Annotated in this window: 52 protein-coding genes and 1 riboswitch (2 of these 53 only partly in view); of the genes, 16 read left to right on the top strand and 36 right to left on the bottom strand. The window is 61.3% G+C overall.

Features of this window, described 5'->3' with window-relative positions; all coding sequences use genetic code 11:
• The 3 genes in view from ACJ8J5_RS19135 to ACJ8J5_RS19125 are tightly spaced (at most 55 nt apart) and all read left to right on the top strand, a layout consistent with a single transcriptional unit that may run on beyond the window.
• On the top strand, positions 1-335 hold the 3' portion of the coding sequence (locus ACJ8J5_RS19135; protein WP_072022355.1) for a type IV secretion protein Rhs. The gene continues 199 nt to the left of window position 1, outside the view; 335 of the gene's 534 nt are visible here — the last part of the coding sequence; its start codon lies off the left edge, out of view; it ends in the stop codon at positions 333-335.
• Positions 336-342: 7 nt separating this feature from the next.
• Positions 343-723, top strand: coding sequence for a putative T6SS immunity periplasmic lipoprotein (locus ACJ8J5_RS19130; RefSeq protein ID WP_033648952.1), 381 nt, complete (start codon positions 343-345; stop codon positions 721-723).
• A gap of 55 nt (positions 724-778) precedes the next feature.
• Positions 779-1,039 (top strand): DUF1158 family protein, encoded by a 261-nt coding sequence (locus ACJ8J5_RS19125; protein ID WP_060434382.1) that lies wholly within the window; start codon positions 779-781, stop codon positions 1,037-1,039.
• Positions 1,040-1,045: 6 nt separating this feature from the next.
• Here ACJ8J5_RS19125 and ACJ8J5_RS19120 read toward each other — a convergent pair whose 3' ends face one another.
• Positions 1,046-1,495: a winged helix-turn-helix transcriptional regulator gene (locus ACJ8J5_RS19120; RefSeq protein ID WP_060434485.1), complete on the bottom strand. Its 450-nt coding sequence runs from the start codon at positions 1,493-1,495 to the stop codon at positions 1,046-1,048.
• Positions 1,496-1,590: 95 nt separating this feature from the next.
• Between ACJ8J5_RS19120 and ACJ8J5_RS19115 the strand changes: the two genes are divergently transcribed.
• A complete protein-coding gene (locus ACJ8J5_RS19115) occupies positions 1,591-2,820 on the top strand; it encodes an MFS transporter (RefSeq protein ID WP_261426528.1) in 1,230 nt (409 codons plus the stop codon).
• Here ACJ8J5_RS19115 and ACJ8J5_RS19110 read toward each other — a convergent pair.
• Together ACJ8J5_RS19110 and ACJ8J5_RS19105 are read right to left on the bottom strand one after the other, a co-directional pair.
• Positions 2,797-3,477 (bottom strand): methyltransferase, encoded by a 681-nt coding sequence (locus tag ACJ8J5_RS19110; RefSeq protein WP_173888320.1) that lies wholly within the window; start codon positions 3,475-3,477, stop codon positions 2,797-2,799. The genes ACJ8J5_RS19115 and ACJ8J5_RS19110 overlap by 24 nt on opposite strands.
• 101 nt (positions 3,478-3,578) lie before the next feature.
• Positions 3,579-4,004 carry a GNAT family N-acetyltransferase gene (locus ACJ8J5_RS19105; protein WP_197769666.1) on the bottom strand — a complete coding sequence of 142 codons (426 nt, stop codon included), beginning with the start codon at positions 4,002-4,004 and terminating at the stop codon, positions 3,579-3,581.
• A gap of 75 nt (positions 4,005-4,079) precedes the next feature.
• Here ACJ8J5_RS19105 and ACJ8J5_RS19100 point away from each other — a divergent pair, with 75 nt between their 5' ends.
• Together ACJ8J5_RS19100 and ACJ8J5_RS19095 are read left to right on the top strand one after the other, a co-directional pair.
• Positions 4,080-4,367, top strand: coding sequence for a hypothetical protein (locus tag ACJ8J5_RS19100; RefSeq protein WP_261456787.1), 288 nt, complete (start codon positions 4,080-4,082; stop codon positions 4,365-4,367).
• A gap of 545 nt (positions 4,368-4,912) precedes the next feature.
• Entirely contained in the window at positions 4,913-5,344 is a 432-nt protein-coding gene (locus tag ACJ8J5_RS19095; protein WP_261456786.1) for a hypothetical protein, read from the top strand.
• 193 nt (positions 5,345-5,537) lie between these two features.
• Here ACJ8J5_RS19095 and ACJ8J5_RS19090 read toward each other — a convergent pair whose 3' ends face one another.
• Positions 5,538-5,879 (bottom strand): hypothetical protein, encoded by a 342-nt coding sequence (locus ACJ8J5_RS19090; RefSeq protein WP_261456785.1) that lies wholly within the window; start codon positions 5,877-5,879, stop codon positions 5,538-5,540.
• Positions 5,880-6,282: 403 nt separating this feature from the next.
• Positions 6,283-6,915, bottom strand: a complete 633-nt coding sequence (locus ACJ8J5_RS19085; RefSeq protein ID WP_261456784.1) for a hypothetical protein — start codon at positions 6,913-6,915, stop codon at positions 6,283-6,285.
• A 176-nt stretch (positions 6,916-7,091) separates the two neighbouring features.
• Positions 7,092-7,188, top strand: a riboswitch (TPP riboswitch).
• A 35-nt stretch (positions 7,189-7,223) separates the two neighbouring features.
• On the opposite strand from ACJ8J5_RS19085, the gene thiM reads away from it, so the two are divergent.
• The 3 genes from thiM (at position 7,224) to ACJ8J5_RS19070 (ending at position 9,358) form a co-directional block, all read left to right on the top strand.
• On the top strand, positions 7,224-8,015 hold the full coding sequence (thiM, locus tag ACJ8J5_RS19080) for a hydroxyethylthiazole kinase (protein WP_028128367.1): 792 nt from the start codon (positions 7,224-7,226) through the stop codon (positions 8,013-8,015).
• A complete protein-coding gene (gene thiD / locus ACJ8J5_RS19075) occupies positions 8,015-8,815 on the top strand; it encodes a bifunctional hydroxymethylpyrimidine kinase/phosphomethylpyrimidine kinase (protein ID WP_025303881.1) in 801 nt (266 codons plus the stop codon). The genes thiM and thiD overlap by 1 nt, the downstream gene beginning before the upstream one ends.
• 84 nt (positions 8,816-8,899) lie before the next feature.
• Complete coding sequence (locus ACJ8J5_RS19070; protein WP_060434395.1) at positions 8,900-9,358, top strand: inhibitor of vertebrate lysozyme family protein; 459 nt, start codon at positions 8,900-8,902, stop codon at positions 9,356-9,358.
• 39 nt (positions 9,359-9,397) lie between these two features.
• Here ACJ8J5_RS19070 and gutQ read toward each other — a convergent pair whose 3' ends face one another.
• From gutQ to yegS, 15 genes are all read right to left on the bottom strand, one after another.
• Positions 9,398-10,369 (bottom strand): arabinose-5-phosphate isomerase GutQ, encoded by a 972-nt coding sequence (gene gutQ / locus ACJ8J5_RS19065; RefSeq protein WP_016926691.1) that lies wholly within the window; start codon positions 10,367-10,369, stop codon positions 9,398-9,400.
• Positions 10,362-11,135: a glucitol operon DNA-binding transcriptional repressor SrlR gene (gene srlR / locus ACJ8J5_RS19060; RefSeq protein ID WP_025303878.1), complete on the bottom strand. Its 774-nt coding sequence runs from the start codon at positions 11,133-11,135 to the stop codon at positions 10,362-10,364. The genes gutQ and srlR overlap by 8 nt, the downstream gene beginning before the upstream one ends.
• An 83-nt stretch (positions 11,136-11,218) precedes the next feature.
• Positions 11,219-11,575, bottom strand: coding sequence for a transcriptional regulator GutM (gene gutM / locus ACJ8J5_RS19055; RefSeq protein ID WP_043138008.1), 357 nt, complete (start codon positions 11,573-11,575; stop codon positions 11,219-11,221).
• A 46-nt stretch (positions 11,576-11,621) separates the two neighbouring features.
• The gene (gene srlD, locus ACJ8J5_RS19050; RefSeq protein ID WP_193402814.1) at positions 11,622-12,401 is read right to left on the bottom strand and encodes a sorbitol-6-phosphate dehydrogenase; all 780 of its coding nucleotides are present in this window, start codon (positions 12,399-12,401) and stop codon (positions 11,622-11,624) included.
• Between the two features lie 10 nt (positions 12,402-12,411).
• Positions 12,412-12,774 (bottom strand): PTS glucitol/sorbitol transporter subunit IIA, encoded by a 363-nt coding sequence (srlB, locus tag ACJ8J5_RS19045; protein ID WP_004941520.1) that lies wholly within the window; start codon positions 12,772-12,774, stop codon positions 12,412-12,414.
• A 22-nt stretch (positions 12,775-12,796) separates the two neighbouring features.
• Positions 12,797-13,777, bottom strand: a complete 981-nt coding sequence (gene srlE / locus ACJ8J5_RS19040; protein ID WP_025303875.1) for a PTS glucitol/sorbitol transporter subunit IIB — start codon at positions 13,775-13,777, stop codon at positions 12,797-12,799.
• Positions 13,778-13,792: 15 nt separating this feature from the next.
• Entirely contained in the window at positions 13,793-14,341 is a 549-nt protein-coding gene (gene srlA / locus ACJ8J5_RS19035; RefSeq protein ID WP_004941528.1) for a PTS glucitol/sorbitol transporter subunit IIC, read from the bottom strand.
• Positions 14,342-14,577: 236 nt separating this feature from the next.
• Positions 14,578-15,627, bottom strand: coding sequence for a class I fructose-bisphosphate aldolase (gene fbaB, locus ACJ8J5_RS19030; protein WP_025303873.1), 1,050 nt, complete (start codon positions 15,625-15,627; stop codon positions 14,578-14,580).
• Between the two features lie 206 nt (positions 15,628-15,833).
• Positions 15,834-16,520: a GntR family transcriptional regulator gene (locus ACJ8J5_RS19025; protein WP_025303872.1), complete on the bottom strand. Its 687-nt coding sequence runs from the start codon at positions 16,518-16,520 to the stop codon at positions 15,834-15,836.
• Positions 16,521-16,618: 98 nt separating this feature from the next.
• Positions 16,619-17,950, bottom strand: a complete 1,332-nt coding sequence (locus ACJ8J5_RS19020) for an MFS transporter (protein WP_060434399.1) — start codon at positions 17,948-17,950, stop codon at positions 16,619-16,621.
• Positions 17,931-19,436 (bottom strand): mannitol dehydrogenase family protein, encoded by a 1,506-nt coding sequence (locus tag ACJ8J5_RS19015; RefSeq protein WP_197811309.1) that lies wholly within the window; start codon positions 19,434-19,436, stop codon positions 17,931-17,933. Before ACJ8J5_RS19015 ends, ACJ8J5_RS19020 begins: the two co-directional genes overlap by 20 nt.
• 52 nt (positions 19,437-19,488) lie before the next feature.
• Positions 19,489-20,778 carry an MFS transporter gene (locus ACJ8J5_RS19010; RefSeq protein ID WP_334274000.1) on the bottom strand — a complete coding sequence of 430 codons (1,290 nt, stop codon included), beginning with the start codon at positions 20,776-20,778 and terminating at the stop codon, positions 19,489-19,491.
• A 91-nt stretch (positions 20,779-20,869) separates the two neighbouring features.
• Positions 20,870-21,886, bottom strand: a complete 1,017-nt coding sequence (locus tag ACJ8J5_RS19005) for a Zn-dependent oxidoreductase (RefSeq protein ID WP_173888398.1) — start codon at positions 21,884-21,886, stop codon at positions 20,870-20,872.
• A gap of 5 nt (positions 21,887-21,891) precedes the next feature.
• A complete protein-coding gene (gene manD / locus ACJ8J5_RS19000; protein ID WP_025303867.1) occupies positions 21,892-23,106 on the bottom strand; it encodes a D-mannonate dehydratase ManD in 1,215 nt (404 codons plus the stop codon).
• A gap of 168 nt (positions 23,107-23,274) precedes the next feature.
• Positions 23,275-24,180, bottom strand: coding sequence for a lipid kinase YegS (gene yegS / locus ACJ8J5_RS18995; protein ID WP_043137977.1), 906 nt, complete (start codon positions 24,178-24,180; stop codon positions 23,275-23,277).
• A 29-nt stretch (positions 24,181-24,209) separates the two neighbouring features.
• Between yegS and ACJ8J5_RS18990 the strand changes: the two genes are divergently transcribed.
• Positions 24,210-24,431, top strand: coding sequence for a hypothetical protein (locus ACJ8J5_RS18990; RefSeq protein ID WP_141998673.1), 222 nt, complete (start codon positions 24,210-24,212; stop codon positions 24,429-24,431).
• Positions 24,432-24,647: 216 nt separating this feature from the next.
• Here the strand turns inward: ACJ8J5_RS18990 and trhP are convergent, their stop codons facing one another.
• Together trhP and ACJ8J5_RS18980 are read right to left on the bottom strand one after the other, a co-directional pair.
• Positions 24,648-26,000, bottom strand: a complete 1,353-nt coding sequence (trhP, locus tag ACJ8J5_RS18985) for a prephenate-dependent tRNA uridine(34) hydroxylase TrhP (protein ID WP_025303865.1) — start codon at positions 25,998-26,000, stop codon at positions 24,648-24,650.
• 178 nt (positions 26,001-26,178) lie between these two features.
• Complete coding sequence (locus ACJ8J5_RS18980) at positions 26,179-26,517, bottom strand: YegP family protein (RefSeq protein ID WP_016926703.1); 339 nt, start codon at positions 26,515-26,517, stop codon at positions 26,179-26,181.
• Positions 26,518-26,854: 337 nt separating this feature from the next.
• On the opposite strand from ACJ8J5_RS18980, the gene ACJ8J5_RS18975 reads away from it, so the two are divergent.
• Positions 26,855-27,118 carry an antitoxin gene (locus ACJ8J5_RS18975; RefSeq protein WP_004941563.1) on the top strand — a complete coding sequence of 88 codons (264 nt, stop codon included), beginning with the start codon at positions 26,855-26,857 and terminating at the stop codon, positions 27,116-27,118.
• 3 nt (positions 27,119-27,121) lie between these two features.
• Positions 27,122-27,511, top strand: coding sequence for a type II toxin-antitoxin system VapC family toxin (locus ACJ8J5_RS18970; protein WP_025303864.1), 390 nt, complete (start codon positions 27,122-27,124; stop codon positions 27,509-27,511).
• Between the two features lie 7 nt (positions 27,512-27,518).
• On the opposite strand, the gene baeR is transcribed toward ACJ8J5_RS18970, so the two are convergent.
• From baeR to ACJ8J5_RS18940, 6 genes are read right to left on the bottom strand one after another with little or no spacing between them, the layout of a single operon-like run.
• Entirely contained in the window at positions 27,519-28,235 is a 717-nt protein-coding gene (gene baeR, locus ACJ8J5_RS18965; protein WP_004941568.1) for a two-component system response regulator BaeR, read from the bottom strand.
• Positions 28,235-29,617 carry a two-component system sensor histidine kinase BaeS gene (gene baeS / locus ACJ8J5_RS18960; RefSeq protein ID WP_147824120.1) on the bottom strand — a complete coding sequence of 461 codons (1,383 nt, stop codon included), beginning with the start codon at positions 29,615-29,617 and terminating at the stop codon, positions 28,235-28,237. The genes baeR and baeS overlap by 1 nt, the downstream gene beginning before the upstream one ends.
• Positions 29,614-31,044 (bottom strand): MFS transporter, encoded by a 1,431-nt coding sequence (locus tag ACJ8J5_RS18955; protein WP_147824119.1) that lies wholly within the window; start codon positions 31,042-31,044, stop codon positions 29,614-29,616. The genes baeS and ACJ8J5_RS18955 overlap by 4 nt, the downstream gene beginning before the upstream one ends.
• A gap of 10 nt (positions 31,045-31,054) precedes the next feature.
• Entirely contained in the window at positions 31,055-34,135 is a 3,081-nt protein-coding gene (gene mdtC / locus ACJ8J5_RS18950) for a multidrug efflux RND transporter permease subunit MdtC (RefSeq protein ID WP_313258976.1), read from the bottom strand.
• Entirely contained in the window at positions 34,132-37,251 is a 3,120-nt protein-coding gene (locus ACJ8J5_RS18945; protein ID WP_025303860.1) for an MdtB/MuxB family multidrug efflux RND transporter permease subunit, read from the bottom strand. Before ACJ8J5_RS18945 ends, mdtC begins: the two co-directional genes overlap by 4 nt.
• Positions 37,251-38,504: an MdtA/MuxA family multidrug efflux RND transporter periplasmic adaptor subunit gene (locus ACJ8J5_RS18940; protein ID WP_334274001.1), complete on the bottom strand. Its 1,254-nt coding sequence runs from the start codon at positions 38,502-38,504 to the stop codon at positions 37,251-37,253. The genes ACJ8J5_RS18945 and ACJ8J5_RS18940 overlap by 1 nt, the downstream gene beginning before the upstream one ends.
• A gap of 272 nt (positions 38,505-38,776) precedes the next feature.
• On the opposite strand from ACJ8J5_RS18940, the gene ACJ8J5_RS18935 reads away from it, so the two are divergent.
• Positions 38,777-39,730 (top strand): aldo/keto reductase, encoded by a 954-nt coding sequence (locus ACJ8J5_RS18935; RefSeq protein ID WP_049204848.1) that lies wholly within the window; start codon positions 38,777-38,779, stop codon positions 39,728-39,730.
• A gap of 68 nt (positions 39,731-39,798) precedes the next feature.
• Complete coding sequence (locus tag ACJ8J5_RS18930) at positions 39,799-40,416, top strand: pyridoxamine 5'-phosphate oxidase family protein (protein ID WP_127146636.1); 618 nt, start codon at positions 39,799-39,801, stop codon at positions 40,414-40,416.
• On the opposite strand, the gene ACJ8J5_RS18925 is transcribed toward ACJ8J5_RS18930, so the two are convergent.
• Together ACJ8J5_RS18925 and yegD are read right to left on the bottom strand one after the other, a co-directional pair.
• Positions 40,413-40,979, bottom strand: coding sequence for a GNAT family N-acetyltransferase (locus tag ACJ8J5_RS18925; protein ID WP_089181206.1), 567 nt, complete (start codon positions 40,977-40,979; stop codon positions 40,413-40,415). The two genes, ACJ8J5_RS18930 and ACJ8J5_RS18925, sit on opposite strands and share 4 nt — an antisense overlap.
• Positions 40,980-41,030: 51 nt before the next feature.
• Positions 41,031-42,383, bottom strand: coding sequence for a molecular chaperone (gene yegD / locus ACJ8J5_RS18920; protein ID WP_334274002.1), 1,353 nt, complete (start codon positions 42,381-42,383; stop codon positions 41,031-41,033).
• Between the two features lie 164 nt (positions 42,384-42,547).
• On the opposite strand from yegD, the gene alkA reads away from it, so the two are divergent.
• The gene (alkA, locus tag ACJ8J5_RS18915) at positions 42,548-44,038 is read left to right on the top strand and encodes a DNA-3-methyladenine glycosylase 2 (protein ID WP_334274003.1); all 1,491 of its coding nucleotides are present in this window, start codon (positions 42,548-42,550) and stop codon (positions 44,036-44,038) included.
• Here the strand turns inward: alkA and ACJ8J5_RS18910 are convergent.
• From ACJ8J5_RS18910 to ppk1, 6 genes are all read right to left on the bottom strand, one after another.
• A complete protein-coding gene (locus ACJ8J5_RS18910) occupies positions 44,035-44,400 on the bottom strand; it encodes a DNA-binding protein (protein ID WP_308379862.1) in 366 nt (121 codons plus the stop codon). The genes alkA and ACJ8J5_RS18910 overlap by 4 nt on opposite strands.
• Positions 44,401-44,592: 192 nt before the next feature.
• Complete coding sequence (locus ACJ8J5_RS18905) at positions 44,593-47,919, bottom strand: diguanylate cyclase (RefSeq protein WP_334274004.1); 3,327 nt, start codon at positions 47,917-47,919, stop codon at positions 44,593-44,595.
• 185 nt (positions 47,920-48,104) lie between these two features.
• Positions 48,105-49,538 carry a magnesium transporter gene (gene mgtE / locus ACJ8J5_RS18900; RefSeq protein ID WP_025303851.1) on the bottom strand — a complete coding sequence of 478 codons (1,434 nt, stop codon included), beginning with the start codon at positions 49,536-49,538 and terminating at the stop codon, positions 48,105-48,107.
• 103 nt (positions 49,539-49,641) lie between these two features.
• Complete coding sequence (locus ACJ8J5_RS18895; RefSeq protein ID WP_197811300.1) at positions 49,642-49,824, bottom strand: YfgG family protein; 183 nt, start codon at positions 49,822-49,824, stop codon at positions 49,642-49,644.
• 181 nt (positions 49,825-50,005) lie between these two features.
• Complete coding sequence (gene ppx, locus ACJ8J5_RS18890; protein ID WP_025303850.1) at positions 50,006-51,556, bottom strand: exopolyphosphatase; 1,551 nt, start codon at positions 51,554-51,556, stop codon at positions 50,006-50,008.
• A gap of 10 nt (positions 51,557-51,566) precedes the next feature.
• Entirely contained in the window at positions 51,567-53,630 is a 2,064-nt protein-coding gene (gene ppk1, locus ACJ8J5_RS18885; RefSeq protein WP_025303849.1) for a polyphosphate kinase 1, read from the bottom strand.
• Positions 53,631-54,026: 396 nt separating this feature from the next.
• Here ppk1 and ACJ8J5_RS18880 point away from each other — a divergent pair, with 396 nt between their 5' ends.
• Positions 54,027-55,974 carry the 5' portion of an ABC transporter permease subunit gene (locus tag ACJ8J5_RS18880; RefSeq protein ID WP_334274005.1) on the top strand. The gene runs 224 nt beyond the window's last position, so the window shows 1,948 of its 2,172 coding nt (coding positions 1-1,948); it begins with the start codon at positions 54,027-54,029; its stop codon lies beyond the right edge, outside the window.

Genomic DNA, 55,974 nt, shown 5'->3' with positions numbered 1-55,974 from the left:
AAGACGATTTTTCTGATAACACGGTTCTGATAGAAGAAAAACATCTTTTCATCCATGAGTTGGGGCATGTATGGCAGCATCAGCATGGACAATGGGTAAGAATGCGTGGGTTGTTTAGTTGGGCGGCTGAGTACAACTATCGTCTTGATAAGAATAAAATTACTGATTACTCGCTGGAGCAACAAGCTTCGATTTTTGCTGATTACTGGCTGCTGTTGGTTTATGGTATTGAAACGTGGCGTTATTATCAACGTCCTGGACGAGTGGGCAAGTACAGGGGAACCGATAGTTTGCGTGACATTCATGCACTTTATCAAAAAATTATTAAGGGATGAGGGGAGCATGAAAAAATATTTGGTTCTATTCACGGCCTGCCTCCTGGTCGGCTGTCCGGGGCCTGGCGATAAGCTGACTCCGCGCTTCCCCGCCGTCGTCACTGCCAAAGATAACCATGTCTGCATTCTTTCTTCTATGAAGGCAGGGGATAATATTCGCTTCGTTCAGATTTATAGCGAATCAGGCGATAAGCTCATTAAAGCTATCGATAATGACGTTTTCTTCGTTGAGCCGGGGAGGTGCATGCCGGTATTCGACTATGCTTTTCGGCCAGGGAAGCGTTATTCCGTCGCCTACGATATACAGACACCCGAAGGTTCGCATTTGATTACCGCCGCATTCATGGTTGTCTCCGACGAACGGGGCAACCTGAGGGTTAACCATTAACGCATGTTCTTAGGTTTAGTTTGTTGGACTGCGTTAGGTTGTAGAATGAAAGGCTATGAAAAAACTTGCCCTGTTGCTCGCTAACGCATTGGCTGTTGTTGGGCTGGCTGTGCTGACAATAAAGCTTTTTCCTGTACCCAGGCTAAACCAGAATCAAACCGCTTGGCTGATTGACGCCAGTGGGTTTTTCCATTTTAACGGTACGGAATGGTTTGGTGCGCTCGTTTTTGGCGCGGTTTATCTGCTGGCCGGGTGTCTGGAATGGCTCTTTATCCGCCAGGTTTTTCAGCGGGTGAGCTGCGGGCACCGCCACTAACTCTCATCACCGTTCCTCCACCTTCACCACCCGGGTATTCAGCGGGGTGAGCGTTTGCCCGGCGCTGCCGATCGGCGTCAGGCGCGGGACGGGGCGGCCGCTGTCGCTTTCCACCAGCGTTGAGTGCGCTTCTCCCTCGGCGAACAGATGATCTTCCCCCCACTGGCGCAGGCCGACGATCACCGGAAACAGCCCGCGGCCTTTCTCGGTCAGCACATATTCCTGATAGGCGCTGCCGTCTGCGGCGGGCACGATCTCCAGCACGCCGTGCGTCACCAGCGCGCGCAGGCGGGTGGCAAGGATGTTCTTCGCCATCCCCAGCCCTTTTTGAAATTCGCTAAAGCGGGTGACGCCGTCGAAGGCGTCGCGCACGATCAGCAGCGACCACCAGTCGCCAATCACATCCAGCGTGCGCGCCACCGGGCACGGCGCGTCTTCCAGGCTTTTACGTTTCACGGCGGTTATCTCCAGCTGCACATTCTGGTTGCATTATAAAACCTCTGCGCCTAAAGTTCATTGGGTTTAATAATGAAACCAGATTGAGGTGTGTAATGAGCGACAAACTGCTGGATCCCCCCTGTGCGGCGCTAGGGCGCCTGCCGGCCACCCTGGTGCTGCTGCTGGCCGGTGCCAGCGCCTTTAGCGTGGCCAACGTTTATTATGCGCAGCCGTTGCTGGACGCTATCGCCCATGATTTTTCCATCAGCCTGGCGGCGGTCGGCATGGTGATCTCCGTGACTCAGTTGGGCTGCGCGCTGGCGCTGCTGTTGGTGGTGCCGCTGGGGGATCGGTTGAACCGGCATCGGTTGCTGGCGGGGCAGCAGCTGGGGCTGATTGGCGCGCTGTTGCTGGTAGGCTGGGCGCATAGCGCATCCGGGCTGCTGGTAGGGATGTTGTTGGTAGGCTTATTGGGCACCGCCATGACGCAGGGGCTGATCGCTTTTGCCGCGGCACTGGCGCCGCCGCAGGAGCGCGGGCGGGTGGTTGGTGCGGCGCAGGGAGGAGTGGTGCTGGGATTGCTGTTGGCGCGCACATTGTCCGGTGCGCTGGCGGACGTTGGCGGCTGGCGCACGGTGTATTTTTTCTCCGCCGGGGTGACGCTGGTATTGCTGCCGATCCTGTTGCGCCTGCTGCCTGCGCCGCGCACCGCTCCCAGTACGCTGAGTTATCCCGCGCTGCTGCGTTCAATGCTGACCCTGTTGCTGCATGACCGCACGCTGCAAATTCGCGGCATGCTGGCGCTGCTGATGTTCGGCGCTTTCAGCCTCTTTTGGAGTTCACTGGTGTTGCCGCTGAGCCAGGCGCCGTTCAGCTTCAGCCATGCCGCGGTGGGGGCGTTCGGCCTGGTCGGTGCGGTGGGCGCGCTGGCGGCGGTGCGCGCCGGGCATCTGGCGGATCGCGGGTTGGGGCAGGCGGCCAGCGGCGTGTGTCTGCTGCTGTTGACGCTGGCCTGGCTGCCGCTCGGTTTGCTCGGCAGCGGCCTGGTTTGGCTGGTGGCGGGCATCGTGCTGCTGGATCTGGCGGGCCAGGCGATCCACGTGCTGAACCAGAGCATGATCTTCAGTGCACACCCGCAGTCGCACAGCCGGCTGGTGGGCTGCTATATGCTGTTTTACGCCGTCGGCAGCGGGCTGGGCGCCTTTGCCGGCACCCATATGTACGCCTGGGCGGGCTGGAGCGGCGTCTGCTGGCTGGGGGCGGGCGTCAGCCTGAGCGCGTTGCTGTTTTGGCGGCTGACGCTTCGCGGGATGCCGCCCTCAGCGACGGCGGTGGAGCAGTGAAAGCTGGAAGCCCAGCGCACCGCACAGCTGCTGAGGCGCGGTGAAGCCGCTTTCCGCCAGGAGGAGACGGCTGCGCGCCGCCGTCATCGGGTGCCAGTTGCGGCGGGTGCGTTCGATCACCTCCTGCGCCTGCGCCGCCGAATGCCCGGCGCTTTGCAGCCAATGTTGGTAGTGGCTGGCGGGCAGGCCCTCCGGTTGATAGTCGAACAGCAGCAGCGGTGCGGCGGGGGAGAGGCGCTGCGCCAACTGCTGCAGAAAATCCAGTTTGGCGCCATCGTCGGCGATAAAGTGCAGCACCAATGAGCACACCGCCGCATCGTGGCGGGTTTGCGGCGCTTGTTGCAGCAAGGTGGGTTGGAAACTCACCCGTTGTGCATAACCCGCGGCTTCGGCCTTGGCGCGTGCGGCCGCCAGCATGCCGGCGGAGGGTTCCACGGCGCTGAAACGCCAGTTGGCGTTGGCGGCGGCCAGCGCCTCCAGTTCACTGCCGGTGCCGCAGCCGGCCAGCAACAGCGTGGCGTCATTCGGCAGCGTCTGCGCGAGCGTCGCCGTCAGCAAAGCCTGGGCAAACTGATAGCCGGGCACCAGGGTCAGGATACGGCGATCGTAATCCGCCGCTGCGGCATCGGGGAAGCGAGTATCCGTTTGATGTTGCATAACCTTCCTTGCAGAGTTCATTGAGAGAGACAAGGAAGGGTATGCTTAAATGATAATGAAATCCATTATCATTAATGAGTTCTGTGACGGGAAAGGCGGCGTTAGCGGGCCGGTGAATGCATCAGGTAATAATCTTCTTCGCCGGCGTTGCCGGTAGAGATGATGCGCCAACCGTGTTTGCGGTAGAACGCCAGCGCCTTTTCATTCTTCACCAGGCATTTCAGCGAGCCGGTGGCGGTGAAGGTGGCTTGCGCTGCCTGCAGTAGCGCACTGCCGACGCCGCGCGGCGGCTGATGGGGATCGACATACAGGTTATGAATGAAGTTGTCTTCGCGGTAGACGGAGACGAATCCCAGCAGCGTGCCGCCGTCTTCCGCCACCCAAATCGCTTCGCCCAGCGTCGCGCCGTCGAAATCTTCCAACTGATAGTTTGAGGTATCGCGCCAGCCGAACGCCGCCTTGCGCGACGCCAGGTACAGCGTGCGCAGGAAGGGGCGATCGGTCTCTTGGTAGGGTCTTATCTGCATGGCATCTCCCGGTGGTTTGTGCTCACTATAGCGCATTGCACCGGGCGTGCACGGCCATCTTAAGCGCGTGGCGATATGTCGTCAGGCGTGCTCCGCCTGCATTTTCATCCAGAACACTTCCTGGCAGCGATTATAAAACTGCTTTTTTCTCGGCGAGACGGCATGGCCGCCGTCGTGTACGACTTCGTAGCTTATCCAGCATTTGCGGCACAGATCGTCGGATTGAAAACTATCCGACTCCATCTTGCACAAGAGGGTGACGCCGTTGCTGAATTCATAAAGTATTTCGCGCTCTTCAATAACGTTTTCCTTATCAAAGAAGCGTTCGACGCTTTCCGTTTTGTTGATTGCTCGCACCTGTGAAGAGCGTGCGTGAATGCCGCAGAGGTAGGTCGCCAGTCCTGTCGATAATGCGCGAGCGAGAAGAGCGGTTCAGGAATCACCAGGCGCTATCTTCATATGTTCCCGCTATGTGATTGATGGCTTGGGTTAGTTGTTGGAACATAGTGATGTTGAAATGTGAAGCCTATCAAAAAAATAAGTAAGATTTGACTTGAAAGTGCATTTTTAGATAACCATATAAAGTTTAAGTTAATTCCAGCCAGATGAGGATGAGTAATGGCAAGATGTACAGATCGGCACCGTTATTGGGATTTTTTTGAACATCTGCCCGACGATCAAGGTGGTATTGGCAGACATAAATGTTGCGGTTGTGCTTACGAAAAAGGTTATCAAGCAGGATTAATACGATCAGAGATTCTGAATATTGATCTTGATTCTTTACATGAAAGCCAAGCTGGCACTGTCCGTCATAAGAGTCCACATGCAGCATATGCTCAAGGATATTTGGATGGTGTTACAGCTTCGTATCGGTAATAGCCACATAATAGACTGGAGAGACGCTATTTATGTCTGGAATGTTAGCAAGCACAGCGGCCGCTGTAGGAATAATTGATAAAGCTGTTGGTATTGCAAAGAAGCTTGCTGATGATGGTGGTGAGCTTGATAAGGCAACCCTAAAGCTTGAACTTGCAAACCTCATGACAGAGCTTGCCAGCGTCAAAATTGAAGTTATAACTACTCAAGCTTTACTATTTGATGCAGAACAAAATATCAAGGATCTTGAAGAAAAACTGAAGGATAAAACAGCATTTTCGTTTCGGGACGGTGTGTTTTGGACTGAAGATGATGACACTGCATTTTGTCCGAAGTGTTACGAGAGCGAGAATAAAAAGATTCACATGGAATCACGTGAAAAAGCATATACTGGACTTGGCTCATTTGTAGAGAAACCAAACTGGTATTGCAGGGTATGTAAAACTACCTTTAATCGAAAGTGAAAATTTTAGTATGACTACATTGACCATTGCGGATCTTGATGTTTTCGGTTCGCAGATGGTCATCATATACGCATATTTTGCCATCAGCAGCCTCGATGACATCCTGAAGTGTAAAAATGACAGTCAAAGCATGAGCAGCCAATGGCAGTAGTGCCAGTACACATAGTAAGGTTATTTTTGTTCTCCAAAAGCCTTATAAACTGAAGTCGAAAGGATTGAAGAGAGCAAGCTTGTTGGCAGGTAAGGTTCTGATATTTTTTTGAGCATTGGCAAGGATTTCACCTCTGACAGATGAATCCAAGGAAGGACTGACGATTTCCTTGTTAATATCGCTAAAAACATTGTTAATAACACCTGCTGCTTTTTTATGTTTAAGCCCCAGAAGTTCAGAGCTCAAGAGGAGCAAGGTCGTGACATCCTCAGTTTTATGGAATACAGGGCCATTTGGCCCAAGTGTATCAATGGTTCGAACGATGCGTAACGCTTCCTTTTTAATGTTAGAAAAGGCGACAGCTTTTGACACTACAATACCCATGTACCCGCCTGTGGTAAGGCTCATCAACAAGTTTATAAAGAAGTCGCTTTTCAATGTGTATACTATAAATTCACCCATCAATTCTTTCCTTTAATATCGGGGTTAGCAGTAGATCCCGTTATATACGTCCTCGACATCACGATCCATGATGCCACAGTATGCCAGCGTGACCGCCTGAGATGAATGCCCGTACTGTAGTGGTCGAGTAATACTGGCAACATGCCGCTGATGCAGTGGCTCTTAGACGGTACAAACGATGACGCGGTTATCAACATATCAGCGTTAGCGCGCAGGTTTGAGTGTAGTTGCTCCAGTCTACTGGCCGCATACATACGCATGGATTCGACAGCGCTATCAGGTACTATCTCAGCGAACAGTGACAACTGAAAACATAAGAGCCGGGTTAATCCCGGCTTTTTTTATGTACTTTGCTGAAGTCAAAAAGATTGTCAAATCTAATGATATCTAAACCAGAGATAGCTTGATTTACATCTTTCATCTTTGCACCATGTTCATCATAAGCGTTACGTATTGCCATGAAGTCTTCTAGTGTTATCTGTTCTTTAAGCATAGCCTGCATGATGAGAGTCATCAGTTTTGAGATGGCAATTTGCGTATTACCAGCAGAGTGAAGAAGGGTGTTGAATGGCTCCCAGGAAACCTCTTTAATCAGAACATTATAGTGACGTAATTTGATGAAAGAACTACCAATGCGAAAGGTATTTTCCGTCATATCTTTCAAGGAATCTTGAATATGGTAATAGCTTTCTTCGTCGGCTCTTTGTCCTGACTTCGCCAGTGTGTCGAGAAACGTCATGATGCGGTTTAAGTCAAAGCGCATACGATTGTAACGGCTTCTAGTGCCATCAATCTCTTCTTTAAGAGCGATTGCTGAATCAATTGCCCGCTCCATTTTTCTCGTCTTCACCATCTCCTGAAGTTTAATCCCTCCAAAGATGACGCCGCCAACCACACTCAACGCTGTTACAGTATTCGAAGCGATGGAGATAACGTTATCCCATGCTTGTAAATCCATCATGGCCTCTTTTTATACGATAGTTGACGACTTAAGAGTATTCTACATGGCAAACATTGTGTCACTCAACCTGTCATACACAGCCCAGAAGGGCCGCTTTTGCCGTTTACAAGACTTCCCGCTGGCATTACCATCTCGCTCAGGGATTAACGCAACGTTGATCACAACCTATTGATTTTCATGACTCGGGGTGCCCTTCTGCGTGAAGGCTGAGAAATACCCGTATTACCTGATCTGGATAATGCCAGCGTAGGGAAGTCACGGCCGCCCAACCGGCGCCGCCTTCTTGAACGCCGGTTGGGAGGAATATGATCGCTCGACCTGATGCACTACCCGGCGCGCGCGCCGCGGCCTGCCTGACTCAATTCCAACAGCGGCCTCCGCTGATCCACTGCCTGACCAACGAAGTGGTGCAATCGCTGACCGCCAACGTGCTGCTGGCGCTCGGCGCCTCCCCGGCGATGGTGGTGGAGCCGCAAGAGGCGGCGCAGTTCAGCGCGTTGGCCGACGGCCTGCTGATCAACGTCGGCACCCTCAACGCGCTGCGCGCCGAATCGATGCGCGCGGCGGTGGCCGCCGCCAATCGGGCCGGCAAGCCCTGGACGCTGGATCCGGTGGCGGTTGGCGCGCTCTCCTACCGCACCGCCTTCGCCAAACAGCTGCTGGACGAGAAACCGGCGGCGATACGCGGCAACGCCTCGGAAATCATGGCGCTCAGCGGGTTGCTGGCCAGCGGCCGCGGCGTGGACAGCGGCGACGATTCCTTGGCGGCATTGCCCGCCGCGCGTGAGCTGGCGCAGCGCAGCGGTGCGGTAGTAGCGGTCACCGGCGCGGTGGATTACGTCACCGACGGCCAACGCGATTGGGCGATCGAAGGCGGCTCCCCGCTGATGACGCGGGTGGTGGGCACCGGCTGCGCGCTGTCGGCGGTGGCGGCGGCGTTTTGCGCCCTGCCGGGCGATCGCCTGGACAACGTGGCGGCCGCCTGCCGGGTGATGTCCCACTGCGGCGGCCTCGCGGCCAGGCAGGCCGCCGGGCCGGGCAGCTTTACGCCGGCGTTCCTCGACGCGCTGTATCAACTGCGCGGGGAGGATCTGTGATGAAACGCATTAACGCGCTGACCATCGCCGGCACCGATCCCAGCGGCGGCGCCGGCATTCAGGCCGATCTGAAGGCCTTCTCGGCGCTTGGCGCCTACGGCACCTCGGTGATCACCGCGCTGGTGGCGCAGAATACCCGCGGCGTGCAGTCGGTGTATTACATCGATCCGGCATTTGTCGCCGCGCAGCTGGACTCGGTGTTCAGCGACGTGCGCATCGACAGCGTCAAGATCGGCATGCTGGCCAACGCTGACATCGTGCAGGCGGTGGCCGAACGGCTGCGCCATTACCGGCCGGAATTCGTGGTGCTAGACACCGTGATGCTGGCGAAAAGCGGCGATCCGTTGCTGGCGCCGGAGGCGGTGGCGTCTATCCGGCGCGAGCTGTTGCCGCTGGTGTCGATCATTACGCCGAACCTGCCAGAAGCGGCGGCGCTGCTGGCGTGCGCGCCGGCGGAAGATGAAGCGCAGATGCGCGAGCAGGGACGGGCGCTGCTGGCGATGGGCTGCCGAGCGGTGCTGATGAAGGGCGGCCACCTGAGCGAAAGTGAGAGCCCGGACTGGCTGTTTACCGCAGAAGGCGAGCAGCGCTTTACCGCGCCGCGCGTCGCCACCCGCCACACCCACGGCACCGGTTGCACGCTCTCGGCCGCGCTGGCGGCGCTGCGCCCGCGCCATGCCGACTGGGCGGCCACGGTGGCCGCCGCCAAGGACTACCTGCAACACGCGCTGCAACAGGCGGACACCCTGGAAGTGGGGCACGGCATCGGGCCGGTGCATCATTTTCACGCCTGGTGGTGAGTCAACTTTTTGCCGCAACCGTGGTCTGACTAGTTCAGGCCCGGTTTGACGGGCGAAACCTGATTTAACCTAGGGAGAAGGACTATGACGGGACACCAGGCGCTGCGTTGCGCCCTCTTCGGCGCACTGCTCAGCTTCAGCGCGGGCAGCTTTGCCCAGCAGATCGTCACCACGTCGGATTTAATTCAGCAGCCGGGGTATCAGGCCAGCTGGCAAAACATGGTGAAAGGCCAGGCGCGGATGCCGGGCTGGGCGCGCAAGGGCGTCGGCACCTCTACGCCGGCGCAGAACCTGAGCTGGAAGGGCAAAGAGTATCTGGTCGGCAACCTGTGCAAGCCGCACGACTGCGGCAACAACTTTTTGATCGTGGCGTTCAGCGCGGATAAATCTCAGGCCTGGGGCGTGCGGGTCGCGGTGGAAGATCGGCCGGAAGCCGTCGATCATCCGAAGAAATACGCCAAGTACCAGTGGCTAGGCAAGCCGAATGACGACATGAAAGCGCTGCTGAAGCAGCAGTTCGAGAACAATCCCGATTGGAAATGATCTGACCGGGGGCGCCGGTGATGGCGCCCCCGGCGTTGATCAGCCGATGCCGGCCTGATGCAGATCGTGCAGGTTGAGCGCCCCCACCAACACACCGTCCATATCGACCACCGGGGCCGCGCTGATGTGCTGTTCGTGCAGCGCTTCCAGCGCCTCGCCGGCGCGCCACTGCTCCGGCAGCCGATAGCCGGGGCGGGTGATCGCCGGGCTGAGCGGATCCTGCAGGCTGTTGCCCTTCACCAGCCAGCGGCGCAGGTCGCCGTCGGTAAATACGCCCACCACCCGCTGCTGCGCGTCGCAGACCGCCACCAACCCGAGCCCGGTGCGGCTCAGTTCCAGCATCGCTTCCATCACGTTGGCGCTTTCGCTCACGCGCGGCAGGCGATCGCCGGTGCGCATCAGGTGATGCACGCGGTTCAGCAGGCGCGCGCCCAGACTGCCGCCCGGGTGCGAGCGGGCGAAGTCTTCCGCGTTGAAACCGCGCTGGCGCATCAGCGCCATCGCCAGGGCATCGCCCATCATCAGGGTGTTGACCGCGCTGGAGGTGGGCGCCAGCCCCATTGGGCAGGCTTCTCGCTCGACGCCGATATCCAACACGCAGGCCGCGGCCTGCGCCAGCGGCGACTCTTTGCCGCCGGTAACGGCGATCACCGGAATACCGTTCTCCGCCAGCAGCGGCAGGATCAGGTCCAGCTCTTTGGCGCGGCCGGAGTAGGAGATGAACACCACCACGTCGTCGGCGCCGATCATGCCGAGATCGCCGTGCAGCGCCTCGGCCGGGTGCACGAAGAACGACGGCGTGCCGGTGCTGGCCAGCGACGCGGCGATCTTCTTGCCGATATGGCCGGACTTGCCGATGCCGGAAATCACCGCTTTGCCACGGCAGTTCAGCAGCAGTTCGCAGGCGCAGACGAAGTTGTCGTCCAGGCGCGCCAGCAGGCGCTGCGCTTCGGTCAGCTCGATCTCCAGCGTTTCGCGGGCGAAGGCGAGCAGGGCGTTGGCGTTACTCATCGGGGTCTCCTACCAGAAGGATATTGATGCCTTTCGCCTGCAGGGCGGCGAGGTAATCGGGGTTGATGTCTCGGTCGGTGATCAGCGTGTCGACGGCGCTGAGTTCGCACACCACGTTCGGGCTCTTGCGGCCGAATTTCGAGGAGTCTACCAACAGAATAATGCGGCCGGCGGCTTCGCACATCGCTTTGCTGACGTTGTGCACTTCGTTGAAAGTGGTGACGCCGGCGTTGAGATCGACGCCGTCCGCGCCGATAAACAGCTTGTCGAAGCTGAACTGCTGGAACGCCGATTCGGCCAGGCTGCCGTGGAACGAGGCCGATTTTTTGCGGTAGGTGCCGCCTGGCATCAGGATGGTCTGATCGTTGTCCAGCTCCACCAGCGCGTTGACGATGGTCAGGCTATTGGTCATCACCGTGATGTTATTGAACTGCGCCAGGTGCGGCACCATCTGCAGCACCGTGCTGCCGGCGTCGAAGATCAGCGAGTCCCCGTCGGCGATCAGCGCCACAGCGGCGCTGGCGATGTGGCGCTTTTTCTCGGTATTGATATGGGTTTTGCGGTCGATCGGCTGATCGCCGTCGTCGCGGCTGAGCACCACGCCGCCGTAGGTGCGGATCACCTCGCCTTCGTCTTCCAGCAGGGTGAGATCCTTGCGGATGGTGGTGCCGGTGGTGGAGAAATGCTCTGCCAGGGCGTCCACTGCCGTTTTGCCATGCCGCTGCAGATATTCAAGGATAGCGGCCTGCCGCTGCTTTGGTTTCATCGCGATTCCCGTTCACAAGAGTGGGGCATTTCCCCTCGCTGAATAATTCACTATGAAAGGTAATGCCTTTTAATGTGAAAATATCACGATTTGGGTTCAATCGCTAACGATAGTGCAGACTGGCATGCGCGATCCTCGGGGAAGATCACATCCGGGCGCAAATCCCGCTGATGCAAACCGTGTAATCGAGGCAGCGGGCGGGGCTGGGCGAAAACGGTCAGGCCGCGTAGCAACAGGCTGCCGCACACCCGCCGATCGGCATCGAAGGCCAGCGCCAGCACCACCCGCGGGCGGAAACGGCCGCCGGAACGGCCGACGCCGACGGCGCCCAGTTGGCACAGGCCGTCGAAGGCGCGGTTGAAGCGCTGCAGTTGCCACCAGCCGAAGGCGATTTGCAGCAGCCAGGCCAGCAGTGCGAAGGCGATCAGAGCTTGTGTCATGGGGTTCTCCTTAGGCCCCCTTCCGCGGGAGGGGGCGTCGGTGGCGTCAGAACATTACCTGGCCGCCGGTGATGTTGATCGACTGGCCGGTGCAGTAAGAGGCCTTCTCGCTGGCGTAGAACAGCAGGGTGTTCAGCACGTCCTGATAGTCGCAACCGCGTTTCAGCGGCACCTTGTCGATGTAGTACTGCTCCACCTGGTCCGGTGCGATGCCCAGTTTTTGCGCGTATTGCGGCAGCAGCGACTGGAACATCGGCGACTTCAGCAGGTTGCCGAGCATCAGCGAATGCACGGTGATGCCGTACTCCGCCAGATCGAGCGCCAGCGACTGCGTCAGCCCCACGCCGCCGAACTTGGCGGCGCTGTAGCCGGAGTTGTGCTTGCTGCCGACCTTGCCGGACTTGGAGTTGATCTGAATGATGCGCCCGGCGATGCCGTCGCGGATCATCAGGCGCGAGAACTCGCGGGCGCAGAGGAAATAGCCCACCAGGTTCACCTGCAGCGAGCGGTCGAAGTCGCCCAGCGGGAAGTCGGTGATCGGCGCCGCCTTGGCGATGCCGGCGCTGTACACCAGCAGGTTGGCCTGGCCGAATGCCCGGTCAACCGCCGCTGCCAACGCGATCACGCTCTGCTCGTCGGTGGCGTCGGCCTGAAAACCGCAGGCGCTACCTGCGCCAAACGCTTCGTTGATCTGCTGTGCCACCCGATTGGCATTGTCGGCGTTCAGATCGGCCACCGCCACCCGATAACCGGCCTGCGCCAGCCCGTGGGACAAAAAGGCGCCTAACGTTTGGCCGCCGCCAATCACTACAGCTACTTCAGACATGGTCTACTCCTTATGCGATAAATGACAGCGTGCTGCCCAACGGGATATCGGTCGGCGTCGGGCCGGATACGTGGATCGATCCGGGGAATTCGGCTTCGGCTTCGCCGTCGAAGCGCACGGTGATGTGGCCCAGTTCGCGCAGATTCTGCGTGGCGACGCTGCCGACGGCGGTGATGGCGTAGCGCTGCTGCGCCAGCTCCATCACGCCGCCGACCTGCAGCTCGCCGGCGGTCGCACCGTGGCGGTGGATGAAGCAGAACTCTTCGATATCCGCCGGCGCACCTTCACGGAAAGTGATCAGCATGTTGTCCAGCAACGCGTCGCGGGCGCAGCCGCCGATCTGTGTGATGGTGGTATGAAAAATGGTGTGCATAAATGTCTCCCTAGGGATCAACTTATTGATAAATGAAGGCCGAGGCGGCCCAGGCGATCAACACCGTCGGCGCGCCGGTCAGGAAGCGGCCGACCAGCACTGAAGGCACGCCGACTCGCACGGTGTCCTGCTTGGCTTCCGCCAGCGACAGGCCGACCGGAATGAAGTCGCAGGCGGCCTGCGCGTTGATGGCGAACAGTGCGGGCAGCGCCAGCTGCGGCGGAATATGGCCGAGGCCGATCTGCACCCCGACCAGCACGCCGATCACCTGGGCGATGACCGCGCCGGGGCCGAGGAACGGCGACAGCAGCGGGAATGAGCAGATCAGCGCCAGCGTTACCAGGCCGATCGGGCTATTGGCCAGCGGCGTCAGGCCGTGAGCGATAAAGTCCCCGAGGCCGGAGGCCATGATGATGCCGATCAAGGCCGAGACGAACGCCATAAACGGCAGGATGGTCTTCAGCACGGTGTCGATGGTGTCGCGCCCGGCCTGGAAGAACACCGCCACCACCGATCCCATGCCCATGCCGACCTTCGCCAACAGCCCGTCGCTTTGCTCGGTGATTTTCTTGCTGGTGTCGTAGTCGCGCGCCTTGGGCGGCGCTGCAACGGCGGCGGCGGGTTGGCTATCTGCCGCTTCGATTCGGCTGATGTTGTGGTCGCGCACGCCGGAGACATAGATGTCTTCGAGGATAAACTGCGCCAGCGGGCCGGACTGGCCGGTGGCGTGGATGTTGACTGTCGGAATGCGGCGTTTCGGATACAGGCCGCAGCGCAGGGTGCCGCCGCAGTCGATCACCGCCACGCCGATCTCTTCCGCCGGCGGCTCGCCCTCTTTGAAACCGTCGACGGCCGGCCAGCCGGTCAATTCGCTGAGGCGATCGACGATCGAAGGCCGGGTGCCGGCGGTGATGTACACCACTTTTTTACCGGGTTCGATCGGCAATTCCAGGGGGCCGCCCCAGCCGCTGGCGCCTTTTTCAATACGGATATAAGCACTCATGCTGCACTCCACGAATTAAAGTTGCACCTGGCGATCCAGACGGATGCCCATCTTGCGTTCAAACAGGCTGGTGGTCAGATCGGTGACCCAGCCGCGGAAGAAGTTGGTGAACAGCCCCACCAGGAAATAGCTCACCGCCAGCGGGCCGAGCGGCAGACCGAGGGTGGTCAGGCCGCTGGCGATGCCGAGATAAACGAACAGTTCGCCGGGGTTGATGTGCGGAAACAGGCCGTTCATCGAGTGGCAGCTGTAGGAGGCCGCCGCGTAGTAGCTCGGCTTGTATTTCTCCGGCATGAAGCGCCCCAGGCTGAGGGTCATCGGGTTGCAGAAGACAAAGGTGCCAATTAGCGGCAGCAGCAGATAACGCGAAACGGGGTTGCCCGCGCAGCGCTGCGCCAATCGTTCGATACGTTCCTGGCCAACAAATTTGATCAGCGCGTTCATGATAACCAACAGGCTGATCAACAAAGGTAAAATGCCGGTCACCATGCCGACAAACACTTCACCGCCTTTCTGAAACAGGCCGATAAACCACTCGGCGCCGTGGGTGATTAGCTCAATCATTATGTTCTCCTGTAATGGACTGATATGGCCTGGAGCGAACGGCGGCTCTGTCGCCATGGGCCTTACAGTAGTCACTTTGGTGGGCTATTTGTTTTAAATAGATCACAATTTGAAAGATAAATATTTTATTTTGAAAGTTTAAGGTGAAAGAAAGAGAAGGTTGACGGCGTCGGGTTTAGGGGGACGGGCACAAAAAAGCCCGGCGAACCGGGCTTTGGGACAGGCGGTCCGTCACATCAGGCGATAGTGACCTTCTTGTCCAGGTAGGCGTCTTGCACGGCGTTGATCAGCGCCACGCCGTCTTTCATCGATTTCTTGAACGCCTTGCGCCCCAGGATCAGGCCCATGCCGCCGGCGCGTTTGTTGATCACCGCGGTGCGCACCGATTCCTGCAGGTCGTTCTCACCGGCGGCGCCGCCGGAGTTGATCAGTCCAGCGCGGCCCATGTAGCAGTTGGCCAGCTGGTAGCGCACCAGATCGATCGGGTGATCGGTGGTCAGTTTGTTGTAGACGCGATCGTCGGTATAGCCGAATTTCACCGCACGGTAGCCGCCGTTGTTTTCCGCCATTTTCTGTTTGACGATGTCGGCGCCGATGGTGGCGGCGATGTGGTTAGCCTGGCCGGTCAGATCGGCGCTGGAGTGGTAGTCCACGCCGTCCTTGGTGAACGCCGGGTTACGCAGATAGGCCCACAACACGGTGACCATGCCCAGCTCATGCGCGCGCTCGAAGGCGATCGAGATCTCTTCGATCTGGCGGCGCGACTGCTCGGAGCCGAAGTAAATGGTGGCGCCGACCGCCACCGCGCCCATGTTGAATGCCTGCTCGACGCTGGCGTACAGGGTCTGGTCGTACTGGGTCGGGTAGCTCAGCGTTTCGTTGTGGTTGAGTTTGACCAGGAACGGGATCTTGTGCGCGTAGCGGCGCGATACCGACGCCAGCACGCCGTAAGTGGAGGCGACGCAGTTACAGCCAGCTTCAATCGCCAGCTCGACGATGTTCTTCGGATCGAAATACAGCGGGTTGGCGGCGAACGAGGCGGCGGCGGAGTGCTCTATGCCCTGATCGACCGGCAGGATAGACAGGTAGCCGGTGCCGGCCAGGCGGCCGTGGTTGAACAGGGTTTGCATCGAACGCAGCACGCTGTTGGGGCGGTTGTTATCGATCATTACGCGGTCGACGAAGTCGTCGCCCGGCAGGTAGAGATTCTCGGCGGGGATAGTGGTACAGCGGTGTTGCAGCAGATCTTCCGCTTCCTTTCCTAGCAACTGCACAATATCAGTCATGATTCACTCCCGATTAAGCTTCTTCATACACCGGCAATGCAAGGGTTTTTGACCACCGGCGCAGTAAAAAAGCGGTGATTGAAGCTGTAAAGCGATGCTACCGAACTTGATCCGGCAAGGACAAACAATAGATGCGATTGAGAGGAAATGCCATTGGCGTGGCCAAATACGCGGGGGCGATCGCCCCCGGCGCGCTAAGCGATTGATTATTCGATCTCGAACCACTCGGTGTTCTGCAGGGCGATCGGGGTGATGGAGTAGATCATCTCCTGCAGGTGATCGTGGATGGCGCGCTCCGCCGCCTCGGCATCGCGCGCTTTCAGCGCCTCGTAGATGCGGTAGTGCTGCTTGATCAGGCTCTCTGGCGGCGAGACTTCGCTCAGGCTGAGGAAACGCACTCGATCCATGGTGGCCTTGATGGTTTCGATGGTCTCCCACGCCAGCGGGCAGTCGGCAAACTGGGTCAGCAGTTGGTGGAATTCGTCGTCCAGCGCCAAAAACTCGCGCGTTTGCCCGTTCTGCGCCGCCAGCGCCTGGCGGTGCAGATTATGCTCCAGCGTCATCAGCTGCGCCGGGGTGGCGCGCTCGGCCGCGCGGCGCACGATGGCGCATTCCACCGCCTGACGGATAAAGCGCCCGTCGGCCACGCGCTTGGCGGAAATCTTCATCACGAAGGTGCCGCGCTGCGGCAGGATCTGCACCAGGCCGGCCTCCGCCAGCTTGATGAAGGCTTCGCGCACCGGCTGGCGCGAAACGCAAAAGCGGGTAGAAATCTCTTTCTCGGACAGCAGGGTGCCGGGGGGGATGGTGCAGTCGACGATATCCTTGCGCAGGAAGCGATAGATCTGTTGGTTGACCGGGACGTTGTTGGTGAGGCTGTACGTTTCAGACATGGCGACAATCAGGCATCTGGCTGGAATTCGAATGCCACCATACTAGCAGATTATTGGTTAAGGGCGGGGGGATAAATCCGCCCGCCGAGCAGGGTAACTCAGTGATGCCAATCCTGATATTCCTGCTTGCGCCGCGCTGGCGCAGTTTCCGGCATCAGGCTCAGGCCGATGGCCGACACCACGCCCAGCACCATCATGTACCCCGCCAGCCCGTAGTAGTGGCCGCCGGTCACCTGCAGGATCTTCACCGCCAACAGCCCGAGAATGCCGCTGCCGATCAGCGAGCCGATCTGCCAGATCAGCGCGATGCCGCTGCAGCGCACGCGGGTGGGGAACAGCTCCGGGAAGTAGGAGGCCTGCGGCGCGTAGCACATGCTGTGGCCGAAGGTCAGCACCACGATCATGGCGATCTGCGTCACCCAGAAGCTATCGAGGTTGATCGCCATAAAGAACGGCACGATGCACACCACCTGCAGCAGCGCGCCGGCGATGTAAACCGGTTTGCGCCCCAGCCGATCGGAGAGGCGGCCCATCAGCGGAATGGCGAAAATCTCCAGCAGCACCGCCACGATCATCGCCTCCAGCAGAATGGTTTCGTTGAGGTGGTTGGCCTTGCCGTAGGCCAATACGATCACCGTGAACATGGCGAAGGCGCAGGCTTCGATCAGCTTGGCACATACCCCTTTGCCGATAAGGCCGGGATAGCGGCGGGCCACTTCCACCACCGGCCGGCTCTCCACCGCTTTGGTGGCGCGGATCTGGGTAAACACCGGCGATTCGTCGATCCTCAGGCGAATAAACAGCCCGACCAGCACCAGCAGCAGGCTGAGCAGGAACGGAATGCGCCAGCCCCAGTCCAGCATCTGCGCCGGTGACAGCACGGCGGTCAGCAGCGCGAACAGCCCGGACGGCAGCAGGAAACCGGCGGGCGCGCCGATCTGCACCCAACTGGCGTAGAAGCCACGCTGGGGCGGCGGCGCATATTCGGCGGTCATCAGCACCGCGCCTGCCTGTTCGCCGCCGACGCCGAAGCCCTGCAGCACGCGGATAAAGATCAGCGCGAGCGGCGCCCAGATGCCGATCTGCTCATAGGTGGGCAGCAGGCCGATGCAGAAGGTGCCGAGGCCGACGATCAGGATGGTGATCACCAGCGCCTTCTTGCGGCCGACCTTGTCGCCGATGTGGCCGAACACGATGCCGCCCAGCGGGCGCGCCAGGAAACCGACCGCGTAGGTGGCGAAGGCCGCCAGCGTGCTGATCAGCGGATCGGCGCTGGGGAAAAACAGCTGGCCGAAGAACAGCACCGCGGCGGTGCCGTAAGCGAAGAAATCATAATATTCGGCGGCGGTACCGATGGCCGAAGCGCTGGCGACGCGCCGCAGCAGCGGTTGATTGCCGGTATTGACGGCGTTATGCGTGGTGACGGTCATCGGAAACCTCCCGGTCGGTAAGCGGCAGAGCGGCGACGGCGGCTTTGGCCCCCTGGCTCAGCAGTTGATGATAAGCGTGGCTGACGGCGCGGACGAAGTCAGGCGAATCGGGCAGATCGTGGCCGAAGACGCTGTCGAGTTGCAGCAGCGCCAGGACGCGGGGCCGGCCTTCCTCGCTGCCGGCGACCAACGCGGCGAGGCGCTCGCGCAGCGGGTCGCTGATGGCGATCGGCTCGCCTTGTTCATCGCGGCCGCCGACGTAGCGCATCCAGCCGGCGACGCCCAGCGCCAGGCAGTCGAAGCGGCTGCCGCGCGCCAGATGCCAGCGGATCGCGTCCAGCAGCCGTTGCGGCAGCTTCTGCGTGCCGTCCATGGCGATCTGCGCGGTGCGGTGCTTCAGCGCGCGGTTGCGGTAACGCTGCAGCAGCGAGTCGGCATACTGCGCCAAATCGACGTTCGGCACCTGCAGGGTCGGCGCCTGTTCCGCCAGCATCAGGTGACGGGCGGCGCGGACAAATTCCGCATCCTGCATACAGTCGCCGACGTGCTGATAACCGGCCAGATAGCCGAGGTAGGCGAGGAACGAATGGCTGCCGTTCAGCATGCGCAGCTTCATCTCCTCATACGGCAGCACGTCGCTCACCAGTTCGGCGCCGGCCTTTTCCCAGGCCGGGCGCCCCTGAGGAAATCGGTCCTCAATGACCCACTGGCTGAACGGCTCGCAGGCCACGCTGACGTCATCCTCGACGCCGCCCAGCCAGGTGCGCAACTGTCGGCGGGCCTCCGGCGTTACCGCCGGCACGATGCGATCCACCATGGTGGAAGGGAAGGCGACCTCTTGACGCACCCAGTCGGCCAACGCCGGATCCTGCCGCTGCGCCAGTTCGACCAGCACCTGGCGCGTGACCCGGCCGTTAGCCGGCATGTTATCGCAGGACATCACGGCGAACGGCGGCAGCCCGCGTTCACGGCGCAGGCGCAGCGCCGCCAGCAGCAGCCCCGGCGCCGACTGCGGCTGTGCCGGGTGGGCGATATCGTGCGCGATCGCCGGGTGTTCCTCCATCAGCCGACCGCTGGCGGGGTGGTAGCAATAGCCCTTTTCGCTGATGGTCAGCGAGACGATGGCGATCTCAGGCTGTGTCAGGGCCGCCAGCACCGCCGCCAGCCCGTCGGTTTGCAAGTGCAGCGCCTGGCGAACCACGCCGATGACCCGGCCCCGCCAGCCGTCGTCGTCCATCTCCGCCACCGAGAACAGCAGGTCCTGTTGCCGTAGGTCGGCGATCTTTTGCTGGCCGTGCTGCATGCTGATTTCGCAGTAACCCCAGTCACTGCCGTGCTCGCTGGCCAGCCTGTCGGCGTACATCGCCTGGTGCGCGCGGTGAAACGCGCCGAAGCCGATATGCGCCATGCGCGGTTTCACGCGCTCACGTGCGTAGCCGGGCCGGATAACGGCGGCCGGCAGCGCGCTGTGGTCGGAAAGTCTCATGTTCAATGTCCCTGGAGAGGTAAGCAAAGGGGCGAAGCCGCCCCGTCTGGCGTTAGGGTTTTAAGATTTGCACGCCCGCCGTTGCGCGCGGCGCCTTGATCACCAGCAGCACCAGCAGCGCGCCCAGCGCGGCGACGCCGCCCGCCAGCATAAAGGCGCTGTCGAATTTGCCGGTGTTCTGCACGATGTAGCCGGTGACGATCGGCCCGATGATGCCGGAGACGCTGCCGATCAAATGAATGAACCCGCTGGCGCCGCCGACCCGGGATTTATGCACCACGTCCTGGATGATCGCCCAGTAGAGAGCGCCGGTGATGTAAAGGAAGAAGATCGACACCGACATCAGCATCACCGCCGGCACCACGCTGCTGACAGTGCCTGCCAGCGCCACGCACACCGCCGCCGCCAGCAGGCTGGTGACCAGCACGATCTTGCGCGACAGCAGCAATTTGCCGGTGATGTTGAAGATCTTGTCGGAAATATAGCCCCCGAGCGCCAGCCCGACGAAGCCGACGATCCACGGGATCATCGTGGTCAGGCTCATCTCTTTGATGTTCAGGTTGTGCGCCTGCACCAGATACGAGGGGAACCAGCTCAGGAAGAAGAACAGAATGTAGTTGTAGCAGAAGAAGGCGAAGGCGGTGACCAGAATGATCGGCTGCTTCAGGTAGTAACCCAGCCCGTGAACGGCGTCGCTCAGCGCGCTTTCCTCGCCGAGATTTTCCTGTTTCAACTGTGCGATCAGCGCCCGTTCTTCGTTGCTGACGCGTTGGCTTTTCGCCGGGTTATCCGCCACCACGAAGAACCACACCAGCATCCAGACGATGCCGATGGCGCAGATGATCATAAACGCCGGCCGCCAGCCGAACGCCAGCGCCAGATAGCCGACGATCGGCCCGGCCACCGCGCCGCCCAACGGTGAACCGGCGCTGAGCAGGCCCATAGCGGTCGCCGCCTGTTTCTTCGGGAACCAGCCGTTGATCATCTTGTTGGCCGAGGCGCAGATCGGCCCTTCGGCCATGCCGAACAGGACGCGCAGGATCAGCATTGAGTAAAAGCCGGTGGCGATCGCCGTCATGCCGCAGAAGATGGACCACAGGCCGACCGCCACGCCCAGCACCAGCGTCGGGCCGAAGCGGTCGACCGCCAGCCCGCCGACGAAGTTGAAGATGGCGTAGCCGAAGAAGAAGCTGCCGAAGATCAGGCCGAACTGTTCGGCGTTCAGCATCAGATCCTGTTCGATCATCGGCACGGTGATCGACAGCGCCACGCGATCGAGGTAGTTGATCATGTAGACCATGAACAGCAGGAACACGATGGTCCAACGCAGGTTTTTAAACATAAAGCACTCCACTGGGTGTCGTTTTAATCGTGATGCTTCGTTGTTTGCACGGGCGGCGGGTGCCGCCCCATGCCCCGATGCTGCCGTGACGTTACTCGAACTGCAGCAGTACCTTGCAGCAGGTGCGCTGATCCCGCTCGAACATCTGCATTGCCCGTTCGACGTCGCCGGCGGGCACGCAGTGGGTGAGTAGCCGCTGCGGGTCTAGCTTGCCGTCCGCCATCCAGGCGATCACCTGTGGGAAGCGCGCGCTGTTCAGGCGCGAGGAGAAGATCGACAGCTCCTTGCTGGTGATGCTCTGCTGGGTCAGGGTGCAAGCGTCGCCGGAAAAGCCCATGATGCCGATGCGCGCCGCCGGCGAAGCCAGCGCGATCGCCTCCGGCAAAATGGCGGGGTGGCAGGCGGCATCGACGATCAGCGTCGGCTGAACGCCGCGCTGCTGCAGCGCCTGCGGCAATGCGGCCTCGGCGTTGTTGAATACTTCGTCGGCACCGTTGGCGCGTGCCATGTCCAGCCGTTCGGCGATGCGATCGACGACCCACACCTGCTTGACGCCGTACACGCCTTTCAGCGTCTGGATCACCGTGAGCCCCATCGGCCCGGCGCCGTAGATCAGCGCGATGTCGTCGGGGCGCGGTTGCAGATGGGCGGTAATGTTGGCGGCGATGCTGAAGGGCTCGATCATCGCGGCGTGGCGATCGCTGATGGCGGCCGGAACCGGATAGGCGTTGCGTGCCGGCACGCAGGCGTAGTCGCTGAAGCCGCCGTCGCGGTGCACGCCGATCACCTGCAGCGAGGTGCAGACGTTGGGGCGGCCGACCGAACAGGGATAGCAGTGGCCGCAGCTCACCACCGGGTCTACCGAGACGCGTTCGCCGAGGCGCGCCGGATCGACGCCTTCGCCCAGCGCATCGATCAGGCCGAAGAACTCGTGGCCGATCACCCGCGGGTAGCGGGCGAACGGGTTATGGCCGTGATAGATATGGACGTCGGAGCCGCAGATGCCGGCGAATTTCACCTTGACCCGCACCTCGCCGGCCGCCGGTTGCGGCAGCGCGCGCGTCTGCAGCGCCAGGCGCCCGGGCTGTTCGATCACGACGCTGCGCATGGTGTTTACCAGTTCCATAAGGTGCCATCCTCCAGACGCGCGACCGGCAGGTAGGCCGGTTCATACGGGTAACGGGCCGCCAGCTTCTCATCGAACTCGATGCCGATGCCCGGCTTGTCGCCCGGATGCATATAGCCGTCGTCGAACGTCCAGCTGTGCGGGAACACCTCGAGCATCTGCTCGGAATAGCCCATGTATTCCTGCACGCCGAAGTTCGGCACCCACAGATCGAAATGCAGCGCCGCCGCCATGCAGATCGGCGACAGATCGGAAGGGCCGTGAGAACCGGTGCGCACCTGATACAGCGAGGCGAAGTCGGCGATGCGCCGCATGCCGGTAATGCCGCCCGCGTGCGTCAGGGTGGTGCGGATGTAGTCGATCAGCTGTTCTTCGATCAGCTGTTTGCAGTCCCAGATGCTGTTGAACACCTCGCCGACGGCGATCGGCGTGACGGTATGCTGGCGGATCAGGCGGAAACAGGCCTGATTTTCCGCCGGCGTCGGATCCTCCATCCAGAACAGGCGATACGGCTCGGCGCTTTTACCAAAGCGCGCCGCTTCAATTGGCGTCAGGCGATGGTGCATGTCGTGCAGCAGGTGCTCGTTGAAGCCGAACCTGTTGCGCACCGCGTCGAACAGTTTGGGGGTGAAATCGAGGTATTTTTCCGTCGACCACAGCTGCTCTTCCGGCCAGTCACCCTTGGTGGCCGGCTCATAGGCCTGGCCTTTGCCCTTGGCCATGCCGTAGGTGGTTTTCATGCCGGGCACGCCGCATTGCACGCGGATCGCCTTGAAGCCTTGTTCTTTATGTTTGGCGTAGTCGTCGAGCACCTCGTCGATCGAGTGGCCGGTGGTATGGCAATACACCATCACTCCCGAACGTGAGGCGCCGCCCAACAGCTGATACAGCGGCATGTTGGCGGCCTTGGCCTTGATGTCCCACAGCGCCATGTCGACGGCGGAAATGGCCGACATGGTCACCGGGCCGCGCCGCCAGTAAGCGCCTTTGTAGAAGAATTGCCAGAGGTCTTCGATCCGCTGCGCGTCGCGGCCGATCAACTGCGGGCAGAGGTGATCTTTCAGGTAAGAGGCCACCGGCAATTCGCGCCCGTTCAGCGTGGCGTCACCGAGGCCGATGATGCCGTCATCGGTGGTGATTTTCAGCGTGACAAAGTTGCGCCCCGGGCAGGTGACGAACACCTCGGCGTTGACGATTTTCATAACCTTCACATCCTGTAGCTGCGGAGAGATAGCGCGAAAATACGTCATGAACCAACTACCATACAAGTATGAATTGATGAATTTGCCGGAGAGGATCACATTTGATCGCGAGTGGAAGCGGATGAACGGAGGGGAAGAAGTGGGGCGCAGCGGCTGCGCCCGACAAGGTCAGCCCAGCAGGGCGCAGTTAGGCGGCAGGCGGCATTCGATGGCCTGCGGCAACACTTCGATGCGGAAATGGCGGCCTTTGAGCGGTTCGCCGTCGAGGTTGAAGGTCATCTCATGCGGCGCGTCGATCTCGAGCCACGGCAGCGCCGCGCTGAGGATGCTGTTGCTCTCTTCGTCGTTGAACAGGGCGGCGACCAGCGCCGGCAGCAGTTCATCGGCGATCAGCAGGCGCAGCTGCAGCAGGCCGTCGTTGATCAGCGCGCTGGGGCACAGTTCCTGGCCGCCGCCGGCCTGCTTGCCGTTGCCGATGCCGATCACCAATGCTTCGCCGGCCCAGCGGAAGTCCGGCCCGCGGATTTCACAGCGGTCGGCCTGCAGCGTATCCATGCGCAGCAAGCCGTGCACGAAGTAGGACACGCCGCCCAAGGCCGCCTTCAACTTCTCCGGTGTCTCGGTGGTGATGCGGGTGCCGAAGCCGCCGGTGGCCATGTTGATGAAGTAGCGCTCGCCGTTGACCTTCGCCAGATCGATCGGCACCGAGCGGCCCTTGATCGCCAGCTGCAGCGCCAGTTCGGGGGATGGGGGGATATTGCACGCCATGGCGAAGTCGTTGGCGGTGCCGAGCGGCAGAATGCCCAGCGCCGGCCGGTTATGCGCCGGCAGCTGCACCAGCGCGGCGGCCACTTCGTTGATGGTGCCGTCACCGCCGCCGGCGACGACGGTGCCGACGCCGAGTTGTGCAGCTTCCGCGACGTAGCGCGCGGCGTCGCCGTGCTCCCAGGTCACGCGCACGTACAGCGTGATTTGCTCTTCGCGCAGCCGTGTGACCGCCTGACGCAGTTCTTCGTTGCCGGCGCCCTTGCCGTTGAGAATAAGCAGGGCGGCTGCATGTGAGTGTTGAGGCATTACCGATCCCCTCCGGCGGAAAACCAAGAATGCCTCAAGATAAACCAGCCTACGCCGCCAAGCCATCAGAATATTCAGCTAATTCCGGTTATTTCCTATTGTGCCGTGAATATGAAGACGATGCGAATTTATCTGAATTTAACCTGACAATAAGCGGAATTTTAATGGCGGCAGGATTAATCGCTATAGCGTTATTTATATATCGATGTGGCGTTATTATTTTTATTAAAATGGATAACGGGAAAACGTAATGAAAAATAGGCGCACCGGCGGCAATGGCGGACCCATAAAGAAAAAGCCAGCCCAAGGGAGATTGGGCCGGCTAAGGAGGTGGTTCCTAGTATTGCTATGCAAATATTTTCGTTGTTCGTTTTAAGCAGCGTGATAGTAACCAAGCTGCGGGCACATTGATGTGATCCAATTCTAATATTTGCTAAAAATCGCCGCCGAATGGCGACGATTGATTGTTAGGCTCCGGCGCTATTTTCTTCCGCCAAATTGCGGATCAGCAATGCATAATTGAGATCAATATCCTGCGGGATCGGCAAATAAACGATATGGCCGTTGCCCGGCGCGACCTCAATCGGCTCGCCTTTCTTATTTTGCATGCTTTCGAGGGTGAACAGCACGTTGCCGCCTGGCGTCATCATCTCGACGCTGTCGCCGAGTGAGAATTTATTCTTCACGTCGACTTCCGCCCAGCCTTCGCGGCGCACGCCGGTGAACTCGCCGACGAACTGCTGGCGCTCGGAGAGCGAAGAGCCGTATTCGTAATTCTGCTGTGCTTCGTGCACGTGGCGGCGCAGGAAGCCTTCGGTATAGCCGCGGTGCGCCAGGCCTTCCAGCGTGGTGAGCAGGGTCGGATCGAACGGTTTGCCGGCAACGGCGTCGTCGATGGCGCGGCGGTAGACCTGGGCGGTGCGGGCGCAGTAGTAGAAGGACTTGGTGCGCCCTTCGATCTTCAGCGAATGCACGCCGAGCTGCGTCAGACGCTCCACGTGCTGGATGGCGCGCAGATCCTTGGAGTTCATGATATAGGTGCCGTGTTCGTCTTCGAAGGCGCTCATATATTCACCTGGCTTTTGCGCTTCAGACAGCATGAACACCTTGTCGGTCGGCGCGCCGATGCCCAGCGTCGGCTCGACGGTCTGCACCGGGATCGGTTCGTGCAGGTGCACGATATTGCCGGTGTCGTCCTCTTTGCCTTCCTCCGCTTTGTACTGCCAGCGGCAGGCATTGGTGCAGGTACCCTGATTGGGATCGCGTTTGTTGATGTAGCCGGACAGCAGGCAGCGGCCGGAGTAGGCCATGCACAGCGCGCCGTGGACGAAGATCTCCAGCTCCATGTCCGGCACTTCGGCGCGGATCTCGGCAATCTCTTCCAGCGACAGTTCGCGCGACAGGATCACGCGGGTCAAGCCCATTTGCTTCCAGAACTTCACCGTCGCCCAGTTAACGGCATTGGCCTGCACCGACAGGTGGATGTCCATCTGCGGGAAGGCTTCGCGCACCATCATGATAAGGCCAGGATCGGACATGATCAGCGCATCCGGGCCCATATCGATAACCGGCTTCAGATCGCGCAAGAAGGTTTTCAGCTTGGCGTTGTGCGGGGCGATATTCACCACCACGTAGAATTTTTTGCCCAGCGCATGCGCTTCGTTGATGCCCTGCGCCAGATTCTCGTGGTTGAACTCGTTGTTGCGTACCCGCAGGCTGTAGCGCGGCTGGCCGGCGTAAACCGCATCGGCGCCGTAGGCAAAGGCGTAACGCATGTTTTTCAGCGTTCCGGCCGGGGAGAGAAGTTCCGGTGTAAACATAGTGTGTCTCGGTCTGATTTCAGGTCAGCACCACGCCACCTGATGGCGCAGTAAAAACGGGGGATTGTAGCCGCAGCGCGGCAAGAAATCAGCAGTTAACCAGATTTATTCAAGGGAGATTGATCCCGGTCAAACGGAAAACGCGCGGTGGCGGCCACCGCGCGGGCGAAACGGGGGATCAGGCGCTCAAATCGCGGATATCGGTGGTCGGGCCGTTTTTCGTCACCGACTGGATACCGTTTTTGGCCGCGCTTTCGGAGCTGTACATTTCGCTGACGCCGATCACCTGATGGTTCTTGGCCTTCAGCACAAAATAGGGCTGATTGCTGGCGCTGTGCTTCAGTTCGTACTGCGCTTCGTGCGGTGAATTGGTCTGCACCGAGGCGATGCCGTTCTCCGCCGAGGCTTTGCTGGCATACATCTCGCTGGCCAGAATAATTTCGCCGTTACTGGCTTTCAGGTTGAAGTGGTACTGTCCGTTCTTTGCTTTTTTCAGCTCGTAATGACCGATTGCCATGGTTCTTCTCCTGTAGGTTCCGATTCGTGATGTAAGTGTAGCCAATCGCTTGAAAATCGGCGGCTAAACCTCACAGCAGCTTAGTCGAAAAAATGCGCAGTTTTTTTGCGCCGGCGCGGAGTTTTCATTCGGTGAGCCCGGCGCCGCACGGGAAGCTAAGGAAAGGCGCGGTGATTGCGCAGTGCGCCGCATAATGACAATTACGTGGTTTCATCGAGCAGCATTGCGCGTTACCGTTTGCCCGCTACGTAAAGGTGAGTGAAAAGTGAGCGATAGATCTTGGCATCGACGCGCTGCAGGCATATGCTTTGGCCTATGCCTGCTGTGGAGTGTCGAGATGGAAAGAATCGCCAAGCTGTTTAAAAACGGTAGAAATCAGGCGGTGAGGTTACCGGTGGAATTTGAATTTGATACGGATCGTGTGTATATCCGTCGCGATCGGGAGGGAAACGTGATTTTATCCAAATATCCGGCAAAGCCGGACAGCTGGGCACCGCTGCTGAGCATTATCGCCCAAACGCCGGTGCCGCAAGAGTTTCTTGGCGCGGAAGATCGTCAGCAAGGGGTTGCAGACCGCGATCCATTCTCAGAGGAAGAGTAGGCGATGTACATGTTTGATACCAACACCGTCAGCCACTTGTTTCGGCAGCATCCGCAGGTGCTTAACGTCATGCAAAAGCTCCCGCCTTCTGCCGTATGTATTTCCAGCGTCACGGAGGCGGAACTGCTTTACGGTGTGGCCAAACGGCGGAACAAAGCGTTGCAAAGCATGGTCGAGGCCTTTCTTGCTGCGGTGACGGTCTATGCATGGGATCGCGAGGCCGCCCGCTGCTACGGTGAAATGCGGGCAAACATGGGGAGAAAGGGCAAAATCATGGGCGCGATGGATCAACTGATCGCCGCTCACGCGCAGAGCCGTGGCGCGACGCTGGTGACCAACGATCGCGCATTCGCCATGGTGCCCGGGTTGGCGGTTGAAGACTGGACGCGCTGATTTCCCTCTAAACCCCATTCATCAGCCGGCAGGGCTCGGCTTCCCAGCGGTAGCCCACACCGTATACCGAGCGAATAAAGGATTTTTCCCCGTCGATCAGTTCCAGCTTGCGGCGCAGGTTTTTGATGTGGCTGTCGATGGTGCGGTCGGTGACCACCCGGTAGTCGTCGTACAGGTTGTTCAGCAGCTGCTCGCGAGAAAACACGTTGCCTGGCTGGCTGGCCAGCGTTTTCAGCAGGCGGAACTCCGCCGGCGTCAGATCCAGCAACTGCCCCTGATAGCTGGCCTGGAAGCGCGGTTCATCGATGTGCAGCAGATCATCTTCCCGCGCGTTCTCCTGCGGCCGATAGCTGCGGCGCAGGATGGTTTTCACTCGCGCCACCACTTCACGCGGGCTGTAGGGTTTGCAGATGTAATCGTCGGCGCCGATCTCCAATCCCAACAGGCGGTCAATCTCTTCGATTTTCGCCGTCACCATCACGATGGGCACGTCGCTGAAGCGGCGCAGCTCGCGGCACACCGTCAGGCCGTCGGCCCCTGGCAACATCAGGTCGAGTAAGATCAGCGCCGGCGGATGCTGGTGCACGGTCGGCACCACTTCATTACCGTTGGTCAGCCAGCGGGTGGCGTAGCCCGCCGCCTGCAGATAATCCACCAGCAGCTGGCCCAGCTTGGGCTCATCTTCAACAATCATGATCTGCACGGGTTGATTCTGAATGTCCATCAGGGCGCCTTATTTTTTATCGGGGTAGCAAATTCTACTGTAATGCGCACGCCGCCTAAAGGCGAATGCTCGGCGCGGATTTTCCCGTCGTGCGCTTCCACGATGTTGTGGCAGATCGCCAACCCCAGCCCTGAGCCGCCGCTGGCGCGGTTGCGTGAACCCTCCGCCCGATAGAAGCGTTCGAAAATGCGCGTCAGTTGCTGATCGCTGATGCCCGGCGCGCTGTCCTGCCAGCAGAGGATCAGTCTCCCCGGCTGCAGCTCGGCGCCGATCTCCAGCCGGCCGCCGGCGTCGGTGTAACGCAGGCTGTTTTCCAGCAGGTTATTGAACAGCTGATTCAGGCGATCGGGATCGCCGAACAGCGGCGCCTGGGCCGGCAGATGGGTGACGATCTCCAGCCCTTTGGCGCGGAAGCGTTCACGGAAGGCGGCAACGGCGATCTGCACCAGGTGCACGCAGTCCACCTGCGCCTTGCGATAGGCCAGCGCGCCGAGATCGGAGAGCGACAGCTGGTGCAGGTCGTCGACCAGTTTGGTCAAGGTGGATACCTCAGCCTGCAGCGAGCTTAGCGACGCCGGCGTCGGCTGGCGCACGCCGTCCTGCAGCGCCTCCAGCTCGCCGCGCAGCACCGCCAGCGGCGTGCGTAGCTCGTGCGACACGTCGGCCATAAAGGCGCGACGCATCTGCTCGTTTTTTTCCAGCGAGGTGGCCAACTGGTTGAAGTCGTGCGCCAGCCTGCCCAGTTCATCCTGGCTGCTGACCGCCACGCGGGTGGTGAAATCGCCCGCCGCCAGGCGGTGGGTGCCCGCCACCAGGCGCTTGACCGGGGCCAGCATGCCGCGCGACAGCAGCCAGGTCACTGCCGCTGCCAACAGGGTGGAGAGCGCGACGATAATCCAACTGGTGCGCCGCTGCTGGCGATCGAAGTTGATGTCCGTATTGCGCGTCAGGCGCTCGACCGGGGTGGTGAGCACCCAGCCGACGATCTCGTTGTTATAGCGGATTGGGTGGCGCGGCCCCTCTTTCGGCAACGGGCCGGAATGCCCGACCAGCCGATTGAACTGGCTGTCCACCACCCAAAACTGGGTGCGCCAGCCCTTGGGCGGCAGATTGTGGCTGCTGTCGCTATTCTGTTCGAACGAACGCATGATTTGGTAGACCACCTGATCGTTGTTGCGCAGGAATATCCAATTGCCATGGTGGCTGTACTGTTCCTCCAGCGCTTCGCTCAGCATGTTGATGCGCTGCTCGTTGCTGCTCTTGATGTAATCGATAAAGCCGCGCTCAAAGCTGACGCGCACCCCCCAATGCATGGTGATCAACACCAGCATGCAGGTAGCGAAAATGGCCAGGAACAGCTTCCCGGTAATGCCTATCCTCATTGCAACCTCGTTGAGCCGGTACCCGGCTCTTTGGTCAGCGTGCGGTTGGGCGCGCTATCGGCCGGCACGCGCGCGAAGGCGAGCGCGGGCAGGGCGATAATCAACGCCATACAGCAGTAGCTGTAAATAAATGCGCTGTGAATGGCTGGGCTATCGGCCACCACCTGGTGATGGGCGAAGCTGCCGATTAAGATGCCGGCGACGCTGACGCCGAGGCTCATCGACAGCTGCATGACCATCGACAGCAGGCTGTTGCCGCTGCTGGCCAGCCGGTCCGGCAGATCTTTCAGCGTCAGGGTGTTCATCGCCGAGAAGCGCAGCGAGTTGACCATCCCCTGGAAGAACAGCACCACCGGCAGCAGCCACAGCCAGCCGAGCATCGCCGCCAGCAGGAAACTCAGGCTGACCAGCGCCAGCAGCAGCGTGGCGGCCACCAGCACGTTGCGGTAGCCGAAGCGGTTGACCACCTGCACCACGATGCGCTTCATGCCCATGCTGCCGATGATCATCGGGATCATCATCAGCCCGGCGTGGAACGGCGAGAAGCCCATGCCCACCTGCAGAAACAGCGGCGTCATGAACGGCAGCATGCCGCTGCCGATGCGCCCCAGCAGGCTGGCCAGCAGTCCGATCTTGTAAGTCGGGGTGCGCAGCAGCCGCAGCGAGAACAGGGCGCGGCTATTGCCGTAAGCATGCCAAACATACCCCAACAGCGCCGCCACGCCCAGCGCCACCAGGCCGGCGATGGCGCCGCCGGACAGCCCCATGCCTTTGTGGCCGTCGAGCGCCAGCGTCAGCGACGCCATGCCGATCGCCAGCAGGAGAAAGCCGCTGACGTCGAAGCGGCGGGTCTGCATTTGGTAGTTGGGCATCAGCAGCAGCGTAGCGATGGCGCCCACGATGCCCACCGGAATATTGATCAGGAAAATCCAATGCCAGCTGGCGTATTGCACCAGGAAGCCACCCAGCGCCGGCCCCATCAGCGGGCCGATTTGGCCTGGCAGCGTTACGAAGGTCATCGCCGCCATGTACTGCTCGCGCGGCACGATTTTCATCACCGTCAGGCGGCCGACCGGCACCATCATCGCGCCGCCGACGCCCTGAAGCACGCGCGAGGCGATCAGTTCGTTCAGGGTTTCCGAGCGGGCGCAGAGGAGGGAACCGAGGGTGAACAGCACGATGGCGCTGAAAAACACCCGCTGTACGCCGACCTTGTCCGCCAGCCAGCCGCTGGCCGGCAGCGTCACCGCCACCGTCAGCACATAGGAGACGATCACCGACTGCATGCGCAGCGGGTTCTCCCCCAGGCTGGCGGCCATCGAGGGCAGGGCGGTGTTGACGATAGTGGTATCCAGCGTCTGCATAAAGAAGCCGAATGCCACTATCCAGAGTTGCCAGCGTACTGTGGCGGTGTGTTTCATCAGCATCGGTCGGCCATTAATGGGGCAGCGGGGCCAGTTGCTTGTTGCGGCGGAACTTCGCCTGCAGCCGGTCGAAGTAAAGGTAGACCACCGGGGTGGTGTACAGCGTCAGCAGCTGGCTCATCACCAGGCCGCCGGCGATGGTGATGCCGAGCGGCTGGCGCAGTTCCGCGCCGTCGCCGCGGGTCAGCACCAGCGGCAGCGCGCCGAACAACGCCGCCAGCGTGGTCATCATGATCGGCCGGAAACGCAGCAGGCTGGCCTGGAAAATCGCCTCGCGGGCGCTGATGCCGCCGTTGCGCTGCGCTTCGAGCGCGAAGTCGACCATCATGATGGCATTTTTCTTCACGATACCGATCAACAGCATGATGCCGATCAGCGCGATCAGGCTGAACGGTGCGCCGAACAGCTCGAGCGCCAGCAGCGCCCCCACGCCGGCGGAAGGCAGCGTGGAAAGGATGGTCAGCGGATGGATATAGCTCTCATACAGCACGCCGAGCACGATATACACCGTGGCGATCGCTGCCAGGATCAGGATGAGCTGCGACTTCAGGGTGTCCTGGAATACCTGGGCGGTGCCGGCGAACGCGCCGCGCACCGTGGACGGCACGCCGAGCTGAGTCATGGTGCGCTCTACCGCCGCGGTGGCGTCCGACAGGCTGCCGCCGTCCGGCAGGTTAAAGGAGATGGTCGAGGCGGCGGACAGCCCCTGATGGTTTACCGACAGCGGCGCGTTGGCCGGTCGCCAACTGGCGAAGTAGGAGAGCGGTATCGCCTTGCCTTCGTTGTTGATGATGAACATTTTGTCCAACGAGCTCACGTCCTGAGTGTAGGGCGGCGCCACTTCCATCACGACTTTGTATTGGTTGAGCGGTTGATAGATGGTCGAAATCTGTCGCTGGCCGAAGGCGTTGTTCAACAGGTTGTTGGCGTCGGACACCGAAATGCCGAGGCGCGCCATGGTTTCGCGATCGTAGACCAGATCCATCTCCGAGCCTTTATCCTGCTGATCCGAGTTGACGTCCGCCAGCTCGGGCAATGCGGCCAGCGCGATGCGGATCTTCGGCTCCCATTCGCGCAGCGCGGCGAGATCGTCCGCCAGCAGCGTATATTGGTAGCTGGCGTTGGCCTGCCGGCCGCCGACGCGGATATCCTGTACCGCCATCAGAAACAGGCTGGCGCCCGGTTCTTTGGCCAGGCGGGCACGCAGGCGGGCGATCACTTTCTGCGCGTCGTCGCTGCGTACCGACAGGGGTTTCAGTGAGATGAACATCGAACCGCTGTTGGTGCGCGAGCCGCCGGTAAAACCGGTGACGTTTTCCACGTCCGGATCTTCGCGCACGATTTTCATGAAGTCTTCCAGTTTGCCGCGCATCGCCTGGAACGAAATGCTTTGGTCGGCCTGGATAAAGCCCATCAGACGCCCGGTATCCTGTTCAGGGAAGAAGGTTTTCGGGATGCTGATATACAGCCAGACGTTGAGCGCAACGGTGGCGAGGAACACCGCCAGCACCCAGCGCGAGTGGCCGAGCACCCAGTTCAGCGAGCGTCCGTAACCCTGCTGCAGCGCCAGCAGCATTTTGCCGAAGCCGCGCGCGCGCCGCTGCGAACGCGCCGGCTGGTGGCGCAGCAAATAGGCACACATCATCGGCGTGAGCGTCAGCGAGACGATGAGCGACAGCCCGATCGATACCGACAGGGTGACGGCGAACTCGCGGAATAGCCGGCCGGGCAGGCCTTCCATCAGCAGCAGCGGGATAAACACCGCCACCAGCGAAACGCTCATCGACAGCACGGTGAAGCCGACTTCCCGCGCGCCCAGCAGCGCGGCGTTGATCGGTTTCATGCCGGCCTCGACGTGGCGGGAAATGTTTTCCAGCACCACGATGGCGTCGTCCACCACAAAGCCGGTGGCGATGGTCAGCGCCATCAGCGACAGGTTGTTGAGGCTGAAGCCGCACAGATACATGGCGGCGAACGAGCCGATCAGCGACACCGGCACGGCGACCGCCGGGATCAGCGTGGCGCGCCCGGAGCGCAGGAAGATGAACACCACCAGGATCACCAGCCCGATGGCGATCGCCAGCGACTGTTCCACCTCGGCCAGCGACGCGCGGATGGTTGGCGAACGATCCTGCGCGACGTTGAGTTGAATCGAGGCCGGGATATTCTCCTGCAGGGCGGGCAGCTCGGCGCGAATGCGTTCGACGGTTTCGATGATGTTGGCGTCCGGCGCGCGGCTGATGGCCAGAATGATCGCCGGTTTGGCGTCGGTCATCCCGGCGTTACGCACGTCTTGCACCGAGTCTTTGACCTCGGCCACGTCGGCTAAACGCACCGCCGAGCCGTTGTTGTAATGAATGATCAGCGGACGATAAGCATCGGCGGTTTTCAGCGCGTCGTTGGCCTGGATCTGCCAGCGCTGCTGCGGGTTTTCCACGGCGCCCTGCGGACGGCGCACGTTGGCGTTGGCGATGGCCTGCCGCACGCTGTCCAGCGACACGCCCTGATTGAACAGCGCCGAAGGGTTCAGCTCCACCCGCACCGCCGGCAGCGAGCTGCCGCCTACGGAAACGTCGCCGACGCCCTCGGTCTGGCTGATCTTCTGCGCCAGCTGGGTGGAGGCGAAATCGTAAAGCTGCCCCTGACTGTAGGTGTCCGAGGTCAGCGTCAGGATCATGATCGGCGCGTCGGAAGGGTTGACCTTACGGTAGCTGGGGCGGCTCGGCATGCCGGTCGGCAGCAGGCTTTGCGCGGCGTTGATCGCCGCCTGCACGTCGCGCGCGGCGCCGTTGATGTCGCGATCGAGATCGAACTGCAAAATGACGCGGGTACTGCCGAGCGAACTCATCGAGGTCATTTCGTTAACCCCGGCGATGCGGCCCAGCGCGCGCTCCAGCGGCGTCGCCACCGAGGACGCCATGGTTTCCGGCGAGGCGCCCGGCAGCGACGCGCTGATCGAAATCACCGGAAAATCCACCTGCGGCAGCGGCGACACCGGCAGCAGGCGAAAGCCGATCGCGCCGCTGATGGCGATGGCCAGCGTCAGCAGGGTGGTGGCCACCGGCCGGTGAATGAACAGGGCGAAGAATTTCACGGCAGCTCCTGCGTATCCAGCTGGCGATGCGTGTTGCGCGCCAGCTTGTCAAACAGCAGGTAGATCACCGGCGTGGTGAACAGCGTCAGGATCTGGCTCATGATCAAACCGCCGACCATACAGACGCCGAGCGGATGCCGCAGCTCAGCGCCGACGCCGGTGCTCAGCATCAGCGGCAACGCGCCGAGCAAGGCCGCCAGCGTGGTCATCAAGATCGGCCGGAAACGCAGCAGACAGGCCTGATAGATGGCGTCGCGCGGCGATAAACCCTGCTCGCGTTCCGCCGCCAGCGCGAAGTCGATCATCATGATGGCGTTCTTCTTCACAATGCCGATCAGCAGGATGATGCCGATGATGGCGATCACGTCCAGCTCGCTGCCGGCCAACATTAGCGCCAACAGGGCGCCGACCCCGGCGGTCGGCAGAGTGGAGAGGATGGTGACCGGATGAATGAAGCTTTCATACAGCACGCCCAGCACGATGTACATCGCCACCACCGCCGCCAAAATCAGCCACAGCGTGCTGCCGAGCGCCGCCTGGAAGGCCAGGGTCGCCCCCTGGAATTGGGTGGTGATGTCCCTTGGCATATTGAGATTTTTTTCCGCCTGGGTGACCGCGTCGACCGCCTCGCCGAGCGAGTAGCCGTCGGCGACGTTGAACGAAACGGTGGCCGACGGGAACTGGTCGAGATGGTTCACCGACAGCGGGCCGAAGCGCTCTTCGATTTTGGCGATGGCGCTCAGCGGCACCACGGCGCCGTCGTTGCCGCTCAGACGGATCTCATTGAGCGCCGCCAACCCCGGTGTCGCGCTGACGTCGTGCTCCAGCACCACGCGGTATTGGTTGGCCTGGGTGTAGATGGTGGAGATCAGGCGCTGGCCGAACGCGTTGTACAGCGCATTGTCCACGTCGCTCATGGTGACGCCGAGGCGGGAGGCCGAATCGCGATCGACGTTGACATAGGCCACCAGCCCCTGATCCTGCCAGTCGCTGGTGACGTCCGCCAGCTGCGGGGTTTGCTTCAGCTCATCCATCAGCTGCGGCACCCACAGGCTGAGATCGTCCAGCGACATCGCCTGCAGGGTGAACTGGTACTGGGTGCGGCTGACCTGGGTATCGATGGTCAGGTCCTGCACCGGTTGCAGATACAGCTTCACGCCGGGGAACTGCGCCGTTTGCTGCTGCAGGCGGCTGATGATCGCCGGAATGCGCTCGCTGCGTTCGCTCAGCGGCTTCAGGTTGATCTGCAGCCGGCCGCTGTTGAGCGTGGCGTTGCTGCCGTCGACGCCGACGAACGAGGTCAGGCTCTCCACCGCCGGATCTTTGAGGATCTGCGCCGCGACCTGCTGCTGGCGCTCGGCCATGTTGCTGAACGAGACGCTCTGCGGCGCCTCCAGCGTGCCCTGAATGATGCCGTTGTCCTGCACCGGGAAGAAACCTTTCGGGATCAGCAGGTACAGCAATACCGTCAGCGCCAGCGTGCCCACGGCCACGCCGAGCGTCAGCCAGGGATGGTTAAGCACCGTTTTCAGCCACTTGCCATATTGCGCGATCACCCGGTCGAAAAAGCGTTCGGAGGCGGCGGAAAAACGGTTCTGCTTGCGCAGCGATTCGTGGCTGAGCATGCGTGCGCACATCATCGGCGTCAGCGTCAGCGACACCACGGCGGAGATCAAAATTGCCACCGCCAGCGTGACGGCGAACTCGCGGAACAGGCGGCCGACGATGTCGCCCATGAACAGCAGCGGGATCAGCACCGCCACCAGCGAGAAGGTCAGAGAGATGATGGTGAAGCCGATCTCGCCGGCCCCTTTCAACGCGGCGTCGAGCGGTTTTTCCCCTTTCTCGATGTAGCGCGAGATGTTCTCGATCACCACGATGGCGTCGTCCACCACGAAGCCGGTGGCGATGGTCAGCGCCATCAGCGTCAGGTTGTTGATGGAGAAGCCAAGGAAGTACATGGCGGCGAAGGTGCCCACCAGCGACAGCGGCACCGCCACGCTGGGGATAATGGTCGCCGGCACGTTGCGCAGGAACACGTAGATCACCATCACCACCAGCGCGATCGCCAGCAGCAGCTCGAACTGCACGTCGCTGACCGAGGCGCGGATGGTGGTGGTGCGATCGGTCAACACCTTGACGTCGACTGACTTGGGCAGGCTTTTAATCAGCGTCGGCAGCATTTCGCGGATGCTGTCGGCGGTGGTGATGACGTTGACGCCGGGCTGGCGTTGGATGTTCAGCACGATCGCCTGTTGCTTGTTGGCCCAGGCCGCCAGTCGGGTATTTTCCGCCCCTTGTTCGATGGTGGCGATATCCTGCAGGCGGATCGCCGCGCCGTTCTGATAGGCGACGATCAGCTGGCGATAGTCGTCGGCAGATTTCATTTGGTCGTTGGCGGAGAGGGTGACCGATCGGGTCGGGCCGTCAAGGCTGCCTTTCGCCGAGTTGACGTTGGCGTTGCTGATGGCGGCGCGAATGGTTTCACTGTTCAGGCCATAGGCGGCGACCGCCGCCGCGTTCAATTTTACGCGCACTGCCGGGCGTTGGCCGCCGGCCAGCGTCACCAGGCCGACGCCGGTCACCTGAGAAATTTTTTGCGCCACGCGGGTTTCCACCATGTCTTCCACCTGCGTCATCGGCATGGCGGTGGAGGTCACGGCCAGCGTCAGGATCGGCGGATCGGCGGGGTTAACCTTGCTGTAGATCGGCGGGTAAGGCAAATCGGTCGGCAGCAGGTTGGTGGCGGAGTTGATCGCCGCCTGCACTTCCTGCTCCGCGACGTCGAGCGGCAGCGCCAACTGGAACTGCAGTGTGACCACCGAGGCGCCGCCGGAGCTTTGCGACGCCATTTGCTTCAGGCCGGACATCTGGCCGAACTGGCGTTCCAGCGGCGCGGTAATGGCGGAGGTCACCACGTCCGGGCTGGCGCCGGGGTACAGCGTCACCACCTGGATAGTGGGGTAATCCACCTCCGGCAGGGCGGACACCGGCAGCGCGCGATAACCGATAATCCCCGCCAGCAATATTGCCACCATCAGCAGCGTGGTGGCGACCGGACGCAGAATAAACAGGCGGGACGGACCGCCGCCGGCGTTGGGAGGCATCACCTGCATCAGGACTTCCTCTGAACGTCAGGTTCGCGCTTGGCGTTGGCCGCCGCCGGCGCTTCGCTCGGCGCGAGCACTTCCACCTGCATGCCTTCGGTCAGGCGATCGATGCCGTCGGTCACCACCCGATCGCCGGCGTTGAGACCGGCGCTGATCACCACCTGCCGGCTGTCCTGCACGCCGGCGGTGACCCGATGTTTGCTGACCTTGTTGTCTTCGCCGAGCGTCCAAACGAAGTTGCCCTCGTTGCCCATCTGCAGCGCAGCGGTCGGGATCACCACCGCATCGTGCAGGGTATCCACCTGCAGCTGCGCGTTGACGAACTGATTGGGGAACAGCGCGTCATCTTCGTTGGCGAAGCGCGCTTTCAGCTTGATGGTGCCGGTGGCGGTATCAATTTGGTTGTCCAGGCTCAGCAGCGAACCGGTCGTCAGCTTGTTCTGGTTGGTGCGATCCCAGGCTTCGACGCTCACCGGCCCGGCTTTTTGCGCCTTGAGCAGATCGGCGATGCTGCCTTCGGGCAGCGTGAACACCACGTCGATCGGGTGCGTCTGCGTGATCACCACCAGACCGGTAGTGCTGCCGCTGGTAACGTAGTTGCCGACGTCGACCAGTTTCAGGCCGACGCGGCCGTCGATTGGCGCAGTGATGCGGCTGTAGGTGATCTGCAGTTTGGCGCTGTCGACCGCGCCCTGATCGGCCTTGATCGCGCCTTCGGTCTGCTGCACCAGCGAGGCCTGCGTATCCAGCTCCTGACGGGACACCAGATTGGTTTTCACCAGCCGCTGATAGCGCGCCAAATCGCGTCGGGCGTTGGCCAGCGTGGCCTGATCTTTTGCCAACTGCCCCTGAGCCTGGGTCAACTGAACCTGGAATGGCCGGGGATCGATTTCCGCCAGCAGATCGCCGGCTTTGACCTGCTGGCCTTCGGTAAAGTGGATCGCCATCAGTTGGCCATCGACCCGGCTGGTGACGGTCACGGTATTGGCGGCGGTGGCGGTGCCCAAGCCGGAAAGATAGCGTGGCACCGTCTGTTGCGTGGCGGTCGCCGCTTGCACCGGCGACATCGGCGCGCCGCGTCTGCCGCCCGCCGCGCGGCCCGCTCCCGTTTTACCGGCGGCCTGGTGCGCGCCCGGCGTCGTCCCAGCGGTCGGTTGGGCGGCGCTGAAATGGCGCCAGGCCAGAACGGCGACGATGATCGCAATCGCCGCAACCAGCAGGCGCAGCAGCAGGGAACGACGTTGGGGTTTTGCATTCATGGTGGTGAAAATTCTCTCCAAAAGGCAGGGGCGCGGGCACTCATTGCCACAAAAATGACACTCCTTACAGGATACTAGTTTAGCCAGCGAAGACGGCATAAAAATGAAGGAAATATGGAGGAACCGTCAGCATTGTCTTAATAACTGGGTGATTTGCGCGTGCTATGTTTATAAGTGATTTATTCCGGCTTATAGCCAATACGTTTTAACGATTTCCTGTATTTGGCGCTAATAATTAACAGGCAAATCATTTAACCCATGGAGCCTTTGTGATGAGCAAGAAACAACTGGGTCGTTCAGGCATTCAGGTGCCGGCGTTAACCTTCGGTGGCAACGTGTTCGGCTGGACGGCGGATCAAGCGACCTCGTTCAGCCTGCTGGATGCGCTGGTGGACAATCAGCTCAACTTTATCGATACCGCCGACGTTTATTCCAGCTGGGCGCCGGGCAACCGGGGCGGCGAATCGGAAACCGTCATCGGCGAATGGCTGAAGAAGAGCGGCAAGCGCGACCAGGTGATCATCGCCACCAAGGTGGGCAAACCGATGGGCGAAGGCAAGCAGGGGCTGTCGCCGCGCTATATTCAGCAGGCGGTGGAGGACTCGCTGCGTCGCCTGCAAACCGATTATATCGATCTTTATCAGTCGCACGACGATGACCGCGATACGCCGCTGGAAGAGACGTTGGCGGCGTTCGATGCGCTGATCAAGGCCGGCAAGGTGCGGGCGATCGGCGCCTCCAACTATCAGGCGGATCGCCTGGAAGAAGCGCTGCGGGTGAGCGAGAGCAACGGATTGGCGCGCTACGAAACCCTGCAGCCGGAATATAACCTGTATGCGCGCGAAGGGTATGAAGCCGAGCTGGAAGGCGTGGCGCAGCGCCATGGCCTCGGGGTGATCAACTTCTTCGCGCTGGCCAGTGGTTTTCTGACCGGCAAATACCGCAGCAAAGCGGACGAGGGCAAAAGCCAGCGCGGCGATCGCATCGTCGAACGCTACCTGAACCCGCGCGGTTTCCGCATTCTGGCGGCGCTGGATCAGGTGGCGGGCAAACACGGCAGCTCCCCGGCGCAGGTTTCGCTGGCCTGGCTGATAGCGCGCCCGAGCATCACCGCGCCGATCGTCAGTGCGACCTCGTTGCCGCAGCTGGATGAGTTGGTCAGCGCCACCCGCCTGACGCTGGATGCGGACGACATTCAGGCGCTGAACGACGCCAGCGCCGAGTAGGGGGCGTTACCCGGCGGCGATTTTGCTCTATGCTGAAGGGGTTAACATGGCCCATTCAGGAACCCGCAATGTCTGGTGATATCATCAACGACCTCGCGACGCTGGAACAGCTGTACGGCAAACCCGCCGCGCCCTCGGTTTTTAAAGAAGTCAGCTATATTCACCCGGCGTACCGCCCGTTTATCGAGGCGGCGCCGTTTGCCGCGCTCTCGACGGTCGGGCCGGACGGCATGGATGTCTCTCCGCGCGGCGATCCGGCCGGTTTTATCCATATCGAAGACGAGAAAACCCTGCTGCTGCCGGACCGTCGCGGCAATAACCGCATCGACAGCCTGCGCAATATCCTGCACGACAACCGGGTGGCGCTGCTGTTGCTGATCCCCGGCATCGGCGAAACGCTGCGAATTAACGGGCGGGCGGAAATCGTGGTGGCGCCAGCGATGCTGCAGCGCTTCGTCCACCGCAACCAGCTGCCGCGTTCGGTGCTGCGCATTCGGGTGGAGGCGGTGTTCTTCCAGTGCAGCCGGGCGATCTTGCGTTCGGGATTGTGGGAAGAGGGCAGCCGCCTCGAACGTTCGGCGCTGCCCAGCCCCGGCCATATTTTGGCCGCGGTGAGCCAAACGCGCTTCGACGGTGAGGAGTACGACAGCGCGCTGCCGCAGCGGCTGAAGGATACGCTGTATTAATCGCCGTGGCGTTCGCGCCACATTTGCCGGTTCAGCCGATACAAGACGTGCTTTTGCAGCGGATGGCCCGTCGGCAGGCGCGGGTGCAGGAAGGTTTCGCCGTCAAACTGCATGCCGATGCGCGTCATCACCCGGCGCGACGGCTGGTTATTTTCGGCGGTGAAGGACACCACTTCCGGCAAGTGCAGCGTGTCGAAGGCGTACGCCAGCGCGGCGCGCGCCGCCTCAGCGGCGTAGCCGTTGCCCCAGTGAGCCGCCGCCAGCCGCCAGCCAATCTCCACGCAGGGGGCACAAGGCAGATCGTCGCCCGGCCGCGCCAGCCCGACAAAACCGATAAAAGGCGCGCCGCCTTTCACTTCCACCGCCCATAGCCCCCAGCTATGTTGTTGCATGAAGGCGCGGATGCGTTCGGCCTGCGCGTGGCTTTCCTCGGCCGTCATCGTCGCCGGGAAATAGCGCATCACCTGCGGATCGGCGTTAAGCGCGGCGAAGGCCGGCAGATCGTCGTCGCGCCAGGCGCGCAGCCGCAGCCTGGCGCTGTCGAGGGTAAGGATGGTTGACATGATGCATAGCCTCCAATGAACAAGGGCGCGGCGAGCCGCGCCCTTGGGCTGTCAACGGAACAGCGTTTGCGCCCAGCGCGCCAGCCCAGCGGTGACCGAGCCGAAGTCGTTACCGCCGACGATCGGAATGCCCGGCAGCTGCTGTTGCAGCGCGGCGCGCAGCAGGGGTGAGCGTGCGCTGCCGCCGGTCAGGTAGATCACCTGCGGCGCGGTCTGGCTGCTGGCCAGCGCGGCGCTGACCTGCTCCTGAATGCGCATCAACGGCTGCGAAATGGCGTCGGCGAGCTGAGCCTGGCTGATGCTCTCCGCCAGATCGGCCTGCACGAAATTGAGCGGCGCGCTGATGGCCGTTTGGCCGGACAGGGCGATCTTACTCTCTTCGGCCGCCCGCACCAATCGGTAGCTCAGGCGCTGTTGGTACACTTTCAGCAGGCGTTTGACCTTTTCCGGCTCCGCCGCGTCGAGGATCAGATCGCGCAGGACGCGGCCGTTGGCGGCGCTGTAGAAGTCATTTTGCGCCGGCACGTCGTTGGTCGCCACCGCGTTCCAGTAAGGCAGCGCCGGCAGGGCGATGCCCTTCGCGGTTTCGCCGCCCAGGCCGAACAGCGGCATCAGCTGTTTGAAGGCCAGCATGATGTCCAGATCGTTACCGCCGACCCGGCAGCCGCTGTGGCCCAGCAGGCTCTGCTGGCGATCGGCGCGGTCGCGCCACTGCGGCCCCATCAGCAGCACCGAGCAGTCGGTGGTGCCGCCGCCGATGTCCACCACCAGCACGGTTTGTTCTTCGCTCAGCGTCGCCTCGAAGTCCAGCCCGGCCGCCACCGGCTCGAACTGGAATTCAATGGCTTTGAAACCGGCGCGTTCGGCGGCGCGCTGCAAAATGCCCTGCGCCTGCCGGTTGGCTTCGTCGCCGCCGATGCCCTGGAAGTTGATCGGCCGGCCGATCACCGCCTGATCGATGCCGGTCTGCAGCACGTTTTCCGCCTGGCGCTTGATGTGGAACATCATGGCGCACACCAGGTCTTCGAACAGCGCGATCTGCTGCGGTTTCAGGCCGTTGGCGCCGAGAAAGGACTTCGGCGAGCGCACGAAGTACACCTCTTCGGGATCTTCCATATAGTGCGCCAGCGCCTGTAGGCCGAACAGCACGCTGTCGCCGTTGACCGGAATGTCTTCTTCGCGGTTGTAACTGATGGCGCGGCGCAGCAGCTGCTGGTTTTCTTCGCTGCCGGTCGGCACCTGCCAATGGCGGTGCAGGCATTCGCTCACCGCTTCGCGGGTCGGCGCGCACAGCATCGAAGGCAGATACGGCTCGTTGTTTTCCAGCGTCAACAGCTCGGGGCCGTGGTCGCGCATCACTGCAACGGAACAGTTGGCTGTCCCGTAATCGAATCCAATAAACATCTCTTTTTTGTCCCCATGCCAATGAAGGGGGGCGACTTTACCCGAGACGGGGCCGGCGGGCAATGCGCCAATGCGCGAGTGTCGAAAAATTTAGCGGGCGCGGCGGCGGCGTGCTTAACTTAATGTCCGAATTCCGCACGTCAGCGCGTCAGGCGAGCCCCATAATGCAGAAAAAACCGAACCCGAGCGTTGCCATGAATACTCAACAGCAAGCGTTGTACGACGCGCTGCGCGCGCGTGACCGCAAATTCGACGGCCGTTTTTTCGTCGGCGTCTCTTCCACCGGCATCTATTGTCGCCCGGTGTGCAGCGCCCGCACGCCGAAGCGGGAAAACTGCACCTTTTATCCGAGCGCGGCGGCGGCTGAACTGGCGGGGTTTCGCCCCTGCCTCAAATGCCGACCGGAACTGGCCCCTGGCCTGGCGCTGATCGATCTGGGCAACCGCTATGCCCAGGTGGCGGTGCAGCTCATCGAGCAAGGCTATCTGTCCGAACACAGCTGCGAAGCGCTGGCGGCGCGGCTCGGCATTTCCGATCGCCACCTGCGGCGTATCTTCGCCGAGCAGTTTGGCGCTTCGCCGATCGATTACGCGCAGTCGCACCGGCTGCTGCAGGCCAAACGCCTGTTGGCGGATACCGACCTGCCGCTCAGCGAGGTGGCGTTCGCCGCCGGTTTCGGCAGCCTGCGGCGTTTCAACGAGCTGTTCAAGGCGCGCTACCGCCTGATCCCGTCGGCGCTGCGCAGCGGCGGCGCGCGTGGTGAACGGGCGGCCGCCAGCGGCCTGGTGTTCCACCTGGGCTATCGGCCGCCCTATGACTGGGATCGCATGCTGAACTTCTTGCAGGCGCGCGCCGTGCAGGGCGTAGAGCGGGTCGAGGGACGCCGCTACCTGCGCTCGATCGCCGTCAGCCAGGCCGGCACGGAGTATTGCGGCTGGGTCAGCGTACAGCCGGAAGAGGCGTGCAATCGGGTTCGGGTCGAGGTAGCGCCGACGCTCAGTCTGGTGACGACGGAGGTGTTGCGTCGTGTGCGTTTGCTGTTTGATCTGGACGCCGCACCGGATCGCATCAACGAGGCGCTGGGTTCGCTGGCGGCCGATGCGCCGGGATTGCGCCTACCGGGCTGCGTGAACAGTTTCGAGCAGGCGGCGCGTGCGGTGCTGGGCCAGTTGGTCAGCGTGAAAATGGCGGCGACCTTCGCCGGGCGGATGGCCGAACGCTGGGGGGAAGCCCTGGCAACGCCACATGAGGGCATCACCCATGTCTTCCCCACCGCAGCACGGGTGGCGCAGCTGCAGCCCGAAGAACTGCGCCCGCTCGGGGTGCAGGTGAAGCGCGCGGCGGCGCTGATCGAGATCGCCCGCGCGCTGGGCGAAGGACGGCTGCAGCTCGATAACGTGCTGGATATTGAACAGGGCATCAAGGCGCTGACCGCGCTGCCGGGCATCGGCAGCTGGACCGCCAGCTATATCGCCATGCGCGCCTGGTCGTGGCCGGACGTGTTCCTGGCCGGCGACTACTTGATCAAACAGCGTTTCCCCGGCATGACGCCGCGCCAGATCGAACGCTATGCCGAGCGTTGGCGCCCGTGGCGCTCCTACGCCACGTTGCACCTGTGGCATAACGACGGTTGGGCGCCGGAAGGGGAGGATTAAGGTTTCGGGCTAGCGGGGGCGTCGATCAGCTGCAGCAGGCGGCTCATGCCTTCACGCATCAGGAACGCCAGCAGCTTTTCCCGCTCGGCCGGCGTCAGATGGTAGTAATACTCGATCCAGACCCGAACCGGATCCTGGCGTTTGATGTCGTAGTCCGGGTGGTCGGCCTCGTGCAACGCCGAGAGGCTGCGCGCGCCGAACGGCAGGCTGTCGATATGGTATTCCAGCGCTTTACCCTGCACGCCGCTGCGGCGGCGGCTGACCCAGCCTTCGCGCCGGGCCATCAGATTGACCCCTTGCGGGGTCGAGGGCAACCCTGCTTTCCCCATCAGTTCCCTGGCGGAAAACCATTTCTTTTCCATAGTCCCTTATCCCTGAGCTATCACATGTCGAGGAAAATCAACGGATACGTCGATGTCCGCATGGGAGCTTCATATTACTTAATCGTTTAAGCTTCAGGTGTTATTTATATCACTAATCTCGTATGGGTTAACATAATGTGAAAGACGAGACGTGCGGCGGCGCCCGGGAGACGGCGCCGGCGAGGGAAGGCGTTAGCGGATGCCGAAGTAGCCGTCGCTGAGCAGAACCGCCAACGGCTGCTCCAGCGCCACCTGGTCGCCGTCTGCCAGATCGACGCCGACATCGCGCAGCGCCTGCAGCGTCACCGGCTGGTGGGCCGGCCCGGCGAGCGTCTGCGCCTTGATCCGATGCGCCGCGCCGTTGAGCATCGAGACCATCAGTTCATCCATCTGGTTGCAGTGCAGGTTGGTGATAAAGCGTTCATCGATGCGAATGATGTCTATCTTCTGATCGCCCAACTCATCGAAGGCATTGATGTTATGCCCAAAGCCGTTGACGATCAGTCGGCAGCCCAGCTGCTGCAGCTCGCGGAGAAATGCCCGGCACTGCGCGGCATGTTCCAGCACCGCAGCCTCATCGACGCTAAACAGCAGTGCCTGCGGCGGCAGCGAGGAGGCGCGCACCGTTTCCGTCAGCTCGCGCTGGAAGTCGGCGCTGAGCAGACTGTCGATAGCCAGCGGCAGCGCGAGCGACAGCCCCTTGCGCTTGATGTCGTCGGCGCACGATACCAGCAGCTGCGCCACCGCCCAGCGGTCGATATCCGGCATCAGGCCGTACAGCTGCGCGGCGGCGATGAACGCCTCGTGCGGCAGCGGCCGATCGTCCGGTGCCATCACCTGCAGCTTCACCTGGTGGAACGCGGCCGACAGCGGCGTCGCCGGCGGCGCGACCGCGTGGGTCAGCAGCCGCAGTTGCCCCTCGCTGATGATGGCCTGTACCTCCTGCGAGTTCAGCAATTCATGCTGCCGTTCCAGCAGCTGTTTTTGCCGCGTTTCGTATAGATAAACCTGGCCGCGCCCGTGGTGTTTGGCGGTGTAGCAGGCGATGTCGGCCTGCGCCAACAGTTCGCTGCTTTGGGCGTCGCCGCTGATGTGCGTGATGCCGGCGCTGGCGCCGACGCGGTAAATTTTTCCTTCCCAATAGAACGGATGCTGGCTGATTTGGTTGACCACCTGCTGTACCAGCGATTTGGCCTGTTCCAGCCGGCAGTCGAACAGGATCAGACCGAACTCGTCGCCACCCAACCGAGCCAGGCAGTCGCTATTGCGCAGCTGGTGGCGCATCAACTGAGCGATGTCGCGCAGCAAGGCATCGCCCGCCGCATGGCCGGCGGTGTCGTTCACCGCCTTGAACCGATCCAGATCGAGGAATACCAGCGAATGCGGCGGCGACGGTTCCCCGGTGGCGGCGATCGCCGCCTTCAGCTGCTTCTCGAAGCGGGTGCGGTTCGGCAACCCGGTCAGCGCGTCGTGTGAGGCGCTATAGCTGAGCTTTTTCATCAGTTCGCGCGAGGCGGTGACGTCCTGCAGCACCATGACCGCGCCCATGGTTTCGCCGTCGAGAGTTTTCAGCGGTGAGACCGACTGCTGCACGTCGAAATAACGCCCGTCGCGGCTGTGCAGCACCAGCGCATAGTCCGCCGGCCATTGCCGCGGGTATTGCGTGAGGTTTTCGATTTCCGGGCCGTCTTTGCCGTTGGTCAGGCGCACCACGCCGGCGACCGGCATGCCGAACGCCAGGTCGAGCGGCCAGCCGCACATTTGCTCGGCCACCGGGTTCATAAAGGTGATGCGCAGGTGGCCGTCGGTGGAGATCACCCCTTCGCCGATGGCGTCGAGAGTGATGTGCAGGCGCTCTTTTTCTTCGTGCAGCGCCTCGGCGAGGATCTTGAGCTCGGTCATGTCGATATTGGTGCCGATCATACGTAGCGGCCGGCCGTGGTCGTCGAGGATCACGTTGCCCTGGCCGCGAATATGGCGCAATTTGCCGGCGCGCGTGGTAATGCGAAATTCCATGATGAACGGCCGCGGCTGCGCCAGGATCTCGGCCAGTTCGCGATCGGTGCGCTCGCGATCTTCCGGCACCAGCAGGCTGCGCCACAGCGCCTGCGTCGGCGTTTGGTCGGGATTGAGATCGTAGAGTTCGAACATACGCTGATCCCAGGTGAAGTTTTCCTGGTTCATCACCCATTCCCAGATGCCGACGCCGCCCACCTGGTTGGCCAGCGTAATGCGCTCCACCAGCCGGTTGTTCTCCGCCTCGCTGCGTTTGAGGCCGCTGATGTCCTCGACCTGAGAGATGAAGTACAACGGCCGGCCTTCGCCGTCGCGCACCAGCGAGACCGCCAGCAGCGCCCAGACCGTCTGGCCGTCGCTGCGGATATAGCGCTTCTCTAGGGTGTAGCTGCTGATATGGCCGTCGAGCAGTTCGTGCAGTTGGGATAGGTCGGCGTTCAGATCGTCCGGGTGGGTGATCTCTTGAAAGGTCAGGCGATAAAGTCTTTCGGGCGGATAGCCGAGCAGTTTGCACAGCGCCTGATTGACCTGCAGCCATTTGCCCTCCGGCGACACCAGCGCCATGCCGATGGCGGAATACTCCAGCGCGCTGCGAAACCGGCTCTCGCTCTCGACGATGTGCTGTTTCTCCACCCGGAAGGTGTGCATCACCATCGCCATGGCGTGCGCCGGGATCAGGATCAGCAGCATCGGCAAGTACAGGCCGAGCTCACCGAAGACGTGTGCAGAGGCCTGCAGGTGCAGCACGCCCAGCGAGATCAGCACCGTGATCAACAGCAGGGTGCAGAAACAGACGGCGAAGGTTTCGAAGCGCGACAGGGCGATAGCCGCCCACAGCAGCGGCAGGATGACGAAGGTAAAGGGGAAGGGCAGATGCGTCAGCGCCAGATAGCTGAAGGCCAGCGATCCCATCAGGGTCAACAGCAGCGGATACGGATTCAGCCCAGCCAACAGGCGGCGGTGATAGGTGAGCCCGAGCGGCGCCAGCGACAGCACCCCTATCGCCTCAGCGATGAACCAGGTGCCGAACGATTGCCAAAACGTCTGGTCCGGCGTGGGGGTCAGTCCGGCGGCCAGCAGCGCGCTGAACAATGGGGTAAAGATCACCGCGCAGACCACGAAGCGCAGCCAACAGCCCAGATCGCTCAGCGGATCGATCGCCGGAAGCGTGCGGCGCAGCAGCAGGGCGCAAACCGCCGCTTCCAACAGGTTGATGGCGGCCAGCTTGACGGGAGTGGCGCTGACGCCGAACAGCAAGAAACTGGCGAGCACGATGCCGAGGCCGCTGGCCAGCAGCGGCAGGCCCCAGTGGCGCGGGGCGTGGCGGAACAGCACGGCGATCGCGGCGGCGGTCGGGAACCACAGCGGCGTGAAGTGATGAGCCTCACTGGATAACGACAGGCTCAGCAAGGCGAGCAAAAACGTCGCCAGCGCCACGAATAGGGAATGCGTCAGCACGACGCCTTTGTGTGTGCCGAACGTGTTCGGCGCGCTGATCTCCATAGGCACCCTTACCGATGGCCTCTGCCTGTGATTGAATTCATGACGTGAATGAATTAAGGCGATTTATTGGCAAAGGGTAGTACAGCGTGAGAGGAAAACCTACCGGGAGGACCGACTTTACTGCATTAGCGCAGGCCCGGCGACAGAATGACGAAAAAGCCGGCGCGGAGCCGGCTTTGAGCGTCTTACAGCAGGAACAGGGTGGCGAGGCCGAGGAAGATGAAAAAGCCGCCGGTGTCGGTCAGCGCGGTGATGAGCACGCTGGAGCCGACCGCCGGATCGCGGCCCAGTTTGAGCATGGTCATCGGGATCACCACGCCCATCAGCGCCGCCAGCAGCAGGTTGAGCAGCATCGCCAGCGTCATTACGCCGCCCATCGCCGCGTCGCCGTAAAGCAGCCAGGTGATCACGCCCATGATGCCGCCCCACACCACGCCGTTGATGATGGCGACGCCCAGCTCCCTCAACATCAGGCGCGAGATATTGCCGACTTCGATCTGGTGCAGCGCCAGCGCGCGCACGATCATGGTGATGGTCTGGTTGCCGGTGTTGCCGCCGATGCCGGCGACGATCGGCATCAGCGCCGCCAGCGCCACCAGCTGGGAAATGGTGTGTTCGAACAGGCCGATCACGCGGGAGGCGATGAATGCGGTGCAGAGGTTGATCGCCAGCCAGGCCCAGCGGGTCTTGACCGCCTTGCTGACCGGGGCGAACACGTCTTCTTCCGGGCTCAAACCGCCCATGCGGCGCAAATTGGTGTCGCTCTCTTCGTTGACGGCGTCGACGATCTCTTCGATGGTCAGGCGGCCCATCAGTTTGCCTTTGGCATCAACCACCGGGGCGCTGATCAGGTCATAACGTTCGAAGGCGCCGGCCGCATCATCGGCCTTGTCTTCGGGCTGAAAGGTGGCGGGATCGCTGTCCATCACGTCGCGCACCGGGATCTCCGGATCGTTCAGCAGCACCGCGGTCAGCGGCAGCTCGCCCAGCAGGGTGTTTTTGCGGTCGGTGACGAACAGTTTATCGGTGGCGTCGGGAATGGTTTTGCGCATGCGCAAAAAGCGGTGCACCGCGCCGAGCGTGACGTCCGGCCGCACCGTCACCAGTTCGAAATCCATCATCCAGCCGACGCTGTCTTTGGCGTATTGGCTCATCTCGCGCACCTGGGCGCGCTGCTCCGGCTCCAGCGAGGTCAGCAACCGGCCCATCAGGTTACGCGGCAGGTATTGCGCCAGGTAGGCCTGTTCGTCGACATCCAGCGTTTTGATCGCCTTGAGCAGGTCTTTGTCGCTCATTTCCTCGATCAGGCTGTCCCAGACCGGCTCGGCGACTTCCACCAGCGTCTGGCCGCGCTTGCTGTTGCCCACCAGCCGCCACAGCGCCATGCGTTCGTCCTGCGGCAGCGCTTCCAGCAGGTCCGCCAGGTCGGCGGCGTGCATGTCGTCCAGCAGGCCGGTAATTTCCGCCGTTTGGTTCAGCCGTTCGCTTTGGCTGAGGGCGTGTTCATCCCCCGGCCGGCCGAGAATGCCGTCGACCAATTCCTTATTGTTCAACAACAGAGTAAGAATGCGCTGGCGGTGTTCAGCGACTTTTTTGACGTTATGGGTTGCGGCTGACATGGTGTTCCTTAACGGGCGCTCGGCGTTCCTGACGCAGGCTCATTAAAAGATAGAGCATAGCGAGTGCCGGAGTCATTTTTATGAAACGGACGGGGCGCGGCGGTTATTCAGAGGTGGCGTCCTGTTGCGGCGCGCTGACTTCGGCGGCGTTTTGCGCAGCGGCCTGCTTTTTTTCCTGATGATGAGGCACCGCCACCACGGCGGCGTACAGCAGTCGGCCGACTAAAATGATAAAGCTGATAAACAACACTATCTTCGTCATCTGTCCGGTGGTTTTCTTGCGCATATATCACCCGGTATGCCGGTGTCCTGTGTTATTCGCTCGAGAATTTGTAACCGGATTTTAGGCGCTGATGACAAAAGTTGTCCATTTTTTTCCGGCGAGCGGCGCGCCGTATTAGGGTTTCGTTTAGGTTGGCGGAGCGGGGGCGGAAAGAAAAACCCCCTGGCTGGCAGGGGGCGAAGGATCAGGCGGAGCGCTGTTCGTCTTGCGAGCCTTCTTCGTCGATCAGCAGCTTCCAGCCGACGACGTCGTTCCAGTAGGCCTGCTCGCGCTCGAAGTCCAACTGCACCAGGTTGTTTTGCGCCAGGTAGCCGGCCGGGAAACGCAGCGTCCAGTGGTTGTCGTCGGTGGTCAGGCGCAGCGTTTCCGGCGTGGTGGTCGACTGACGCTGGTTGTTGAGCAGGGTGCTCAGACGCAGCAGCTGGATCAGCGGCAGGTAGTGTTTCTTCTTGAACAGGTTAAGGCGCGGCAGCTCTTCCAGCTTGATCGCCTTGCGGTGGAAGCGCACCAGCGCCGCCAGCAGCAGCTGCTGTTCCTGATTGAAGCCAGGCAGGTTGGAGTTTTGCAGAATGTAGGCCGAATGGCGGTGCATGCCGCTGTGGTTGATGCTCAGCCCCACCTCGTGCAGCATGGCGGCCCATTTCAGCAGGGCCTCCAGCTGCGGATGCGCCAGCTTGGTGTTTTGCGCCATCCACTGTGAGTAGAGCAACTCGGTGGTTTCCAGCACCCGTTTGGCCTGTTCGCGGTCGATGTTGTAGTGATCGGCCAGGCTCTTGGCGGTGCGGCTGCGGATGTCCTGGTGGCGGAAACGGCCTTCCATTTCATACAGCACGCCTTCGCGCAGCGCGCCGTCGGACAAGCGCAGATCGCGGATCGCCAGCGCGTCGAACACGCCGCACAGGATAGCCAACCCCGGCACGAACACCGATTGGCGGTCTTCCGACAGCCCCGGCAGGCTCAGCGAGCCGAAGCTTTTGAACTGCAGCACCTGTTCGGCGAGCATTTCCAGGCGTTCCAGGGTGATGAGACCGTCTTTTTCTCCCATCGCCACCAGCACTTCGTGGGCGGCCTTGATGGTACCCGAGGCGCCCAGCGCGTACTGCCAGCCCTGAATGCGGTACTGCCAGGCCAGCGTTTCCAGCTTCTGTGCCGCCGCCAGCCGAGCGCGGCGGAAGTTGTTTTTGCTGATCTCTCCGCCCGGGAAGAACAGCTGGGCGAAGCTGACGCAGCCCATGCGGCGGCTTTCCGCCAGCAGCGGCTCGAAGTCTTCGCCGATCACCAGCTCGGTGGAGCCGCCGCCGATGTCGATCACCAGCTTGCGGCCTTTCTCCGGCTGGGTGTGTTCCACGCCCATGAAGATCAGGCGCGCCTCTTCCTGGCCGGCGATGATTTCGATCGGGTAGGGGATCACTTTGGCGGCGCGCTTGAGGAATACTTCGGCGTTCACCGCCTGACGCAGGGTGTGGGTCCCGACGATGGTGACGTTATCCGCCGGGAAGCCCTGCAGCCGTTCGGCAAACAGCGCCAGGCAGGCCAGGCCGCGTTCTATCGCCTCTTCACTGAGTACGTTGTTGCTGTCCAATCCGTCGGCGAGATGTACCCGTTGTTTCAAACGGCCCAATACCTGTAAAGCGCCGTTGACGACGCGGGCGATCACCATGTGGAAGCTGTTCGACCCGAGGTCGATGGCGGCGATTTCCTGCGGTTTGTTCGATGCAGTGTTTTTTAGCGGCATAGTTGCTGGCCTACTGTCCTGGTTGTTCCAGAGCTTTTAAATACTCGTAAATAGCCACCTGGGCGCGCACTTTGCGGCGGTTGCCGCGCGGCACGTACTGGTTGCTCAGTTCTTTATCCACATAACGGGCCTTGACCGTATCGCTGAACAGGATCTCCAGAATGTCCAGAACGCGCTGTTTCAGCGCCGGATCCAGCAGCGATACCGCCACTTCGATACGGTAATCTATGTTGCGGGTCATCCAGTCGGCGGAGGACAGATACACCCGTTTGTCACCTTTATTGTCGAAAACGTAAACCCGATCGTGTTCCAAAAAGCGATCGACGATGCTGATCACCTGAATATTGTCGCTGATCCCCGGCAGGTTGGGAATCAGGGAACACATGCCCCGCACCAGCAGGCGGATCTTCACGCCGGCGCCGGACGCGGTATATAACCGATCTACCAGTCCTTTATCCACCAGATTATTTATTTTCAACATAATGCCGGCCTGTTCCCCGGCCTGCGCGTTGGCGATTTCGTTGTCGATCAGCTCATACAGCTTCAGGCGCGAGTTCTGCGGCGACACCATCAGGTTGTCGAAGGTGACCGGCCGGTAGGGGTTCTCGATAAAGTTGAATACCCGGCGCACCTCGTTGGTGATGCGTGAATCGGCGGTCAACAGCGAATAGTCGGTGTAGATGCGCGCGGTTTTTTCGTTAAAGTTGCCGGTGCCGATATGAGCATAGCGCACAATGTCATCGCCTTCACGGCGTGAAATCAGGAACAGCTTGGCGTGGATTTTCAGGCCCGGCGCGGAGAAGATCACGTGTACGCCGGCCTCGGTCAGGCGCTTCGCCCAGTGAATGTTGGCTTCTTCGTCGAAGCGCGCCTGCAGCTCGACCACCACCGTGACCTTCTTGCCGTTGTGCGCGGCGTGAATCATCGATTCGATGATGCGCGAATCTTTCGCCACTCGGTAGATGTTGATTTTGATCGCCAACACGCTCGGATCGAACGACGCCTGGCGCAGCAGCTCCAGCACGTGCTCGAAGGTGTGGTACGGGTAGTAGAGCAGCACGTCTTTTTCACGAATGGCGTCGAAGCCGTTGCGGAAACCGTCGAACCAGATGTGGCGCAGGCGCGGCAGCGGCTTGTTGACCAGATTGGCCTTGCCGACGTTCGGGAAACTGATGAAATCTTTGAAGTTGTGGTAGCGGCCACCGGCGATCACCGAATCGTAGTTGGAGATGCCCAGCTTGCCGCGCAGCAGTTCCACCATTTCGTTCGGCATGTCGCGCTGATAAACAAAGCGCACCGGCTCGGCGGTCAGGCGCTGTTTCAGGCTGGAGGACATCAGTTCCAGCAGGCTGGATTCCATTTCGGTGACCAGATCGTACTCCGCGTCGCGGGTCATTTTCATCGAATAGGCGTTGAGCGCATCGTAGTCGAAGAAGCCCTTGAAGATATCGTCTAGGCAGTAACGCAGAATGTTGTCCAGCAGGATCATCGGCTTACGGCGGCGCGGCGCTTCCGGCGGCAGATTGACGAAGCGCGGCACCTTGTCGGACGGGATCTCCAGCAGCGCATAGTCGGTGCGGGCGCCGCGGATGATCTCCACCGCCAGATAGGTGTAGTCGTCTTTCAGGAACTGCACCAGGTTGGTGTCGTGGTTGATCAGGATCGGCGTGATGTGCTGGCGCAGATGTTGTTTGAAATATTGCCGCAGCCAGATTTGCTGGTTCTCGGACACCTGGCGTTCGTTGATCAGGAAGATCTGGTTGCGGGCCATTTCCAGCAGCAGATCGTTGTACAGGCCGTCGAACTCCTGATCGGTTTTCAGCACCTTGGCCTGGATCTTTTTCAGCAGGTGGCGCGAGGAACCGGCGGAGCCTTGCTCTTCGCTGATCAGGATGCGCCGTTTGAGATCGGCGAAGCGGACTTTATAGAACTCGTCGAGGTTGTTGGAGTAAATGCCCAGAAAACGCATACGTTCAATCAGGGGATTGCTCTTATCTGCGGCTTCCTGCAACACGCGTTCATTAAAGGATAACCAGCTTAGTTCTTTTTCGATGTAGAGCTTTTCCTGACCCATTGCCACTCCAGTTCAAATTTAGAATAGGATCCGGGACGCAGCGCCCGGATGCCGCTCTAGTGTCCTTCATCATTATTGCGAGAGATTGACAGGAAAGTCCAACATATCCATTGCGTTGGCGCGCGGCGTTTTTCGGCGGCAATAAATTTTCCCCGCGGCGGGATGCTCGGCAGTAAAACGATCAGCATGAAATGACGGCTAGCAGGCTTATTCTTGGCGTTATAAAGCGTGTTTATGGTCATTTTTCAGCAATATATCAAATTCATATTGTCTGTTGGCAGTGTAAAAAACCTGGGTTGAGTCGGGTAACTTTGTCATGCAAACGTCATAAAACTGACATAAGATGCCCGGTTATCTTACGGCGTAAGCCCGATTACATCAGCGACAGCGAGACACATGACACAGACGACGGCCAATCAACATCCCCGAGATCGCATGCGCGGGCGCATCGACCGCGGCGTGCAGGCGGCAGTGACCGCCAGCGGGCTGATGGTGCTGATGACGTTGATGCTGATCTTCGTTTATCTGCTGTTTGCGGTGCTGCCGCTGTTCAAACCGCCCTCGCTTGGGCAGGCTCAGCCGCTGCCGATCGCGGTGTCGGCCCCGGCTCTGGCGCTGGGCATGGACGTGCAGCAGCGCGTGGGTTATCGCATCGACGCGCAGGGCGCGGGGCAATTTTATCGTCTGACGCCGGCGCCGAGCGGCCAGGCCCAGACGCCGCTGGTGCAGCAGACGCTGCTGGCCAAACCGGCGCTGCTCGCGCAGGCTGCCGGAGAGCGCGATCTGTTTGCGCTGGCGCAGGCCAACGGCCGGTTGGTGGTGGCACGCGCGGACTTCGCGACGGCGGAAAACGGCCGGCCGCAGTGGCAGTTCCCGCTTGGGCAACAGCCGTTGGCGCTGGATCCGCAGAACAAACCGCTGAAACTGCTGTCGTTGGCGGATGCGCATCGCGGGCAGTATCTGTTGGCCGGGGTGACCGACGATCGGCGCCTGGTGTTCGGTCGCTTCAGCCCCGACCGGCCGCCGCAGTTCAGCGAGCGTCCGCTGGAGCACGACGGGGAGCAACTGGTGCTGACGCCGGATGGCCGCCAGCTTTACCTGCTGACCGGCAACCGGCTGGCGCGTTATCAGATCGACGGCGCGCAGCTGCAGCTGCGTGAAACGCGTACCCTTGGCGAACACGCCCCGTATCAGATGACGGCGCTGCCCGGCGGTAGCGCGCTGCTGATCAAGGGCGCCGACGGCAATCTGCGCGAGTGGTTCGAGGTGGAAAAAGATCGGCGCTGGCGCCTGACGCCGGTGCAGCATTTCGATCACGGCGCCGACGGGCAGGAGCTGACGGTGGCTGAACCTTACCGCCGGGTGTTCGCCACCCTGCGGCCCGATGGCGGCTTCTCGTTATTTTCCGCCATTCAACCGCAGCCGCTGCTGAATACCCGTTTGGGTGCCGAGGTGCGGCAGATGGCGTTCGCGCCGCGCGGCGATGGTCTGCTGCTGGAGAGCGCGCAGGGCTGGCAGCGCTATGCGCTCGACAACTCGTATCCGGACGTCACCTGGCGTTCGCTGTGGGGCAAGGTGTGGTATGAGAACTACCCGCAGCCGGCCTACGTCTGGCAGTCCACCTCCGGCGAAGACAGCTACCAACCCAAATTCAGCCTGATGCCGGTGATCTTCGGCACCTTCAAGGCGGCGGCTTACGCGATGCTGTTCGCCATACCCTTGGCCTTGGCCGGCGCCATCTATACCGCTTACTTTATGACGGCGGGGCTACGGCGGGTGATCAAACCGGCTATCGAAGTGATGGGCGCGCTGCCGACGGTGGTGATCGGGCTGGTGGCCGGCATCTGGCTGGCGCCGATCATCGAGCAGTATCTGTTGGCGGTGCTGGCGTTGCCGCTGCTGCTGGCGGCGGCGGTGCTGCTGTGCGGCGCGTTGACCCATCGCTTTATGCCGCGCTGCCGGCCGGGCGTCGATCTGCTGTTGCTGTTACCGCTGCTGGCGTTGACGGTGTGGCTGGCGTTCAGCCTGGGGCCGTGGCTGGAGGTGGCGCTGTTCGGTGAGCCGCTGCATTTCTGGCTGGGGGATAATTATGACCAGCGTAATGCGCTGGTGGTGGGCGTGGCGATGGGCTTCGCGCTGGTGCCGATCATCTTCTCGCTGGCGGAGGACGCGCTGTTCAGCGTGCCGGCCACCCTGAGCCAGGGTTCTTTGGCGCTGGGCGCCACCCAATGGCAGACGGTGATCAAGGTGGTGCTGCCTTCCGCCAGCGCCGGCATTTTCTCCGCGCTGATGATCGGCTTTGGCCGCGCGGTGGGAGAAACCATGATCGTGCTGATGGCTACCG

This window comes from Serratia sp. CY43202 (assembly GCF_052168755.1).
Taxonomy (GTDB): domain Bacteria; phylum Pseudomonadota; class Gammaproteobacteria; order Enterobacterales; family Enterobacteriaceae; genus Serratia; species Serratia bockelmannii.
This window is presented reverse-complemented; position numbering and strand designations above follow the sequence as displayed.

What these genes read in the sequence shown, in the direction of transcription:
- ACJ8J5_RS19130 (WP_033648952.1), top strand. Translation starts at nt 343, where the DNA reads ATGAAAAAATATTTGGTTCTATTCACGGCCTGCCTCCTGGTCGGCTGT.
- ACJ8J5_RS19125 (WP_060434382.1), top strand. Translation starts at nt 779, where the DNA reads ATGAAAAAACTTGCCCTGTTGCTCGCTAACGCATTGGCTGTTGTTGGG.
- ACJ8J5_RS19115 (WP_261426528.1), top strand. Translation starts at nt 1,591, where the DNA reads ATGAGCGACAAACTGCTGGATCCCCCCTGTGCGGCGCTAGGGCGCCTG.
- ACJ8J5_RS19110 (WP_173888320.1), bottom strand. Translation starts at nt 3,477, where the DNA reads ATGCAACATCAAACGGATACTCGCTTCCCCGATGCCGCAGCGGCGGAT.
- ACJ8J5_RS19105 (WP_197769666.1), bottom strand. Translation starts at nt 4,004, where the DNA reads ATGCAGATAAGACCCTACCAAGAGACCGATCGCCCCTTCCTGCGCACG.
- ACJ8J5_RS19100 (WP_261456787.1), top strand. Translation starts at nt 4,080, where the DNA reads ATGTCGTCAGGCGTGCTCCGCCTGCATTTTCATCCAGAACACTTCCTG.
- ACJ8J5_RS19095 (WP_261456786.1), top strand. Translation starts at nt 4,913, where the DNA reads ATGTCTGGAATGTTAGCAAGCACAGCGGCCGCTGTAGGAATAATTGAT.
- ACJ8J5_RS19090 (WP_261456785.1), bottom strand. Translation starts at nt 5,879, where the DNA reads ATGGGTATTGTAGTGTCAAAAGCTGTCGCCTTTTCTAACATTAAAAAG.
- ACJ8J5_RS19085 (WP_261456784.1), bottom strand. Translation starts at nt 6,915, where the DNA reads ATGGATTTACAAGCATGGGATAACGTTATCTCCATCGCTTCGAATACT.
- thiM (WP_028128367.1), top strand. Translation starts at nt 7,224, where the DNA reads ATGATCGCTCGACCTGATGCACTACCCGGCGCGCGCGCCGCGGCCTGC.
- thiD (WP_025303881.1), top strand. Translation starts at nt 8,015, where the DNA reads ATGAAACGCATTAACGCGCTGACCATCGCCGGCACCGATCCCAGCGGC.
- ACJ8J5_RS19070 (WP_060434395.1), top strand. Translation starts at nt 8,900, where the DNA reads ATGACGGGACACCAGGCGCTGCGTTGCGCCCTCTTCGGCGCACTGCTC.
- gutQ (WP_016926691.1), bottom strand. Translation starts at nt 10,369, where the DNA reads ATGAGTAACGCCAACGCCCTGCTCGCCTTCGCCCGCGAAACGCTGGAG.
- srlR (WP_025303878.1), bottom strand. Translation starts at nt 11,135, where the DNA reads ATGAAACCAAAGCAGCGGCAGGCCGCTATCCTTGAATATCTGCAGCGG.
- gutM (WP_043138008.1), bottom strand. Translation starts at nt 11,575, where the DNA reads ATGACACAAGCTCTGATCGCCTTCGCACTGCTGGCCTGGCTGCTGCAA.
- srlD (WP_193402814.1), bottom strand. Translation starts at nt 12,401, where the DNA reads ATGTCTGAAGTAGCTGTAGTGATTGGCGGCGGCCAAACGTTAGGCGCC.
- srlB (WP_004941520.1), bottom strand. Translation starts at nt 12,774, where the DNA reads ATGCACACCATTTTTCATACCACCATCACACAGATCGGCGGCTGCGCC.
- srlE (WP_025303875.1), bottom strand. Translation starts at nt 13,777, where the DNA reads ATGAGTGCTTATATCCGTATTGAAAAAGGCGCCAGCGGCTGGGGCGGC.
- srlA (WP_004941528.1), bottom strand. Translation starts at nt 14,341, where the DNA reads ATGATTGAGCTAATCACCCACGGCGCCGAGTGGTTTATCGGCCTGTTT.
- fbaB (WP_025303873.1), bottom strand. Translation starts at nt 15,627, where the DNA reads ATGACTGATATTGTGCAGTTGCTAGGAAAGGAAGCGGAAGATCTGCTG.
- ACJ8J5_RS19025 (WP_025303872.1), bottom strand. Translation starts at nt 16,520, where the DNA reads ATGTCTGAAACGTACAGCCTCACCAACAACGTCCCGGTCAACCAACAG.
- ACJ8J5_RS19020 (WP_060434399.1), bottom strand. Translation starts at nt 17,950, where the DNA reads ATGACCGTCACCACGCATAACGCCGTCAATACCGGCAATCAACCGCTG.
- ACJ8J5_RS19015 (WP_197811309.1), bottom strand. Translation starts at nt 19,436, where the DNA reads ATGAGACTTTCCGACCACAGCGCGCTGCCGGCCGCCGTTATCCGGCCC.
- ACJ8J5_RS19010 (WP_334274000.1), bottom strand. Translation starts at nt 20,778, where the DNA reads ATGTTTAAAAACCTGCGTTGGACCATCGTGTTCCTGCTGTTCATGGTC.
- ACJ8J5_RS19005 (WP_173888398.1), bottom strand. Translation starts at nt 21,886, where the DNA reads ATGCGCAGCGTCGTGATCGAACAGCCCGGGCGCCTGGCGCTGCAGACG.
- manD (WP_025303867.1), bottom strand. Translation starts at nt 23,106, where the DNA reads ATGAAAATCGTCAACGCCGAGGTGTTCGTCACCTGCCCGGGGCGCAAC.
- yegS (WP_043137977.1), bottom strand. Translation starts at nt 24,180, where the DNA reads ATGCCTCAACACTCACATGCAGCCGCCCTGCTTATTCTCAACGGCAAG.
- ACJ8J5_RS18990 (WP_141998673.1), top strand. Translation starts at nt 24,210, where the DNA reads ATGCCTCAAGATAAACCAGCCTACGCCGCCAAGCCATCAGAATATTCA.
- trhP (WP_025303865.1), bottom strand. Translation starts at nt 26,000, where the DNA reads ATGTTTACACCGGAACTTCTCTCCCCGGCCGGAACGCTGAAAAACATG.
- ACJ8J5_RS18980 (WP_016926703.1), bottom strand. Translation starts at nt 26,517, where the DNA reads ATGGCAATCGGTCATTACGAGCTGAAAAAAGCAAAGAACGGACAGTAC.
- ACJ8J5_RS18975 (WP_004941563.1), top strand. Translation starts at nt 26,855, where the DNA reads ATGGAAAGAATCGCCAAGCTGTTTAAAAACGGTAGAAATCAGGCGGTG.
- ACJ8J5_RS18970 (WP_025303864.1), top strand. Translation starts at nt 27,122, where the DNA reads ATGTACATGTTTGATACCAACACCGTCAGCCACTTGTTTCGGCAGCAT.
- baeR (WP_004941568.1), bottom strand. Translation starts at nt 28,235, where the DNA reads ATGGACATTCAGAATCAACCCGTGCAGATCATGATTGTTGAAGATGAG.
- baeS (WP_147824120.1), bottom strand. Translation starts at nt 29,617, where the DNA reads ATGAGGATAGGCATTACCGGGAAGCTGTTCCTGGCCATTTTCGCTACC.
- ACJ8J5_RS18955 (WP_147824119.1), bottom strand. Translation starts at nt 31,044, where the DNA reads ATGCTGATGAAACACACCGCCACAGTACGCTGGCAACTCTGGATAGTG.
- ACJ8J5_RS18945 (WP_025303860.1), bottom strand. Translation starts at nt 37,251, where the DNA reads ATGCAGGTGATGCCTCCCAACGCCGGCGGCGGTCCGTCCCGCCTGTTT.
- ACJ8J5_RS18940 (WP_334274001.1), bottom strand. Translation starts at nt 38,504, where the DNA reads ATGAATGCAAAACCCCAACGTCGTTCCCTGCTGCTGCGCCTGCTGGTT.
- ACJ8J5_RS18935 (WP_049204848.1), top strand. Translation starts at nt 38,777, where the DNA reads ATGAGCAAGAAACAACTGGGTCGTTCAGGCATTCAGGTGCCGGCGTTA.
- ACJ8J5_RS18930 (WP_127146636.1), top strand. Translation starts at nt 39,799, where the DNA reads ATGTCTGGTGATATCATCAACGACCTCGCGACGCTGGAACAGCTGTAC.
- ACJ8J5_RS18925 (WP_089181206.1), bottom strand. Translation starts at nt 40,979, where the DNA reads ATGTCAACCATCCTTACCCTCGACAGCGCCAGGCTGCGGCTGCGCGCC.
- yegD (WP_334274002.1), bottom strand. Translation starts at nt 42,383, where the DNA reads ATGTTTATTGGATTCGATTACGGGACAGCCAACTGTTCCGTTGCAGTG.
- alkA (WP_334274003.1), top strand. Translation starts at nt 42,548, where the DNA reads ATGCAGAAAAAACCGAACCCGAGCGTTGCCATGAATACTCAACAGCAA.
- ACJ8J5_RS18910 (WP_308379862.1), bottom strand. Translation starts at nt 44,400, where the DNA reads ATGGAAAAGAAATGGTTTTCCGCCAGGGAACTGATGGGGAAAGCAGGG.
- ACJ8J5_RS18905 (WP_334274004.1), bottom strand. Translation starts at nt 47,919, where the DNA reads ATGGAGATCAGCGCGCCGAACACGTTCGGCACACACAAAGGCGTCGTG.
- mgtE (WP_025303851.1), bottom strand. Translation starts at nt 49,538, where the DNA reads ATGTCAGCCGCAACCCATAACGTCAAAAAAGTCGCTGAACACCGCCAG.
- ACJ8J5_RS18895 (WP_197811300.1), bottom strand. Translation starts at nt 49,824, where the DNA reads ATGCGCAAGAAAACCACCGGACAGATGACGAAGATAGTGTTGTTTATC.
- ppx (WP_025303850.1), bottom strand. Translation starts at nt 51,556, where the DNA reads ATGCCGCTAAAAAACACTGCATCGAACAAACCGCAGGAAATCGCCGCC.
- ppk1 (WP_025303849.1), bottom strand. Translation starts at nt 53,630, where the DNA reads ATGGGTCAGGAAAAGCTCTACATCGAAAAAGAACTAAGCTGGTTATCC.